The 55,702-nt window shown below is 62.0% G+C and carries 36 protein-coding genes and 2 tRNA genes (1 of these 38 cut by a window edge); 15 read left to right on the forward strand and 23 right to left on the reverse strand.

Annotated elements, in window-relative coordinates; translation table 11 throughout:
* The 8 genes from AXK11_RS07130 to AXK11_RS10080 all read left to right on the forward strand — a co-directional run.
* Window positions 1-1,371, forward strand: partial view of a DEAD/DEAH box helicase gene (locus AXK11_RS07130; protein WP_068630715.1) — the final stretch only. The gene continues 3,771 nt to the left of window position 1, outside the view; only the last 1,371 of its 5,142 coding nucleotides appear in the window; its start codon lies beyond the left edge, outside the window; its stop codon occupies window positions 1,369-1,371.
* Window positions 1,372-1,441: 70 nt separating this feature from the next.
* Window positions 1,442-2,770, forward strand: a complete 1,329-nt coding sequence (locus tag AXK11_RS07135; protein WP_068630718.1) for a hypothetical protein — start codon at window positions 1,442-1,444, stop codon at window positions 2,768-2,770.
* A 4-nt stretch (window positions 2,771-2,774) separates the two neighbouring features.
* Entirely contained in the window at window positions 2,775-3,935 is a 1,161-nt protein-coding gene (gene hemH / locus AXK11_RS07140; protein ID WP_068630720.1) for a ferrochelatase, read from the forward strand.
* Between the two features lie 192 nt (window positions 3,936-4,127).
* Entirely contained in the window at window positions 4,128-4,538 is a 411-nt protein-coding gene (locus AXK11_RS07145; protein ID WP_156469249.1) for a hypothetical protein, read from the forward strand.
* Window positions 4,539-4,803: 265 nt separating this feature from the next.
* Window positions 4,804-6,096 (forward strand): TolC family protein, encoded by a 1,293-nt coding sequence (locus tag AXK11_RS07150; protein ID WP_068630723.1) that lies wholly within the window; start codon window positions 4,804-4,806, stop codon window positions 6,094-6,096.
* 39 nt (window positions 6,097-6,135) lie between these two features.
* Entirely contained in the window at window positions 6,136-7,140 is a 1,005-nt protein-coding gene (locus AXK11_RS07155) for an efflux RND transporter periplasmic adaptor subunit (protein ID WP_068630725.1), read from the forward strand.
* A 69-nt stretch (window positions 7,141-7,209) separates the two neighbouring features.
* Window positions 7,210-10,593, forward strand: a complete 3,384-nt coding sequence (locus tag AXK11_RS07160; RefSeq protein WP_068630727.1) for an efflux RND transporter permease subunit — start codon at window positions 7,210-7,212, stop codon at window positions 10,591-10,593.
* Between the two features lie 2 nt (window positions 10,594-10,595).
* Window positions 10,596-11,246, forward strand: a complete 651-nt coding sequence (locus tag AXK11_RS10080; protein ID WP_068630729.1) for a hypothetical protein — start codon at window positions 10,596-10,598, stop codon at window positions 11,244-11,246.
* A gap of 137 nt (window positions 11,247-11,383) precedes the next feature.
* Here the strand turns inward: AXK11_RS10080 and AXK11_RS07170 are convergent, their stop codons facing one another.
* The 19 genes from AXK11_RS07170 to AXK11_RS09515 form a co-directional block, all read right to left on the reverse strand.
* Entirely contained in the window at window positions 11,384-12,769 is a 1,386-nt protein-coding gene (locus AXK11_RS07170; protein WP_197456838.1) for a DUF2264 domain-containing protein, read from the reverse strand.
* Window positions 12,770-13,541: 772 nt separating this feature from the next.
* Entirely contained in the window at window positions 13,542-16,040 is a 2,499-nt protein-coding gene (locus AXK11_RS09840) for a DUF2264 domain-containing protein (protein WP_156469250.1), read from the reverse strand.
* A gap of 152 nt (window positions 16,041-16,192) precedes the next feature.
* Window positions 16,193-17,512, reverse strand: coding sequence for a DUF2264 domain-containing protein (locus tag AXK11_RS07180; protein WP_082781010.1), 1,320 nt, complete (start codon window positions 17,510-17,512; stop codon window positions 16,193-16,195).
* A 455-nt stretch (window positions 17,513-17,967) separates the two neighbouring features.
* Window positions 17,968-22,212 carry a DNA-directed RNA polymerase subunit beta' gene (gene rpoC / locus AXK11_RS07185; RefSeq protein ID WP_068630730.1) on the reverse strand — a complete coding sequence of 1,415 codons (4,245 nt, stop codon included), beginning with the start codon at window positions 22,210-22,212 and terminating at the stop codon, window positions 17,968-17,970.
* Window positions 22,213-22,325: 113 nt separating this feature from the next.
* The gene (gene rpoB, locus AXK11_RS07190; protein ID WP_068630732.1) at window positions 22,326-26,105 is read right to left on the reverse strand and encodes a DNA-directed RNA polymerase subunit beta; all 3,780 of its coding nucleotides are present in this window, start codon (window positions 26,103-26,105) and stop codon (window positions 22,326-22,328) included.
* 196 nt (window positions 26,106-26,301) lie between these two features.
* Window positions 26,302-26,682 carry a 50S ribosomal protein L7/L12 gene (gene rplL / locus AXK11_RS07195; protein WP_068630734.1) on the reverse strand — a complete coding sequence of 127 codons (381 nt, stop codon included), beginning with the start codon at window positions 26,680-26,682 and terminating at the stop codon, window positions 26,302-26,304.
* Window positions 26,683-26,838: 156 nt separating this feature from the next.
* Window positions 26,839-27,396, reverse strand: coding sequence for a 50S ribosomal protein L10 (gene rplJ, locus AXK11_RS07200; RefSeq protein WP_068630736.1), 558 nt, complete (start codon window positions 27,394-27,396; stop codon window positions 26,839-26,841).
* A 14-nt stretch (window positions 27,397-27,410) separates the two neighbouring features.
* Complete coding sequence (rplA, locus tag AXK11_RS07205; protein WP_068630738.1) at window positions 27,411-28,106, reverse strand: 50S ribosomal protein L1; 696 nt, start codon at window positions 28,104-28,106, stop codon at window positions 27,411-27,413.
* 166 nt (window positions 28,107-28,272) lie between these two features.
* Window positions 28,273-28,698, reverse strand: coding sequence for a 50S ribosomal protein L11 (gene rplK / locus AXK11_RS07210; RefSeq protein WP_068630741.1), 426 nt, complete (start codon window positions 28,696-28,698; stop codon window positions 28,273-28,275).
* 65 nt (window positions 28,699-28,763) lie between these two features.
* Window positions 28,764-29,342: a transcription termination/antitermination protein NusG gene (gene nusG / locus AXK11_RS07215; protein WP_068630742.1), complete on the reverse strand. Its 579-nt coding sequence runs from the start codon at window positions 29,340-29,342 to the stop codon at window positions 28,764-28,766.
* A 138-nt stretch (window positions 29,343-29,480) separates the two neighbouring features.
* The gene (secE, locus tag AXK11_RS07220; protein WP_068630744.1) at window positions 29,481-29,681 is read right to left on the reverse strand and encodes a preprotein translocase subunit SecE; all 201 of its coding nucleotides are present in this window, start codon (window positions 29,679-29,681) and stop codon (window positions 29,481-29,483) included.
* A gap of 23 nt (window positions 29,682-29,704) precedes the next feature.
* Window positions 29,705-29,780: transfer RNA gene (locus AXK11_RS07225), tRNA-Trp, on the reverse strand.
* 95 nt (window positions 29,781-29,875) lie between these two features.
* A complete protein-coding gene (gene tuf, locus AXK11_RS07230) occupies window positions 29,876-31,066 on the reverse strand; it encodes an elongation factor Tu (protein WP_068630747.1) in 1,191 nt (396 codons plus the stop codon).
* Between the two features lie 74 nt (window positions 31,067-31,140).
* Window positions 31,141-31,216 (reverse strand) — tRNA-Thr (locus AXK11_RS07235).
* Window positions 31,217-31,310: 94 nt separating this feature from the next.
* Window positions 31,311-32,123, reverse strand: coding sequence for a hypothetical protein (locus AXK11_RS07240; protein ID WP_156469251.1), 813 nt, complete (start codon window positions 32,121-32,123; stop codon window positions 31,311-31,313).
* Window positions 32,120-32,626 carry an ExbD/TolR family protein gene (locus tag AXK11_RS07245; protein WP_068630750.1) on the reverse strand — a complete coding sequence of 169 codons (507 nt, stop codon included), beginning with the start codon at window positions 32,624-32,626 and terminating at the stop codon, window positions 32,120-32,122. Before AXK11_RS07245 ends, AXK11_RS07240 begins: the two co-directional genes overlap by 4 nt.
* Window positions 32,623-33,402 (reverse strand): MotA/TolQ/ExbB proton channel family protein, encoded by a 780-nt coding sequence (locus tag AXK11_RS07250; RefSeq protein WP_068630753.1) that lies wholly within the window; start codon window positions 33,400-33,402, stop codon window positions 32,623-32,625. The genes AXK11_RS07245 and AXK11_RS07250 overlap by 4 nt, the downstream gene beginning before the upstream one ends.
* Window positions 33,403-33,572: 170 nt before the next feature.
* Entirely contained in the window at window positions 33,573-36,272 is a 2,700-nt protein-coding gene (locus AXK11_RS07255) for a tetratricopeptide repeat protein (RefSeq protein WP_197456840.1), read from the reverse strand.
* A 472-nt stretch (window positions 36,273-36,744) separates the two neighbouring features.
* Window positions 36,745-39,153 (reverse strand): TonB-dependent siderophore receptor, encoded by a 2,409-nt coding sequence (locus AXK11_RS09515; RefSeq protein WP_082781004.1) that lies wholly within the window; start codon window positions 39,151-39,153, stop codon window positions 36,745-36,747.
* Window positions 39,154-40,044: 891 nt separating this feature from the next.
* On the opposite strand from AXK11_RS09515, the gene pyrH reads away from it, so the two are divergent.
* From pyrH to AXK11_RS07295, 4 genes are all read left to right on the forward strand, one after another.
* Entirely contained in the window at window positions 40,045-40,800 is a 756-nt protein-coding gene (pyrH, locus tag AXK11_RS07280; RefSeq protein WP_068630765.1) for a UMP kinase, read from the forward strand.
* 126 nt (window positions 40,801-40,926) lie between these two features.
* Complete coding sequence (gene frr, locus AXK11_RS07285; RefSeq protein WP_068630767.1) at window positions 40,927-41,478, forward strand: ribosome recycling factor; 552 nt, start codon at window positions 40,927-40,929, stop codon at window positions 41,476-41,478.
* 132 nt (window positions 41,479-41,610) lie between these two features.
* A complete protein-coding gene (gene proB, locus AXK11_RS07290; RefSeq protein WP_231865794.1) occupies window positions 41,611-42,792 on the forward strand; it encodes a glutamate 5-kinase in 1,182 nt (393 codons plus the stop codon).
* A 447-nt stretch (window positions 42,793-43,239) separates the two neighbouring features.
* The gene (locus tag AXK11_RS07295; RefSeq protein ID WP_082781005.1) at window positions 43,240-45,291 is read left to right on the forward strand and encodes an ATP-dependent helicase; all 2,052 of its coding nucleotides are present in this window, start codon (window positions 43,240-43,242) and stop codon (window positions 45,289-45,291) included.
* Between the two features lie 424 nt (window positions 45,292-45,715).
* On the opposite strand, the gene AXK11_RS07300 is transcribed toward AXK11_RS07295, so the two are convergent.
* Window positions 45,716-47,017 (reverse strand): citrate synthase, encoded by a 1,302-nt coding sequence (locus AXK11_RS07300; protein WP_068630806.1) that lies wholly within the window; start codon window positions 47,015-47,017, stop codon window positions 45,716-45,718.
* A gap of 272 nt (window positions 47,018-47,289) precedes the next feature.
* A complete protein-coding gene (locus tag AXK11_RS09845) occupies window positions 47,290-47,427 on the reverse strand; it encodes a hypothetical protein (protein WP_156469252.1) in 138 nt (45 codons plus the stop codon).
* A 444-nt stretch (window positions 47,428-47,871) separates the two neighbouring features.
* Here AXK11_RS09845 and AXK11_RS07305 point away from each other — a divergent pair, with 444 nt between their 5' ends.
* Together AXK11_RS07305 and holA are read left to right on the forward strand one after the other, a co-directional pair.
* Window positions 47,872-49,041 (forward strand): LptF/LptG family permease, encoded by a 1,170-nt coding sequence (locus AXK11_RS07305; RefSeq protein ID WP_231865795.1) that lies wholly within the window; start codon window positions 47,872-47,874, stop codon window positions 49,039-49,041.
* A 76-nt stretch (window positions 49,042-49,117) separates the two neighbouring features.
* Window positions 49,118-50,266, forward strand: coding sequence for a DNA polymerase III subunit delta (gene holA, locus AXK11_RS07310; protein WP_068630769.1), 1,149 nt, complete (start codon window positions 49,118-49,120; stop codon window positions 50,264-50,266).
* A 339-nt stretch (window positions 50,267-50,605) separates the two neighbouring features.
* On the opposite strand, the gene AXK11_RS07315 is transcribed toward holA, so the two are convergent.
* Complete coding sequence (locus AXK11_RS07315) at window positions 50,606-51,997, reverse strand: extracellular solute-binding protein (RefSeq protein WP_068630771.1); 1,392 nt, start codon at window positions 51,995-51,997, stop codon at window positions 50,606-50,608.
* Window positions 51,998-52,632: 635 nt separating this feature from the next.
* Between AXK11_RS07315 and purB the strand changes: the two genes are divergently transcribed.
* On the forward strand, window positions 52,633-54,042 hold the full coding sequence (gene purB, locus AXK11_RS07320) for an adenylosuccinate lyase (RefSeq protein ID WP_343124259.1): 1,410 nt from the start codon (window positions 52,633-52,635) through the stop codon (window positions 54,040-54,042).
* A gap of 180 nt (window positions 54,043-54,222) precedes the next feature.
* Here purB and AXK11_RS07325 read toward each other — a convergent pair whose 3' ends face one another.
* Entirely contained in the window at window positions 54,223-55,482 is a 1,260-nt protein-coding gene (locus AXK11_RS07325) for a 6-phosphofructokinase (RefSeq protein WP_068630775.1), read from the reverse strand.
* Between the last annotated feature and the right edge of the window lie 220 nt (window positions 55,483-55,702).

Consider the following 55,702-nt stretch of genomic DNA (forward strand, 5'->3'; position numbering starts at 1 on the left):
GAAAAGAACGATTGGCTGAATCAGCGCAGTGGCGAGTTTGCAGATTTGCTGCCGATGGGCGATGCCAAAAATAAAAACAAACCAGCTAATACAGGAATATTTGAAAATTTTTCAAATGGCGTGAAAACCAATCGGGATGCTTGGTGCAACAACCCCAGCCGCGCGGCACTACTGGAAAATGTTCAACGCATGGTGAGTTTTTACGAAGAGCAGCGCAGCGCGTTCAATCGCCAATACGCCCAAACGCCAACAAAGGAACGGAAAGAGGCGCTGGCAGGTTTTATTGATACCGACCCGACAAAAATAAGCTGGACGCGTGAGTTGCTCGCTGATTTTGCACAAAATAAACAACTAACATTCCATCCGCAGGCAGCCATGCCGACGCTATATCGCCCCTTTTCCAAAGGTTGGCTGTATTACAACCGCATGTTGAATAACTGCGTCTACCAAATGCCTCAAATCTTCCCCTTGCCGGTATCGGGGCCAGCCACAGAAGAAGCCAGCGGTCAAGATGGCTTGTTTGCCGCGCCGGAAAAACCTACTTTGGCGCAAGCGAACGTAGAAAACCGGCTGATTTGTGTGACCGGTATCGGAGCAAGAAATTTTTCGGTTTTGATGTCAGGTTGCATGGTCGATATTCAGTTGATTCTTAACGGCCAATGCTTCCCCGAGTACCTATACAACAGCCAAGGCCAACCAAAACACGCCATCACCGATGCTGCGCTTGCTGCCTTTCAAGTCCACTACGGCAAAGATGGCACAACCATCACCAAAACGCAAATTTTTGAATATATCTATGCCATCTTGCACAGCCCGCAGTATCGAGAAACCTTTGCCAACAATTTAACCAAAGAGCTGCCCCGCATCCCCTTTGCCGCCAGCTTCGAAGATTTCTGCGCCTTTGCCGAGGCAGGGCAGCAACTGGCAAATTTGCATATCGGCTATGAGCACGCCCCGCTGGACACCTCCGTGCACATCGACATTCATAAAAAGAACTGCACCACGCTGGACGAATTGCAGCCCGAGGACTTTTATGTCGAAAAAATGAAATACGGAAAAACTGAAAAAACGCAGGCCAATAAAACCGGCAAAGATTTTTCGGTCATCCACTACAACCGCCACATAACTGTCCGCAACATCCCGCTGGATGCGTACCACTATATCGTCAACGGCCGCCCCGCCATCGACTGGATTATCGACCGCCAGCGCATCCGCACCGACAAAGCCAGCGGCATCGTCTCCGACGCCAACCGCTACGCCACCGAAACCCTAAACAACCCCCGCTACCCCCTCGAACTCCTCCTCCGCCTCATCACCGTCTCGCTAGAAACCCGGAAAATCGTACGGACACTGCCTACCTTTAGTGCTTAATCTGAAGCGCAGGTAGAGGGATCAGCTACGACACTCCGTAAACTAAGCTTCACTTTAAATAGACAATGAAATGAATGAAACATTAAAGACAATTAAAACGCACATGGAGGACATCGCTTCCGCGATAGAGACTTCCATCTCCAGTGATGAGCCTTTCGGAATCGCAAATAACAGCTGGGGGGCTCCTGAGCTGACCCGATCGGAGTTGATTGAGGAAGCGCAGAGTATTATTAACCTGATTGAAGAGCTGGATGGGGACAGTTTGGGTGAAAATGAAGTGCGCCTGAAAGATTATATACGCCGCCTTGACCATCTCCAAAGTCAAACTATAGGGTATATAGGGAGCCATCCAGCGCAGGCCGTCCCCGCCTATCTGATGACACTTCAGGGGTTACGCACAGCACTTACCCCTGTTTTGAGCAGCGACGAACGCGCTGAGGCTGCTGCAAAGTTGAAAAGACTGACACAACGAATCCGTGCAATGGAGTCACGTCTCAACAATCTTGAGCCTCGAACTGTCGATCTCAACACAATTGTAGAACGCATCGAGCAGGCATATGAAGCCGCCGACCAGTTACCGACAGACTTGGACGCTTTGTCTGAAGCGAAGCAGAAAGTTTTAAGCATCGTCAACGATGCTACTCGCTATCAAAATGATATAGCTCGTATTAAAGAGTATAGCGTTGAAATTGACAAACAGCTAAAAAAGACTACGACCGATGCAGATGCGGTGCTTGCACGCTGTGAGCATGCCTATTCCGCTGCCACCAGTGTTGGACTGGCGGCTGCATTTAGTAAGCGCTCAAGCACACTATCAAAATCAATATGGTTTTGGATTTGGGGATTGGTTGCAGCTCTGGCCGCTGGCAGTTATTTTGGCAAAGCTCAATTGCATTCTCTTGGGGAGCTTTTCGGTGCTCCAAATGTTCCTATTCAAGTAATCGTACTTAATTTCCTGCTTTCGATTTTGTCCATTGGCGCGCCAGTCTGGTTTGCATGGTTGGCAACAAAGCAGATAGGCCAACGCTTCCGAATTGCCGAGGATTATGCATACAAAGCGTCCATCTCCCAAGCTTATGAGGGATTCCGTCGTGAGGCGGCAAGATTTGATAAGGATATGGAGGCCAAGCTTCTGACATCTGCACTGACGAGGCTGGATGAGTTACCGCTCAGACTGGTAGAGACGGACAGTCACGGTAGCCCTTGGCATGAATTGGTCTCATCAAGTATAGTGAAACAGGCCATGCAAGCGGTGCCAGGCTTTGCAGCGCATACTGCAGGGCATATAAAAGAATTGGCAAGTAAGGCTCTTGCTACAGTCAAGCCTGCTGGGCGCTCGGGCAGGTCTAAGCCCAAGACATCCACCGTCGCTAATGAGATTGCAGATGGCAACGAGTAGAAAAATGTCTACGCGCCGCGCTGTACTCATCGTCAACCTGGGCTCGCCTGCCTCGACCGATCCCGAGGATGTGCGCGAATACTTGGAGGAGTTTCTCGGCGACCCGCGCGTCATCGACCTGCCGCGTTGGGGCTGGCTGCGCCGCCTCCTGGTTAACCGCCTCATCATCCCGCGGCGGCTGCAAAACTCTTCGCACGCTTACGCGCAGATCTGGACGGACGCAGGCTCGCCGCTCATCGCGACTTCGCGCTCGGCTTGCGAAAAGTTGGCGCAGGCACTCAGCAGCAGCGACAACGGCGAGGCCACTACCGCCGCCGATGCGGGCAAAGAAAGCGGCGCGCCTCTCGTGTACCTCGCCATGCGTTACGGGCGGCCCTCAATCCCCGAAGTAGTGGCGCAAATCGCAGCGGCGGGCGTCGAGGAGGTACTGATCTTCCCGCAGTATCCGCACTACGCGATGTCCTCTTGGGAGACGGTGGTCGTCCGCGTGTGCGAGGCTTTCGCCGCCCTCCCGCCCCGAGCCCCTCACGCGCAACAAGTGCGGCTGCACTGCGTAAAACCGTTTTACGCGGACAGCGATTACATCGAGGCCCTCGCTCAAGTCTGTCTGCCGCATCTCAGCGAAACTCCGCGAGAGGCGGGCGACCATCTGCTCTTCAGCTACCACGGAATCCCCGTTCGCCATGTGGGGATCGCCAGCTTGCGCGGTGTCACGGCGCGCTTCGTCGAGCATCCGCTCGCCGAGTGGACGCCCGAAATTGGCGGTGCGAGCGGAGAGGGAGGAGCGGGAGCGCTCTCCTACGTCGCACACATTGAGCAAACGACCGCGCGGCTCGTCGCGCGGCTCGGGGACGCTGCGCCGCGCCACTCGCTCGCCTACCAATCGCGGCTCGTCGGCGAGCCCTGGCTGGCCCCCTACACCGACGCCGAGCTGCTGCGCCTCCCGCGCGAAGAAGGCGTGCGCCGGCTCTTCGTCCTGTGTCCCGCCTTCACGACCGATTGCCTCGAAACGCTCGAGGAAATCCAGATGCAAGGGCGCGACGCCTTCCTCGGCGCGGGCGGTACTTTTTTTAAACAAATCCCCTGCCTCAACGACCACCCCGCCTACATCGACTTCCTCGCCAGCCGCGTCCGCCACTGGCTGAAGAAAGACTGCCTGAAGTGAGCCACCCAAACAGCTGGAAAACGACACCGCAGTCGCGCAGGCCGCGCTCCGCTAGTCCTCACGGTCACAAAACCAAGGAATGCGCTCAATTGAGTGGCTACCCGCTTGGGCGCGGCATGCAGTTGGGAAATCAGGGAAAATCCGCACAGGCCCGTTGACAGCGTAAGTTTTCGTATCACCACTCTGCGCGCTGTGCCTGCCCCTCGTGTCATAATCGCTTTGTTGATGGTCTTCGCCTGGGGCACGGGCTTTTTCCATCAAAGCCTGGAGGCGGCGGGCTACCTGTTTGAGCACGAGCACCACCATCCGGCTTATCACGACCCGGCCAACGACCATGCTCACGAGCACAACGCTGGAGATGGCGACGACCACACCCCACTCTGGGCGCAGCACAACCCGCAAGGCGCAGTCCTGTTTGCGGCGTTCGCCGTGTTGCTGCTCGCAGCGATCCTCTTTCACCGGGCCCTTCAGCACCTGCTGAGGGCCTATGCTCCCGCCGCCACACTCTGCCTACAGAGGTGGCGGCACACGCGGGACCCGATCTGGCATTTTGTGCGCCGATGCGCGCCAGACATTGCCGCACCGCCGGTTTCGTTGAGCTAAGCAACGCTGGGCTGGCCACGGTGCGCGGTTAACGCGCGCCCACACGCAACCTTCAAGGAACGCGCTACGCGTTCCTCAGGAGAAGCAGGCCAGGTCAAAGCCGCGCGTATTTGTCCCTGCGGCGCAGGCCAAACGATGCGTGGCCGAGCAAGCAGCGCGGTAACCATGCCCTTGGCGGTGCACTGTCTGCACCCACTTTTCACTGGCGTGCCGCCGATACGCAGCACGCCCCAAAAGGCCTACTGGCCCCACCCAAAATCACACCATGAATTTCCGAGTCCTCTTTATCGGCGCGTTCGCAGTGAGCGTCGCCGCTGCAAATCCAAACTCCCAAGCACCTGCCGCCGCCACCTCTTCCGTGGCACTCACACTTGATGAGGCGATCCGGCTCGCCTGGGAGCGAGACCCTCAAGTCGAAGCACTTGCGCTTGCACCGCAACTTGCGGCTGCGCGAGAGCTCCAGGCAGGCCTGGGCCCAAACCCGCAGATCGAGCTCAGCAGCGCCCTGCCTCTCGACGACCAAAGCGAGTGGATGCTCGGCCTGAGCGTCAGCCGACAAATCCCGCGCCGCGAGCGACTCGCCCTCGCCCGCGCTTATGCCCGAATCGGGGGAGAGGCCGCCCCACTGGAGCTCCGCGCTCGCCGACGCACGCTCGCCGACGAGATTCGCCAGCTCTGGTACGCGGCGGCCTTGCAGCGGGCCAAGGTCGAGTTCGCCGAACGCGCCCTCGCCTTCCAGGCCGAGCTCAGCCGCATCATCAGCGCGCGCCGCGAAGCGGGCGAGATCGGCGAAGACGAGTGGCACTTTAGTGCGCTTGAGCTCGCGCGTGCCGAGCAGGCCCTCGCCTTCGCGCGCGCCGAGGCCGCTGCCGCGCGGGCCCCGCTCCACGCCCGCTTGCGACTCCCTGAGTCGAGCCCCGCACCCGATCTGAAACTTGCGCTGGGTGCGCTGCTCGCGGCCCCGCAGCCGAGTGCAAAGACCTTGTCCGAAAACACACCGCAACTCGCGCTCGCCGAACTCGAAATCCGCCAAGCGCAGGCCGCGCTCAATCTCGCGCGCAGCGAATCGCGGGGAGACTGGAGCATCGGCACTGGAGTCGAGTTTGAGCGCCGCGCCAACGATGCCACCGGCCGCCTCGCCAACGAGCCGCGGCTGACGCTCAGTACCTCCGCCCCCTGGCCAGCCCGCCAAGGCCGCGCGCCCAATCGCGGCACAATCGCCGAGCGCGAAGCCGCCCTGCGCATTGCCGAAGCACAAGCGCGGGCCCTGCGCGACGAATGGCGCGCGCAAGCGCGATCCGCGCTCGCAACTGCGCAGGCACTGCAACCGCAGGTGCTGCGCTACCAAGAGCTCTGCGAGCGCAGCGCAACGGAGCTCCCGCAGCGACTGCGCGCGCTCCACGAGCGAGGCGAGCTGCCCCTCTTCGCGCTCGCCCAAGCGCGACAGCAGCAACGCGAGATCGAAGCCGAGTTTTTCTCTGCCGCCGAGCGCTACCTGAACGCACGCGCCGAAGTCGTGCGCTTCACCGCCACCGACCTGGCCGAAACCGACATCTAGCCCCACGCCCTGCCCGCCCCCCTTAACCCTTTCCGTAAAATGAAACGCTTTATCCGCCTGCTCGCACACTCTCTCACTCTCGCCCTTCTCACTTCGCTGCCCGCTGCGCTTGGCGCACAAGCGCTCCAGCTCAGCCGTGAGGCCGCGCAAAACATCGGGCTGCAAACGGTCACCGCCGAGCTGCGCCCACTCGAAAAAACGATCTCTGCCCTCGGCCGCGTGGCGACTGAGCCGGAAAACGAAATCGCGATCACCTCGCGCATTCCCGGCCGCGTGACGCGGCTGACCGTGCACGACGGGCAGCAGATTTCCCGAGGAGAGCTGCTGCTCGAAATCGAATCGCGCCTCGCCGCTGAAAATCCGGCGCGCCTCGCCTTTACCTCGCCCATCGACGGCTTCGTCCTGGAGACCCAAGTAGAACTCGGCTCAGCCGTGGAACCCGCCGATACGCTGCTCACGCTCGTCGACCTGAGCGAAGTCGATGTCGTAGGCGAAGTCCAGGCACGCGACATTGCAGAAGTCCGGCTCGGCCAGCGTGTGCGGATCCGCAGCACGGCTTACCCCGAAGAGGTTTTTGAGGGTGAGGTGAAAACCATCGCGGCCAACGTCGCCGAAGACACGGGCGCGCGCCGCGTCTTCGTCCACACGCCCAATCCGCTATCGCGACTGCTGATCGGCATGCGCGTCTCGCTGGCAGTCATCGCGGGCGGTAGCCCCGCCGCCATCGTTGTGCCGCGCGCGGCGATTCTCGGGGAGCACGGCGAGTTCTTCGTCTTTCGCCAAACCGAGGACCCACCAGAAAGCTTAAGCAGCCCGAGCGGCGCAGGAGCCGCACACGGCGGGGGCACCTTACACTTTGAGCGCACGCCCGTCGTACTCGGCCTGCGCGACGACCGCTTCGTCGAAATTATCGAAGGCGTGCTGCCGGGCGATCACATCGTCACTCGGGGCAATTATCAACTCCAGTTTCTCGGCGAAGGCGGCGCCACTCTGCTCGAAGACGACCACGGCCACTCGCACGGCCCCGGCGGGCACACGCACTAAACCACGCGCGAAACACAGCAATAAACCCAGCCCCTCCGGCCCCTCCCGCTCCCACAACCACACACGACCATGCTCACGCGACTCATCCACCTTTCGCTGCGCAACCGGCTGGCCGTCCTCGGCCTCGGTATGCTGCTCCTCGTCTACGGCGGCTACATCATCACGCGGCTGCCGATCGACGTTTTCCCTGATCTCAATCGCCCCACCGTCACGCTCATGGTTGAGGCACCCGGCCTCGCGCCCGAAGAGATCGAAACGCTAATCTCGGTGCCGCTGGAAACCTCGCTTGGCGGCGCGCCCGGCGTCCAGCGCGTCCGCGCCAATTGCGCGGTGGGGCTCTTGATCATCTACGTCGAGTTTGACTGGGGGCAGGACATCTACCGCGCCCGCCAGCTCGTCCAGGAGCGGGTCGAGCTCGCGCGGCCGCGCCTCCCGACAGGCATCGAGGTCAACATGGGGCCGATCTCCTCGCTGATGGGCGAGACCATGTTGATTGGCCTCTCCGTCGATGCAGAAAACGCCAGCGCGCCCACGCCACCCGAGCTGCGCACGCTGGCCGATTGGCAGCTGAGCCCACGGCTGCTGACGCTGAGCGGCGTCTCCCAGGTCACCGTGATCGGTGGCGGCCGCCAGCAACTCCACATCAACCTCGATGCCGAAAAAATGGCCGCCGCAGGCGTGAGCTTTGACGAAGCCGCGAGCGCTGCGGCCGAAGCGCAGGGTAGCTCTGGTGGCGGCTTCCTCGTCGATGGGCCGCGCGAGAAACTCATCCGCAATCTCGCCCGCAGTGCCGATCCCGCCGCGCTCGGCCTCACCGTCGTTCGCCCTGCCCGCCCCGCTTCACAAGGCGCGACTGGCAGTCGAGATGCTGCGCCCGCCTCGCCGATCCTCCTGCGCGACATTGCCGAGGTCAGCCTCGGCATCCAGCCGATGCGCGGCCAGGCCGGTGTTAACGCCAAGCCCGCAGTCATCCTCGGCGTGCAAAAGCAGCCCGGCGCCGACACCGTCGAGCTCACCCGCCACGTAGAAGCCGCACTCGACGAAATCCGCGCCTCACTCCCGCCCGGCGTGCAAATGGATGTGCTCTTCCGCCAGGCCAACTTCATCGAAACCGCCATCGCCAATGTGAAGGAGGCCATCCGCGACGGCTCGGTCATGGTCGTGCTCGTCCTCCTGCTCTTCCTGCTCAACTTTCGCACCACGCTGATCACGCTCACGGCCATCCCGCTGAGCTTCGCAGTCGCCGCCATCGTCTTTCACTGGCTCGGCATCTCGATCAATACGATGACGCTTGGCGGCCTCGCGGTCGCCGTCGGGCTCGTTGTGGACGATGCGATTGTAGACGTGGAAAACGTATTCCGGCGCCTGCGCGAAAGCCCCGAGCTGCGCCGCGCACGCAAGCAACGCGCCGCGAATATCCGCACCAGAAAGCCGAGAGAGGCCGAGGGGGCCGCACCCGGTTTCTCGCTTATCGCGCGCCGTGTGATCGGCGCCGCCTCAATCGAGGTACGCTCCTCCATCCTGCTGGCGACCCTCGTCATCGTGCTGGTCTTCCTGCCGCTCTTTGCGCTCAGCGGGATCGAGGGCCAGTTCTTCGCGCCGATCGGCATTGCGATCATCGTCTCCATGCTCGCCTCCTTCCTCGTCTCGCTGACGGTGATCCCGGCACTGTGCTCCTACCTGCTCCCCCAGATGAAACGCATGCGCGAAGAGCGCGACGCGTGGTTCGTGCGCCTGCTCAAGCGCGCCAGCGCCCGCATCGTCATCGGCCCCGCGCTGCGCCACCCGTGGATCACTATCGGGCTGGCCCTCGCCCTCGTCATCGGCGCCGGAGCCCTCTATCCGCGCATGGGAAAAAGCTTCCTGCCCGAGTTTAACGAAGGCACCGCGACAGTCGCCCTCATCATGCCACCGGGCACCTCGCTCGGCGAAAGCGACCGCATCGCCCGCATCGCAGAACAACGACTGCTCCGCCTTCCCGAGATCGCCCTCACCGGACGCCGCACCGGACGCGCCGAACTCGACGAACATGCCGAGGGCGTTCACCGCTCCGAGATCGATGTCGACCTCAGCCGCAGTGCACGCAGCCGCGCCGCGATCCTCGCCGACATCCGCGAAACCCTGGCCGATCTCCCCGGCGTCCTCGTAAACGTCGGCCAGCCCATCTCGCACCGGCTCGACCACATGCTCTCAGGCGTACAAGCCGCCATCGCCGTAAAGCTCTCCGGCCCCGATCTCGCCAAACTCCGCGCCTACGCCGCCCAAGCCGAAGCGGCCATGCGCTCCATCCCCGGACTCGTAGATCTACAGGTCGAAAAACAAGTCCTGATCCCGCAGGTAAAAATCGAGATCGACCGCGAGCGCGCCGCCGAATACGGCCTGCGCCCAGGCGAGCTCAGCGAGCGCCTCGAAGCGGGCCTCAACGGCCGCACCATCGGACAAGTCCTCGACGGCGCGCGCTCAATCGACCTCGTGTTGCGCTTCGGCGAAGAAGGCGACAGCGCGCAAATCGCGCGTGGCAGCGGCGAGCCCGATGCGGCGCAAACACCGCACGCGCTCGGCCTGCGCAGCGACGTAGAGCGGCTGCGCGGGCTCCTGATCGACACACCGCTGGGCGGAGCGATCCCTCTGGCGCAAATCGCCACCATCCGCGAGGCCCGCGGGCCCAATGCCATCAACCGCGAAGACGCCATGCGCCGCATCGTCATCTCGGCCAATGTCGCCGGACGCGCGCTTGATGCCATCGTCGCCGACATACAGCAAGCCCTCACCCGCGCCGTGCCGATGGAGACCGGCTACTTCATCTCCTACGAAGGCCAGTTCCAGAGCCAGCAAGCCGCCTCGCGCCGCATCGGCCTGCTCGCCATCCTCACCCTCGCCACGATCTGGGTGCTCCTCTACGCCCACTTTCACTCGGGCATGATCGTCTGGCAGATCTTGCTCAATGTGCCACTCTCCTTCGTCGGTGCACTCGCGCTCAGCTATTTCACCGTCGGCTCCATCTCGGTGGCGACCCTCGTCGGCCTCATCACCCTGGCCGGGATCGCTACGCGCAACACCATCATGATGATCTCCCACTACCTGCACCTCATGCAGCACGAAGGCGAAGAGTTTGGCGAAAAAATGATCCTGCGCGGCTCGCTGGAGCGACTCGTGCCCGTGACGATGACCGCCCTCAGCGCCGGACTCGCCCTCATCCCGCTCGCCATCGCTGCACACGAACCCGGAAAAGAGATTCTCTACCCGGTCGCCATTGTCATCCTCGGCGGACTCTTGAGCTCGACGCTGCTCGACATGGCCGTCACGCCCGCCGTGTTTTTAAAGTTTGGCCAGCGGGCCGCACGGCGCGCCCTCGCGCGCACCACCACTGAAACACACGAAGCCGCCGCCACAACGGCGGCCCTCCCCTCCGCCCCCTCCACTTCTTCCACCCAACCCACAACGCACTACTAACCATGAAACTCCGCTCCCTCCTCATCATCGCCCCGGGCGCACTCCTCCTCATCGCCGCACTCGCCTTCGTCTTCGTAAATAAAGACGACGGCCACGGGCACGACCACTCACATGGCGCACACGGCCACAGCCATTCGCACAACGACCACGATCACAGTGCAGGCGCACATAGCCACGGCACCGCTTCGACCGCCGCAAACCCCGGCGAGCTCGACCACAGCGCCGACTGGGGCAGCGTGTTTGGCAAAGCCGCCCTGCCCCAAACCTGGAAGAGCATCACCACTGCCAGCGAAAACGCCCGCGTGGCGCTCGACCGCGCCGACCTCGCCCGCGTGCCCGATCTCGCCGAAACCATCCATCTAGGCGCGCACGCCCTCTACGACCAACTCGACACCATCCAGCGCATTGGCGAAATCGACACCACACGCCTTCGCGCTGCACTCGCCCAACTCGCTCTCCTCGCCGACGACCTGCTCGACCACGCCCAACACGGCGACTTGGCCCGCGCCCGCAGCACCTACGCCCGCCTCTCCTCCGCAATCGGCGTCACCGCCATCCGTCTCCCCGTCCCACTCCTCGACGCCGCCGCCACGAGCCTCCACCCCCCACTCACCGCCACAGCCTCCGCCCACTCGCACGACCACACGCACTAGCCGGCACGCTCCCAGGAAAACCCTGCGCGTGTACCTCCCTCCTCCTCCGGCGGCACATCCGAAAGGGTGCCGCCTTTCTTTTTATCATCAGGGAAAGAGCCCCCTCCCCTGGCTCAGAAAACCACAGCCTTTTCAGGCTACCGTCGCGAAGCTTCCGTTTTTGGCAGACCATAAAAGGCACGATCAGCCCAGACATCATTTTCGCCTCCCCAAGTACGCTCCCAAGTTGTCGGAGCATAGGGATCACTCCAGAATGGATCGTCGGGTGGGAGACCGAGTGGCAGCAAGGCCACGCTGCACAGATAAAGGCTGCCGGTATTGATGTAGGTCTCAGCCAATAAGGGCTGATGTCCGGCGAGGCCGATCCGCAGCCACCCCGCTTCGTCAAATGTTCCCGGTGCATCCAGCGTACGCCGGAGAGCACGGGTAAGTGCAGTGCGCACTGCCGCAGGCGGCGGAGCGGGGAGCACTGAGTGGATAGCACTTCCGTCCTCGGTGCGCGTGATCACAGGCTCTGGCAACTCGCGCCGCAACGCGACATCGGCCAGCGTCTGGAGGGCACCTGCGCGATACGTGATTGAGCGCCCAATCACGGGAAAACTGCCATCGGGAGCGATAAACCGTTCCTGGACGACCGCATAGCGTCGTGCTGCCGCGTGAGCCTCTTTCTGAAACTGGCGGAGCGCCTCGCTCTCGTGGGCCACTTCATCCAGAATACCGAGTAACATCGGCTGAATCACGTAGGAGTTGTAGTAGTCCCAGCGATACTCGGGCCCGTCCCCATAAGTAGCGTCGCCTAGATACCATTTCCGGAAGTTTTCGATAGCAGGCAAAAAGCGTGGATCGTCGCGGGGCTCACCGGCCCTCGCCAAGGCGAGCTCGACAAAAGCCGCAAACAACTGGTGGTTCCCTGAGCGAGGGAAAGCGATGCCCCGGGCTTCCTTTAACCGAGCGATGAGATTTACCTTAACTCGGGGCTCCAGTTTTTCCCACAGTTCGCGCGGCGCCCGGAAGGTCGCTTGAGCGAGGAAAGCCGCATCAACCAACGGCTGGTCGCCGCCTTTACCTTCCCCAAAATTCATCTTGTCGGGAGAACTTGGGTCGGTCGCTGCATCGATTGCGCGGCGAGCCGCCTCTACCAGTCGACCGCGTAATTGGCCCTCGGGCGTGTCATCCGGCCCGAGCTCAAGCCAAGGAGCGATCCCGACAAGGAGCCGACCAAGTGCTTCCAAATGCGCAAAGCTACTGCGCCCCCCAGCAGTGACCGGTACGGGTGCATACGTGGCCCGCGTCTCGACTGGCATCCTCAGCTTGAGCTCACGCTTATCGAGCGCGTCAAAAATCGGCTCCGCGAGCTTGGTAGCCCAAGCCACCCACTCCGCGCGAATCGCCACCGGATCGGTCTCTTCGCCCAACTTCTCAGGCGCAACTTGGGCCCTACTGGAAAAAGGAAAACTAAGCATGGCGAGGAGTGCAGCGACTTTGGCGGCTCCGAGAAGCCGGAAGCAATATATCTTATTCATGGGGTTTATGGGAGCATGGGTTACAGAGAGGAGAGGGACCCCCTAAAGCTGAACCGTCACCGCTTCGCAGCAACCCAGATTGGTGATTTCGCAGGCTGCCATCAATAGCGCACCAACTCCATAGTGATACGGACTCTTATCTACCTGCTCAAGTGGATCACTGATCTTCTCCTCGCTGCAAGCAGCTCGGTACCAGACCTCCAACCCTCCAAAACAAAGTAGAAAGCCCGAGCGCCTGGGTGGCCCCGGAACTTTGAATGGTGGGGCTTTACTAGAAAATGCGCCGTAAGTCCGAGCTGAAGACGACAGTTCAACTGCATATAGACAATCATCCAACGCCAGCCGCGTGTGCCAACGATCACGCCCTCTTGTTCAAACAACAAAACCGGACGAAGGCTCTTCGGCCCGGGCCAAAAGATTAGCGGCGCCCCACCTCGCCGTCTTCAGGCGTCTTGGAGCTCTGTGCAGGCTCGTAGTCCCAAGAGTTCGGCTTCTCATCAACGCTCACTCCCCTCGAACCAAGTCTATGATTCAGCCGATTGGTTCTACGCTGGCCTCCAACCCTTACACAGAAGTCAGTAACTTGGCAGGCATTTTAGACTCATAGCTCATTGATAATTGACACTATTTTTAGTCATATGTTTCGCAAGTTACAAACTTCTGCATAATTGATTCACCATTGTGCGTTTCGAAAAATCAAAGAGCCCAAGTACTCACGCCCTGGGCTCTTGAATGTTCTGCGTGCAGCAATCAACCGCGGTAGTAATGGAGTCTACTTTTTACCGGTTCGCACATCCAGTTTGGTTATCTCACAGGCGGCCATCAGAAGTGCACCGACGCCGTAGTAATGAGTATCATCTTTACTCACTTCCCCTGGGCGATTAGCCACCCGCTGCACAAACCCCAACTTTCCATTGGGATGCACTGCGCGCTGTAACGCAGACCAACCCTTTCTCATCGCAGGTTCGAAACGTTCTCGATCAAGCAAGCCGACATTAATCCCCCAAGCTAGGCCGTAAGTGAAAAAACCAGTCCCACTGGTCTCGGGTGGTGAGCCCTCCGGGGCTAGCAGCGCGGGTGGCCAATAACCATCGTCCTTTTGGAGCTCGACCAACCGTTCAGCCATCTCGACGAATACTCTACGCATGCGCTTCGCATCGGGGCCATCTGCATCCAATAACGGCAGGGAGCGTGCCATCGCCGCAAACACCCATCCGTTTCCTCGGGACCAAAAGATCTTGTTTCCCTGCTCGTCACGGAGATCGAAAAAACGACTGTCACGGTAATAGAGCCGCTCTGCAGAGTCGTAAAGAAAATCCGTCGTTGCCCACCACTCGCGCATGGCATGGTCGCGGTAGCGCATATCGCCAGTCTGCCTGGACAGCTCAAGCATAGCCGGCGGCGCCATAAACAACGCATCAACCCACGACCAACGGTCCTTATACAACCGACTGGTTCCAGGCTGAGTGATGGCCAAGCTGACGCGTGGCAGCTTAGCCATCACGTGATCAAAAGTCGCGATAGCAGGGGCAAGTGCCGCCTTTCCCGCACCATTGCGCGCCATCCATAGATAAGCCTGTGTAATCGCGTGGTCATCGGCGTTAAACGGATGGCTAAGAGGCTCCCAGCGATTGTGCCACCCCATTTCAAGGATGATTTCGCGAAAGTCGGCTGGAGCGCCTTCAGTGTCCGCAAGGTCAGTCATCCCAATCCAAAATGCCGCATGTTCCCAAGCCCGTAGATGCAGGTAGTCCCGATCACTGGCCTGAGCCAATTGCCAGCGTGCAACTCGAACTGCAACTTCCAGCGGGGTTTCTGGAGCCGGCAGCTTATACAGTGCACGGTCGGCCCATACATCATTATCCCCTCCCCAAATTTTTTCGGAGGTCGTTGGAGTATATGGATCGCTCCAAAATGGATCGTCGGGCGGTAGCCCGAGTGGCAAAAGTGCCGCACTGCACAGATAAAGGCTGCCAGTACTGATGTAGGTCTCGGCCAATAAAGGCTGATGTCCAGCAAGGCCGATCCGCAACCAGCCATTTTCGTCAAATGTACCCGGCGCATCCAGCGTACGGCGCATAACACGAGTAAGAGCTGTACGAACTGCCGCAGGAGGTACGGCGGCCTGAAGAACCATGAAGACCGTACCATCTTCGCCGTATGAGATCACAGCCTCTGGCAGCTCGCGCCGCAAGGCGATATCAGCCAGCGTTTGGAAGGCACCGGCGCGATATATCAGTGAACGCCCGATCGGCGGATAGCTCCCGTCCGGAGAGATAAATCGCTCCTGCACGGCCGCGTAGCGGCGGGCTGCGGCAAGAGCTTCTCGGTGAAACTGTCGAAGCTCTTCACTTTCATGAGCGACCTCATCCAAAACGCCGAGCAGCATCGGCTGGATCACGTAAGAGTTATAGTAATCATTATGAAGCTCGACACCATCTCCATACACTCCGTCGCCGAGGTACCACTTCTTGAAGCTTTCAAGCGGAAAGAAAAGACGTGAGTCATCGCGAGGCTCACCACCACGAGCGATGGCGAGTTCATTAAAGGCCGCGCACAATTGAGAGTTAGCGTGGCGATTAGGAGGCTGGATACGAGTCTCTTTTAAACAAGTTACGAGGTTCGCCTGAACTCGAGGCTCTAGTTTCTCCCAAAGTTCGCGCGGCGCTCGAAAGGTGGCGGCTGCAAGAAAGCCGGCATCAATGAGTGGCTGGTTACTTTTCCCAAAAAACATTCTATCCGGCGATTTTGGATCCGTCGCTGCGTCAATTGCACGGCGAGCAGCTTCCGCGAGCCTACCTCGCAACTGCCCTTCGGGCGTGTCATCCGGACCAAGCTCCAGCCAAGGGGCGATCCCGATAAGGAGCCGCCCCAGTGCCTCCAGATGTGTAAATTGGGAGCGATCTGGATTGTAAACCGGTATCGGCGAGTGAACGCTGCGTGTTTCAACCGGCATTCTCAACTTAAGCTCACGCTTATCGAGTGCATCGAGAATCGGCTCGGCGAGTTTGGTAGCCCAAGCGACCCATTGCTCGCGAACCGCCTTCGGATCAGCTTCCTCGTCCAAATTTAGGGGCGAGGCCGCAAAAGTGGGAACCACGCACAGTCCACACAGCAAAGACAGCAGCAACAGACGTGTACTCAACACACGCGCAAGCAATCGACTGAACACGCTGCATTCGGGAGTATCTACAGGGGTAAGGGATAAAGCCATGCCCTCCACCCTACGCATTTTCCCATTAAAGCTACGAAAAAATCCGCACGCCTTCACTTTTTGCAAAACGCCTCTTCCCCCCCTCCCTGAAAAGTAAAAAGGCCCGGGCTTTTTTAAGGGTAGAGCCCTACCGGGGGTGCGCGAAACAAGCTCAAACTAGCTCGCACCGAGGAACCGGCAGGACAAGGACAGCAAACTGATTCTAAGAACTACCGTTGCCCAGTTTCAGGTGCTGGTAGATTCTTCATTGCCCTATCAGCCCAAACGTAAGAATCTCCGCTCCAAACCCTTTCGGAGGTTGTTGGAGTATATGGATCGCTCCAGAATGGATCGTCGGGCGGTAGCCCAAGTGGTAAAAGAGCTACACTGCACAAATACAAACTGCCGGTACTGATGTAGTCCTCCGCGAGCAAGGGCTGATGACCCGCAAAGCCAATCCTTAACCACCCATTTTCATCAAATGTCCCCGGCGCATCCAACGTGCGTCGAATAGCACGGGTAAGTGCAGTGCGCACTGCCGCAGGCGGCGGAGCGGGGAGCACTGAGTAGATAGCACTTCCGTCTTCGGTGCGCGTGACCACAGGCTCTGGCAACTCATGCCGCAGCGCGATGTCAGCCAAGGTTTGAAAGGCCCCTGCCCGATATGTGATCGAACGCCCGATCACAGGGAAACTGCCGTCGGGGGCGATAAACCGTTCCTGGACGACCGCATAGCGTCGTGCTGCCGCAAGAGCCTCCCGCTGGAACTGGCGAAGGGCTTCGCTCTCGTGAGCTATCTCATCTAGCATCCCCAGTAACATCGGCTGGATTACATAAGAATTGTAGTAGTCCCATCGGAGTTGGGGACCATCCCCATAAGCCCCGTCTCCAAGGTACCATTTCCGGAAGTTCTCTATGGCGGGCAAAAAACGCGAGTCGTCGCGAGGTTCTCCCCCCCGCGCCAAAGCGAGCTCAACAAAAGCCGCAAATAGCTGATGATTACCTACACCGGGAAAGCCAATACGGCGGGTTTCCTTTAGTCGGGCGATGAGGTTTGCCTTAACGCGAGGCTCCAGTTTTTCCCAAAGTTCGCGCGGCGCACGGAATGTCGCTTGGGCAAGAAAAGCCGCATCAACCAAGGGCTGTTCTTGGCCGCCCTCCCAAAAATTCATCTTATCCGGGGAATTGGGGTCGGTGGCTGCGTCAATTGCACGGCGAGCAGCTTCCGCGAGCCTACCCCGCAGCTGCCCCTCGGGCGTGTCATCCGGCCCAAGCTCAAGCCAAGGAGCGATCCCGACAAGGATCCGGCCCAGTGCCTCTAAATGCGTATAGAGGGAGCGATCCCAATGGGGGAGAGGTATTGGGGAGTGAGTGTCCCGCATCTCCACTGGCATCCTCAACTTGAGCTCACGTTTATCGAGCGCATCGAAAATCGGCTCCGCGAGCTTGGTAGCCCAAGCCACCCACTCCGCGCGAATCGCTACCGGATCGGTCTCTTCGCCCACCTTTGGTGCTACCTGCGCATTACCGGAATAAGGAAAACTAAGCATGGCGAGGAGCATACAGGAGCTGCCTTGGCACAAAGAGAAGCTCTGTCTGGAAAAAAGTGACAGGAGAGATTCGAACAACTTCGTGACCAAGGGAGCTCCGCAGCACTGGAAGCGGCTTATCTGGTCCATGAGCCGATGCCTATCGGCTAGAAGGGAAAGAGGCAAGTCCCTTTAGGATTAGGCTATCACCATTTCGTGTCATCCGGTTTGATAATTACACCGGGCAGCCACTGGCAATGTTCCGGCCCTGTAGAACGGGGTCTCCAGTCCAGGCAATCACTGGTATTCTGCACGCAGATCATTCCTATTTTTTTAGGCCCGCAAAAGCAAAAGGCCCGGGGGGTAAAGCACCCGGGCCTTTGAAACAGGCGTGACGGAGGTCTCTTGTGTTTAGCTCCCAGCTTGGGGGCTCGCGCATGCAATCAAGTACCGGTCTGCATACGCGGGCTGCCCCATTAGCTGGCTGCGGCGAAGGAGCCGCCCCCGCCCATCGCCGCCTGAGCTTGAGCCACCGCGGCGGCCACATCCGCCTCCAGTTCGGGGTTCTCGCTGGCGGCGACAGCGTCTTCGCTCAGGAGCTCTTCGCCAAAGGGCAGTGTGATCTTGAGTTGCTTGTATTTCGGCAGGCCTGTGCCCGCCGGGATCAAGCGGCCCATGATCACGTTTTCCTTAAACCCTTTCAGGTCGTCGACCTTGCCGAGAGTCGAAGCGTCGGTGAGGACGCGGGTCGTCTCCTGGAAGGAGGCCGCCGAGATGAAGGACTCGGTTTCCAGCGAGGCTTTGGTGATGCCCAGCAGGATCGGCTCGGCTTCGGCGGGCTTGCCACCGGCGGATTCGATGCGGCGGTTTTCCGTCAGGAAGCCGGAACGGTCGACTTGCTCGCCCCAGAAGAACTCGCTGTCACCAGGGTCGGTGATGCGCACTTTGCGCAGCATCTGGCGGATGATGATTTCGATGTGCTTGTCGTTAATCGTCACGCCCTGGAGCCGGTAGACTTCCTGGACTTGCGAAATGAGGAAGTCGTAGAGCGCCGCGGGTCCGAGGATTTCCAGAATCTCGTGCGGATCGGCTGCGCCTTCGGTGAGGTGCTGGCCTTTGTGCACGACGTCGCCGGGCTGCACGATGATGTGCTTTCCGGTCGCGATGAGGTGCTCCTCTTCCTGGCCAGTCTCTTCGTTGCGGACGACGACCTTGCGCTTGGCGCGCACGGTGCCCTCGAAGGAAACCACGCCGTCGATTCGCGACATGGCGGCAGCATCCTTGGGGCAGCGGGCCTCGAAGAGCTCGGCCACACGCGGCAGACCGCCGGTAATGTCCTTGGTCTTGGAGGCCTGACGCGGCGTTTTCGCAAGGAGCGCCCCGGGGGCAATCGTGTCGCCCTCGTTGACGGCGATCTGCGCGCCAACGGGAATCGAGTAAGCGGCCAGCGGACGGTTCTTCTCGTCGCGCACTTCGACCTGCGGATTGAGGTCTTCCTTGTGCTCGATGACGACAGTCGCGATGCGGCCCGAGGATTCGTCGAGCTCGCGCTTCACCGTGACGCCCGGGATCATGTCCTTAAAGGCGAGCTTGCCGCCCTTTTCCGAGAGCACGGGGATGTTGTACGGATCCCACTGCGCGAGGACGGCGCCTTTCTCGATTTGTGCGCCATCGGCGACGTGGAGGAAGGAGCCTGCGACGATGTTGTAGCTCTCCAGCTCGCGCTCCTCCTCGTCGAGGATCTCGATGGAGCCCGTCTTGTTAAGGACGATGGATGCTCCCTCGGCGGTCTGCACGAGGCGCAGGCCGCGGTACTTGACCGTGCCGCCTTCGCGGACGCGGATCTCGGGCGTCCTGAAGCCACCGGAGGCCACACCACCGATGTGGAAGGTGCGCATGGTGAGCTGCGTGCCGGGCTCGCCGATCGACTGGGCGGCGATGATGCCGACGGAGTCGCCGACCTTGGCGAGTTTGTTGGTCGCCGGATTGATGCCGTAGCTCTTGGCATCGATGCCGCGCGGGCTGTTGGAGGTCAGCGGCGAGAGCACCTTCACTCGCTCGATGCCCACTTCGTCGATCTTGGTGGCGATCTCTTCGGTGATGAGGTCGCCCGAGGCCACGAGCAGCTCGGTGGGGTTGAGCGGGTTGTAAATATCGTCACTGGAGCAGCGCCCGACGATGCGCTCGCGCAGGGCCACGATCTCGTCGTCGCCCTCGAAGATGGCCTTCTTCCAGACGCCATCGCGGTTGCCGCTGTCGTCCTCGACGATGACGACGTCCATCGCCACGTCGCAGAGCTTGCGGGTCAGGTAACCGGCGTCCGCCGTTTTGAGCGCTGTATCGGCGAGGCCCTTGCGCGCACCGTGAGTGGAGATGAAGTACTCCAGCACGCTGAGCCCTTCGCGGAAGGAGGACAGGATGGGCCGCTCAATGATCTCGCCCGAGGGCTTGGCCATGAGGCCGCGGGTACCGCAGAGCTGGCGCACCTGCTGTTTGTTACCGCGCGCGCCCGAATCCATCATGATGTAGACGGGGTTCACCTCCTCGCGGCCCTCGTTGTGCTCCAGCTTGCTGAAGACCTCCTTGGCGATGCGGTCGGTGGTGCCTGTCCAAAGGTCGATGACCTTATTCTTACGCTCACCTTCGGTGATGATGCCCTTGTTGAACTGGCCTTCGACCTCGGCGATTTTCTTACGCGTCTCGGCGACGATGTCCTTCTTCGACTCGGGGATGATCATGTCATCGATACCGATCGAGATGCCGGCGCGGAAGGCGGTCTGGAAGCCGAGCTCCTTGAGCCGGTCGAGGGTATCGACGACCTCCTGCGGGTCGATGCCTTCGATCTTGGTCGTCTCAAGAATCAAGTCACCGAGCTTGGCCTTGGGCACCGGGAAGTTCGCAAAGCCAAGATCACGCGGCCACACTTGATTAAAGATGATGCGGCCAACCGTCGTGCGGATGGTCTTCTTAAGCGGGTTGCCGTAGGTCGTCGTGCGGCCGTAGTCGGGGTTGGGCACATCGACCCAATCGTGCATCTTCAGTGCGCCGTCATCCTTGGCGAACTGCACCTCATCGAGGCCCGAGAGGAGCGGCACGCGCTCGCCCTTGGCGGGCTTGTGGCGCGGCTCAATCGTCAGGTAGTACGCGCCCAGGACGATGTCTTGCGAAGGCGTGAGGATGGGCTTGCCGGAGGAGGGCGAGAAGATGTTGGAGGTCGCCATCATCAGCAGCTTGCACTCAAGGATCGCCTCCAGCGAAAGCGGCACGTGGACGGCCATCTGGTCGCCATCGAAGTCCGCATTGTAAGCGGTGCAAACGAGCGGGTGCACACGGATCGCCTCGCCCTCAATGAGCACGGGCTCAAAGGCCTGGATGGAGAGGCGGTGCAGTGTGGGCGCACGATTGAGGAGCACCGGATGGCCCTTGGTCACCTCTTCGAGGATGTCCCAGACTTCGGGCGACTTTTTCTCAATCATCTTGCGCGCGCCGCGCACGGTGTGCACGAAGCCCAGCTCCTTGAGGCGGCGGATGATGAAGGGCTCGAAGAGGACGAGCGCCATCTTCTTGGGCAGCCCGCACTGGTTGAGCTTGAGCTCGGGGCCGATGACGATGACGGAGCGGCCCGAGTAGTCCACGCGCTTGCCGAGGAGGTTTTGGCGGAAGCGGCCTTGCTTTCCCTTGAGCATGTCGGAAAGCGACTTGAGAGGGCGATTGCCCGCGCCGGTGACGGGGCGGCCGTGGCGGCCGTTGTCGAAGAGCGCGTCGACCGCCTCCTGGAGCATCCGCTTCTCGTTGTGGATGATGACGTCGGGCGTCTTGAGCTGCATCAGGTTGCGCAAGCGGTTGTTGCGGTTGATGACGCGGCGGTACAAGTCGTTGAGGTCGGAGGTCGCGAAGCGGCCGCCTTCAAGCGGCACCACGGGGCGCAGGTCGGGCGGGATGACGGGCAGCACTTCGAGCACCATCCACTCGGGCCGCGACTTCGACTGGATGAAGCCCTGGATGACCTTGAGGCGCTTGGAGAGCTTCTTCTTGATCTGCTTCGAGCGGGTCGCGCGCATCTGCTCGTGGAGCTCGGCAACGACCGCCTCCATATCGACGCGGGCGAGCGCATCGCGCACGGCCTCGGCGCCCATCTTGGCCACGAAGGAATCGTCACCGTACTCGTCGAGCGCCTGGCGGTACTCGGTGTCGGTGAGGAGCTGGTGCGGCTCGAGCGGCGTCTTGCCCGGGTCGATCACCATGTAGTTCTCGTAGTAGATCACGCGCTCCAGCGCGCGTGCAGTCATGTCGAGCATGAGGCCGAGGCGGCTGGGCATGCTCTTCAAGAACCAGATGTGCGTGACCGGAACGGCCAGCTCGATGTGCCCCATGCGCTCGCGGCGCACGCGGGCGACGGTGACCTCCGTGCCGCAACGATCACAGACGACGTCCTTGTACTTGATGCGCTTGTACTTTCCGCAAGCGCACTCGTAGTCGCGCACGGGCCCGAAAATCTTTTGGCAAAACAAGCCGCCGGGCTCGGGCTTGAAGGTGCGGTAGTTGATCGTCTCGGGGTTCTTCACCTCGCCGCGCGACCACTTGCGGATGACTTCGGGCGAGGCGACGGTGATCGAGACGCAATCGAAGGGGCTGGCGGTTTCGCCGATGGCCGCGTGGGCCTCGGCGTGGGCATGCGAATGCGTGTGGGCGCCGAGGGTTTCAGAAGGTTGAATGCTCATGGATGCTGTTCCTGTCGTCGTAATAGGTTAGCGCGTGGAGGCGGGAGGGCGGCTGGTTCTTGGGCCTTGTAGAAGGCGGGCGTTTTTTTTCCGGGCGGGCACGGCACCGTGGCTCAGGTGCCAAAGCCCAGCGAATCGCGTTTGTTGAGCTTGATATCCAGACCGAGGGACTGGATTTCCTTGATCAAGACGTTGAAGGACTCGGGCGTGCCAGCCTGCAAGGTGTTGTCGCCCTTGACGAGCGACTCGTAGATCTTGGTGCGGCCCTGCACATCGTCGGACTTGACGGTGAGCAGCTCCTGGAGCGTGTGCGCCGCACCGTAGGCTTCGAGTGCCCAGACCTCCATCTCTCCGTAACGCTGGCCGCCGTACTGGGCCTTGCCGCCGAGCGGCTGCTGCGTGACCAGCGAGTAGGGGCCGACCGCGCGAGCGTGGATCTTGTGCGAGACGAGGTGGTTCAGCTTCATCATGTAGATGTAGCCGACCACGACCTGCTGGTCGATCTGCTCGCCCGTGCGCCCGTCGTAGAGGACACTCTTGCTGGAGGACGGCAGGCCCGCCTCCTTGAGGTACTCGCGAACGCGCTTTTCGGGGATGCCGTCGAAGACCGGAGTCGCCACCTTGATGCCGAGCTTTTTGCAAGCCCAGCCGAGGTGAGTCTCAAGTACCTGACCGACGTTCATGCGCGAAGGCACGCCGAGCGGGTTGAGGCAGATTTGCACCGGAGTGCCATCGGGCAAGAAGGGCATGTCCTCTTCGGGTACGATCTTGGCGACCACGCCCTTGTTCCCGTGGCGACCGGCCATCTTGTCGCCGACCTCCAGCTTGTGCTTGGTGGCGATGTAGACCTTGACCTGCTTGATGCTGCCGGTGCCATCGCCCTCGCCTGCCTCGATCGAGGCGACCTTGCGGTCGCGGTCGCTCTCCAGCTCGTCGAACTTGGTCTGGAAAGTACCGATGATCTCCATGATCTTGATCCGCACCGGCGAAGGGTCGATCTCCACATGCTTGGAGACGGCGGCGAGCTTGCGCAGGAGCGTCTTGGTGATCTTGCGGTTGGCCGGGATGATGATCTCGCCGGTGTCGCCATTGCTGACGTCGAGCGGGATTTTTTCGCCGAGGAGGATGTTGGAGAGCGCCTCGGTGAGGCCCTCGCGCAGCTTGTCCATCTGCGTCTTGAACTCCTCCTGGATCTGCTTCACCTGACGGCGGCGGTCGGAAGGCGAGAGCCGGTCGATCTCGTTGTCGATGCGCGAAGAGACTTTTACGTCCATCACGATGCCCGCTGCGCCGGAAGGCACGACGAGCGAAGTGTCCTTCACATCGGCTGCCTTCTCACCGAAGATGGCGCGCAGAAGTTTTTCTTCGGGCGCGAGCTCGGTTTCCGACTTGGGCGTGATCTTGCCGACGAGGATGTCGCCAGGCTTCACCTCGGCCCCGATGCGGATGACGCCGTTGTGGTCCAGATTCTTGAGCGCTTCTTCGCCGACGTTGGGGATGTCGCGCGTGATTTCCTCGGGCCCGAGCTTGGTGTCGCGGGCCGCCACCTCGAATTCCTGAATGTGGATCGAGGTAAAGATGTCCTCCTTGAGGACTTTCTCGGAGATCAGAATCGCGTCTTCAAAGTTGTAGCCATTCCACGGCATGAAGGCCACGAGCACGTTGCGCCCGAGCGCGATCTCTCCTTTTTCGGTCGAAGGCCCGTCGGCGATGATCTGGTCGGCCTTCACCTTCTGGCCGAGCTTGACGAGCGGCTTCTGGTTAAAGCAGGTGCCCGCGTTGGAGCGCATGAACTTGCGCAGCTCGTAGACGTAAACGCCGTTCTTCGCGTCGGTCTTCAGCGTGCGCGGCAACTCTCCGTCAGGCGTAATGACGATGCGGTTCGCATCGACAGAGGCGACGACGCCTGCGGCCTCCGCTACGACGACGATCTTGGAGTCGCGCGCGACGCGCTCCTCAATGCCCGTGCCCACAAAAGGCGACTCGGCCTGAAGCAGTGGCACGCCCTGGCGTTGCATGTTCGCACCCATGAGCGCGCGGTTCGCATCGTCGTGCTCGAGGAAGGGAATCATCCCCGCGGCAATCGAGATCACCTGCTTGGGCGAGACGTCCATGTAGTCGACCTCGGAGGCGGAGACTTCGAGGAACTCGCCGTCCTTACGCACGGTAACCTTGCCGACGAAGTTGCCCTTGCTGTCGATCTCGGCATTGGCCTGCGCGATGACCTTGGCCTCTTCCTGGTCGGCCGTCAGGTAGTCGATTTTGTCGGTCACGCGACCGTCTTTGACGGCGCGGTAGGGCGTCTCGATAAAGCCAAACTCGTTGACGCGCGCATAGGTCGAGAGCGAGTTGATGAGGCCGATGTTCGGGCCTTCGGGCGTCTCGATCGGGCAAATGCGGCCGTAGTGCGAGGGGTGCACGTCGCGCACCTCGAAGCCCGCACGCTCGCGATTCAGACCGCCGGGCCCGAGCGCGGAGAGGCGGCGCTTGTGCGTCACCTCCGCCAGCGGGTTGATCTGGTCCATGAACTGCGAGAGCTGCGAGCGCGCGAAGAAATCGCGAACGACGGTCGTCAGCGCCTTCGGGTTGATCAGCTTTTGCGGGGTGATCGAGTCGACGCTCTGGTCGTACATCGTCATGCGCTCGCGGACGAGCCGCTCCGTGCGGCTGAGGCCGAGGCGGCATTGGTTGGCGAGCAGCTCGCCAACCGTGCGCACACGGCGCGAACCAAGGTGGTCGATGTCATCCACGACGCCCTCGCCGCGCTTGAGGCGCACGAGGTACTTGGTCGCCGCGACGATGTCGCCCGACTCCAGGATGCGCTGCTCGAGCTCCACCTTCAGGCCGAGCTTTTGGTTCACCTTGTAGCGGCCCACGCGCCCGAGGTCGTAGCGCTTCGGGTCGAAGAACAGCCGCTTGAGAAGTGCCTTGGCGTTGGCCGTGGTCGGCGGCTCGCCGGGGCGCAGGCGTTTGTAAATTTCCTTGAGCGCTTCCTCCTCGTTGCGCGTCGGGTCTTTCTTCAGCGCGCGGATGATCGCGCCTTCGTCGTTGGCCGTGTCAATGACGCGGATGGTGCTGATGTCGTGCTTCTCGAAAGTGCGCACGATCTGCTTGGTCAGCGGCTCGAAGGCGCGGGCGAGGACGACGCCCTTTTGCGCGTCAATCGCGTCTTCGACCAAGACGAGCGTGGAGACGTTCTCCATCTCCAGTGCCTTCGAGACCTTCAGGCTCTTGATCTCGTAAAAGAGGTTCAGGATGTCGATGTCGCTGGAGTAGCCGACTGCGCGCAGCAAGGTCGTGATGAGGAACTTGCGGCGGCGGCGGCGGCGGTCGAGGTAAACGTAGAGCAGGTCGCTATTGTCGAACTGCACCTCCATCCAGGTACCGCGGTCGGGGATAATGCGGAACGAGTGCAGCAGCTTGCCGTTCGGGTGCGGCGTGACCTCAAAGGCAATGCCGGGGGAGCGGTGCAGCTGCGAGACGACGACGCGCTCGGCGCCGTTGATGATGAACGAGCCGCGGTCGGTCACCATCGGGATTTCTCCCATGTAAATTTCCTCGTCCTTGATGAAATCTTCCTCGCGCAGCCGCAGCTTCACGTAGAGCGGCACCGAGTAGGTGATGCCATCGCGGATGCAGCCGATCTCGGAGTTCTTCGGCTCGCCGAGCGTGTACGACACGTACTCAAGCGTGAGCCGGCCGTCGTAGGACTCGATCGGGAATACCTCGCGGAAAACCGCCTCCAGCCCCTGCGGCTTGCGCTGCTTGTCGGGCACGCCCTTCTGCAAAAAGTCCAAGTACGAGGTGATCTGAATCTCGATCAGATTCGGCGGCTGGAGGACTTCGCGAAGCTTGCCGAAGTTAATGCGTTCAGAGAGTGTGCGGTCGGCCATGTAGAGGATACCCGGTTAGAAACAACGATGGAGGAGAGCGGCGGGCGCGGCGCCGGTGCGAGGCCGCTCTGGAAAGAAGCCCCGCGCCGCTCTGGTAAAACTGGCGATGTGGAAAAAGGCAAAGGACAGGCCGCGATAACGCGCAGCCTGCCCCGTAAAAAGCGGATGTTTTGAAAAGAACTCGGCCAAGCTCGGCTTACTTGAGCTCGACCTTGGCGCCAGCCGCTTCGAGCTTCTTCTTGATCTCTTCGGCCTCTTCCTTGGCGGCGCCTTCCTTGATCGGCTTGGGCGCACCTTCGACGAGGTCCTTGGCCTCTTTGAGGCCCAGACCAGTGATGGCGCGGACTTCCTTGATGACGCCGATCTTGTTGCCACCTGCTTCGGCGAGGATGACGTCGAACTCGGTCTTCTCCTCGGCAGGCGCAGCGGCAGCACCCGCAGCAGGGCCGGCGGCGACGACAGCAGCGGCGGCGGAAACGCCCCACTTCTCTTCGAGGTCTTTAACGAGGGCGGCGAGCTCCAGGACGGGCTGCGCGGAGAGCCATTCGATGACTTGGTCTTTGGTGATATTGCTCATGATCTTGTCTTTCTGGAAACGGCTAGCGGTCTCGGGGACTTGAGACGCGTTTAAGAGACGTATCCCCTAGCCTGTTTTCTTTTTTGGGAGGAAGGCCGAGCGCACCGGAGCGCACGCGGCACCGCCTCAAAGTTTTCTTAAAAAAATAAGGTTGGTTCAGGCCTCGGCAGGCGCGGGTTCGGCAGCCGCAGGCGCGGGTTCAGCCGGAACAGGAGCCTCGGCGGGCGCGTCGCCCTCCCCAGCCTTTTTGACCTTGGCGTCGAGGACGCGCACAAAGGCGGCCGCGTTGCTGGTGAGCAGGCTGAGGAACTGTGCGCGCAGCGCGTCAAAGGAGGGCAAGTCGGCAATCGCAGAGAGCTCGGCGGCGCTGACGAGCTTCTGCTCCATCACGCCGATCTTGATCTCCAGCTTCTGCTTCGACTCGAAGAATTTCTTTAAAACCTTGGCGACTCCGGCGGAGTTTTCCCCACCGACGACAATCGCGGTCGGCCCCTTGAGCGACTCTTCGATGTCGGGCAAACCAAGCCCCTTGGCGGCGACGCGCAGCGAGCTGTTTTTGACGACGTGGAACTCCGCCTTCTCTGCGGCGAGTGAGGCGCGCAGCTCGGCGACGTCGGAGACGGTGATGCCCGAGAAGTTCGTCAGGATGACGTAGTCCGACTTCTTGAGGTGGGTCTCCACCTCGGCGACTAGATATTGTTTTTCGGCTCTCATGGTCGTGGCGTCTCTCAGTATTGGTTGAACTCGGAGGAAGCGAGACGAAGGCCGGGGCTCATCGTCGCGGAGAGCGCTATGCTCTTGATGTAACCGCTGCCTTTGAAGGTCGCAGGGCGGGCCTTGCCAATCGCCTCAATCACGGTGCGCGCGTTTTCGAGGATCTGCTCGTTGGTGAACGAGCGCTTGCCGAGCCCGAGCGCGATGTTGCCCGACTTGTCCATCTTGAACTCCACGCGACCAGCCTTCACCGCCTTGATGCCGCCAGCAATATCGTCGGTGACGGTGCCGCTCTTCGGGTTGGGCATCAGCCCCTTGGGGCCGAGGACGCGCGCCAGCGTGCGCACCTGCTTCATCGCTTCGGTCGTGGCGATGGCGACGTCAAACTCCAGCCAGCCGTCGCTGACTTTTGCCATCAGGTCTTGAAGTCCGGCGTGATCGGCCCCCGCTGCGAGAGCGGCTTCCGGATCTTCGGTAAAGACGGCCACACGCACGCTCTTTCCCGAGCCGTTGGGCAAGGGCGTCGTGCCGCGCACCATTTGCTCGCCCGCTGTCGGGTCGACGCCGAGGCGGAAGGCGAGCTCAATGGTCTCGTCGAACTTGGTCTTGGGGAACTTGGCGAGGATCTCGACTGCCTCTTGCAGCGAGTACTCCTTCGAGAGATCAGCGACCTGTGTGCCGCTGACGTAGCGCTTACTGTGTTTATCCATGGTGACTCCTTGCGGTGCGTGCGTCCGAACTGGCGGACTCCCGCGTTGAGTTGTGGTTGTGGGTTTTCCGAAAAAAACTGGGCGGCGAAAAGAGAGAGGGAAGGCGCGGCAGGTTTAGTGGCGCGGCAAAAGGGGACGGCGCAGTGTGCGGCTCGGCGTGTGAGCCTCAGTCGACGACTTCGAGGCCCATGTTGCGGGCCGTACCGGCGATGATCTTGATGCCCGCCTCCTCGTCGTTGGCGTTGAGATCCTTGGCCTTGATTTTGTAAATCTCGGCAAGCTGGGCGCGCGTGACCTTGCCCACCTTGTCCTTGTTGGGCGCAGCGGAGCCGGAGGCGATGTTCGCCGCTTTCTTCAGGAGGACAGCCGCCGGGGGCGACTTGAGGATGAAGGTGAAGCTCTTGTCGGCATAGACCGTGATGACCACGGGCAGGATCATCCCGTTCTGGTCTTTGGTCTTGGCGTTAAATTCTTTACAAAACGCCATGATGTTAACGCCTTGCGCACCGAGCGCAGGGCCGACAGGGGGCGCAGGGTTGGCCGCACCAGCGGGCAGTTGGAGGCGGATGTAGCCTTGGATCTTCTTAGCCATGTGGAGAGTGTGAGTGGTCTGGCGGTGTTGGTAGTAGTCGGAGCGGCAAGAGAGAGAGGCACGCCTTAGTCGGTAAGGCGCTGCACCTGCCAATATTCGAGCTCGACCGGCGTGAACCGGCCAAAAATGGAAACGGAAATTTTGAGTTTGCTGCGCTCGGGATCGATTTCGTCGATGCGTCCCGTGAGGTTGGTGAAGGCGCCATCGGTGATCCGCACTTCCTCGCCCACCATGTAGTGCACCTTGGGAACCTCGGTGCCCTTGGCGGCTTCGATCCGCGCGAAAATCTCGTCGACGTCGGACTGCTTGAGCGCGGCAGGCCGCTCCCCACCGACGAAGCCGATCACCCCGTTTACCTCTTTTACGAAGTACCACGGCTTGTTGATCACCTTGCGCTCTTCGTCGTAGAGCCGCATATGGATGAACACGTAGCCCGGGTAGAGCTTGCGAACCTTGGTGGTTTTCTTGCCGTGCTTGCCCTCGGAAACCGTCTCGGTCGGCAGCAGAACTTCAAAAATGTACTCTTCGAGCTCCTCGACCGCCTTGAACTTGTCGATGTAGGTTTTTACCTTGTTCTCCTGACCAGCAAGCGTGTGCAGGGCAAACCATTCGGCGTTAAGAGGAGCGATGATTTCAGCAGGCATGCGGGAAGGGAAAACGGACTCGGACGAAGAAATGGGAGTGTTGCGCCAGGAAACGGACGGAGCGGTGGTGGGCTGTGATGGCGGACGTAGAGGGCTGGATCGCAGAGTTGAAGAGGGCCGGAAAAGCTGCGCCGCCGCTCAGCTCACCAGCTTGGTGAACAGGTCAACAAATTGGTAGAGCGAGAAGTCGCTGATGCTCGTGAACAGGCCCAGCAGCACGGACGCGACGATGACGACCACCGTGTAGTCGCGAAGCTCGGCCTTCGTCGGCCAGGAAGCCTTCTGCAACTCGGCCACCAGCTCGGTGAAAAAAAGACGCGTCCTGCTAAAAATTTTCATTTGTTTATGCCTACTTGCGAAAGTGGCAGGGGCGGAGGGACTCGAACCCCCAACCGACGGTTTTGGAGACCGCTACTCTACCAATTGAGCTACACCCCTGTGAAAAAACTGATGCCTAGACGACCAAGCCGAGGCCCCGAATCGAGACCTCGGCGAGGCGCTTAAAAACACGTGGTTATCAAAGATCGACCGCGTTACTCGATGATCTCGGTGATACGACCCGCACCGATGGTGCGACCGCCTTCGCGGATGGCAAACTTCTGGGTCTTCTCCATCGCGATTGGCGAGATCAACTCGATCTCGACGGCGATGTTGTCACCCGGCATGACCATCTCGACGCCTTCGGGCAGCTTGACGACTCCGGTCACGTCAGTCGTGCGGAAGTAGAACTGCGGGCGGTATCCGTTGAAGAATGGCGTGTGGCGGCCACCCTCATCCTTGGAGAGGACGTAGATCTCGGCCTTGGCCTTCTTGTGCGGAGTGATCGACTTCGGAGCGGCGAGCACCTGGCCGCGCTCGATGCCGTCCTTGTCAATACCGCGCAGGAGGATGCCGACGTTGTCGCCCGCCTGACCGCTGTCGAGCAGCTTGCGGAACATCTCGATGCCGGTAACGACGGTGCTCTGCGTGTCGCGCAGACCGACGATCTCGACGTTGTCGTTCACCTTGACGACACCGCGCTCCACACGGCCGGTGGCGACCGTGCCGCGACCGGTGATCGAGAACACGTCCTCGACGGACATCAGGAAGGGTTTGTCCATCTCGCGCGCCGGCTCGGGGATCTCCTTGTCGATGGCGTCCATGAGCGCGGTGATCGCGGCCTCGCCCTCAGGCGTGCCTTCGAGGGCGGCCGTGGCCGAGCCGCGGACGATTACGGCGTTATCGCCGTCAAACTGGTACTTGGAGAGCAGCTCGCGGATCTCCATCTCGACCAGCTCCAGGAGCTCGGCGTCGTCGATCAAGTCCACCTTGTTGAGGAAGACGACCAGCTTCGGCACGCCGACCTGGCGGGCGAGGAGGATGTGCTCGCGGGTCTGGGGCATCGGGCCGTCAGCCGCCGAGACGACGAGGATCGCCCCGTCCATCTGCGCCGCACCCGTGATCATGTTCTTAACAAAGTCAGCGTGGCCCGGACAGTCGACGTGCGCGTAGTGGCGGTTCTCGGTCTCGTACTCCACGTGCGCCACCGAGATCGTCACGATCTTTGAAGCGTCGCGGACGGTGCCGCCTTTTGCGATGTCCGCATAGGTCTTGACCTCGGCGAGCCCCTTGCGCGCCTGAACGGCGAGGATAGCGGTCGTCGTGGTGGTTTTACCGTGGTCGACGTGGCCGATAGTGCCCACGTTGACGTGCGGTTTGGTGCGTTCGAATGTGCCTTTAGCCATGTGAGTTGAGACTGTGTGTTGAACTGGTTTTGACCTCGGGATTTTTGCGTCGCTGAAGCCATGCGACGTTGACCTGGAGCCCAGAACCGGATTTGAACCGGCGACCTCGTCCTTACCAAGGACGTGCTCTGCCAACTGAGCTATCTGGGCAGACCTAGGGAGGGTCAAAAAACAAAGTGAACGGTGACGCTGCGCGGCGCGTTTTCTGCCGTCAACGGCAAATTCGTGCCATTTGCCACAAAAACTACGGGCCGATCAAAATCCGGTATAGCCCGGGCTCGACTCGCTCGCCCAAGTGCAGTCGCCGCACGACATAGTCGCGAAAAAACTCGTCCACCGCCTCCACGCCCGAGCTTTGCACAAGCTGCACGCCGCCGACCAGGCCCACTTCGTTGACCAGTGCCGCGAGCTCCAGCGGCCGCCAGTTCCCTGCGGCAGCGGCGGCTGCGCCCAGCTCGCGGAGCTCGGCCGTTATCACTGGCTCGGCGCGCTGGGGAGAGATCACCTCGACGCGGCCTGCGCGCGCAGACAAGCGCGGGGGCTCCTGTCCACGGCGACCGAGGGCCAGCAGCCGCGCGCCTTCCTCACCCGCAGTAAGCCCGAGAGCAAGGGAGCGCGCCGCCGTCGCGTCCGCGTTTCCCGGCAGATCGGCCCCCACGCCTTCGCGCGCAAAATGTAGCTGCGCCGCGTAGTCGCCAAACAGCTCTTCGACTTCTTGCAAAAGCAGCTCCGGCAAACGCGCCTGCCCCGCATTCCACGGCGTCGGCAAGAACAGCGGGCTGGGATCAAAGAAAAGCGCTTCGGCCGCCACCAAGTCGGCCTCGCCGGGCACTTGCCGCTTGATCTGCCGCAGGCCGACCGTCCTGGCCTGAGCGGCACCCGAGGCAGGCAGCTTTTCGAGCGGCTCCCCGCGGGCACTTGTTCCTACGGCCTCGCCGTCGCCTACATTAACAGCGAACAGCCCGAGCAGAAACAGCAGGGCCAGCGCCGCCACGCCCACCGCCAGCAACCACGTCCGGCGAGGATCTGCCCTGCGTTGACCGGAGCCTCCATTCATTCGGCAGTCCCCTCTCCCGTTGCCGAGCCGGAGGGCTCCAGCGCGGCGATTTGCACACGAAACCCAAGCGACTGTGCAGTGCTGGTGACCGCCGCCAGATCCGCCACCGGGATCGACGCACTCGCCCGAATCAGGAGCACGGCTTCGATTGGTGCGCTGCGCTCGGCGGCAGGGTGACCCGCATTGGCCGCTTCGCGCCAGCGTGCCTGTTGAGTGGCAAGCCAGGCGCCGAGCTGCTCCAGGCCCAGCGCACCATCGTCAGTAAAGATGAGTCCCGAATGGGCCATGCTGATCACGTGAGTCGTGCGCACTGCGGCGGCGCGCGCGCCACCGATTTCGGGCAAGTCAAAATCCACACCGAGCCCCGGAGCCAAAACAAAGCGCGAACCGAAGATCCCGAAGAACAAGCCCAACAGGCCCACGTTGACCCAAAACAAAGCGTCAAAGCCGCGAGGCGGCGCGGCCCGCAGTTTTGAAACGAGGTCGAGCGGTCGTGTGATCATGACGCCGCGCCCTCCCGCCCCTCCTCTTGTGCCGCGGAGCCCGCAGCAGTGGCGGCGGCGTTTACTGGCGGAGACGGCGGCGCGAGGTCGCGCGACGCAGCGCCGTTAATGGCAGCTCCCGCCAACGCTCCAACGCCGCCGCCGCCAGGCGCAGCGCCTTTTTGATAATCAGTGAGCAGGTAGCGCATGATCTCGTTTCCCGCCCACTCAATGTCGCGCACGATCGCCCGCACCCGCCCCGCCAGAAAGTGCTGCGCGAGGTTCGCCGGAATCGCCAGCAAGAGCCCGCCCACCGCGCAGAGCAGCGCTTGCCACATGCCTTCGGAAAGCGCACTCGCCGTCGCGTAGTCGAGCTCGAAGGCATGAAACGTGGTCGCCATCCCCAGCACCGTGCCGAGCAGCCCGACCAGCGGGGCCACTTGCGCAATCGCAGCGATGGAGCCGAGCCGCCGCTCCAGCGCGGGCAGCTCGATGACGGCGGCTTCTTGCACCTCGAAGCGCAAGCGCTCCGCGCCCTCCTCGGCGTGGAGCAGCGCCGCCTTGACCACCGCAGCGACCGGCCCGGGCGTCTCCTCGCATACGGTTAGCGCTTCGACGATCCGCCGCTTGGCGAGGATGTTTTTGATGCCGCCCAGAAACTCCGCTGCCCTGATCTGCCCCCGGTGCAGGTAAAACACCCGCTCCACAAATAACACCAGGCAAAGGAACCCGAGGATCAGCAGCACCCACATCATGGGGCCGCCGCGCGCGAAGAGACTAAAGTCAGTGAACGACATCGTGTTTTTTTGGAAAAAAGAAGGGCGGGCTGGACGGGAGGAGCGGGAGGCTCGGGCAAAAAAGGCGGCGCGTTAAGGGCAAAGTCTGCTTTTCAGCCAAGCTTTGGAGGAGAAGTTAAAGCGCGCAGGTCGCTTGCCGCCCACCGCCCAAAATCTGGCGCCCGCGCCCATCAGCCACTGCTGCCGCTACCACTGGCACCGCTGCTCAGCGTCGCGCCGCCGCCGCGCGCCAAGCGGTCTTCGGCCAACGCGGCCCCCGGCAGGCCCGTTTTTAAAATCAGCTCCCAAGCCTCGCGCGCCTGGTCGATCCGCGCCTGCCGCTCGTAGAGCCCGCCAAGCTCAAGCAAGGTGCGCGTCATCCAGTAGCGCCCCCGGGGGCCCAGCCGCGCAGCAGCCGGCTCGTCGAGGAGGAAGGCGTTGACCACATCGCGCCACCACACGGCCTCGGCCTGCTCGGCCTGCCCGCCGCGCAGCAGCAAGTACCCGAGGTTTAACCCCGCCTCGACCCGCACATCCACCGGCGCATCCACCCGATCGCGCAACTGCTCGAAGAGCACGAGCGCGCGATCCGCATGCGCAGGGTCGCTCATCGACTGCGCGTTGTGGCACTCCGCCAGCGCGAGCTGCGCCAGGAGCACATCCGCATGCGTCGGGTAATTATTCACCAGCGACTCGTACACCTGCTGCGCCTGCGGAAACTGGTTTAGCTTGCGCAACAGGTCGCCCTGCTTGAGCCGCGCGTAAAACACCAGCGGGCTGTTCGGATAGCGCGTCACCATCTGCTCAATCAGCTTGTTCGCTTCCTCAAGGTTTGCGTCCTGCCCGCGCCGCTCGGCCTGTAGCGCGGCCTGGTACCGCGCATACGGCGCGTAGACCGCGTTGTCGGGGAAATCGTCCGCCAGCTTGGTGTAGAGCTGCTGCGCCTCCACCGTCTGCCCCTGCCCCGCATAGTAGCCCGCCTCGACGATCAGCGAGTAGACCGCCGCATTCGAGCGCGAGAATTCCGTGCGCACCTGCTGGAGCAGCTCCACCGCATCCGCGCGCCGCCCGAGGCTGAATAACGTCTCCGCCTTTAGCAGCGCGCACGAGCTGCGCAGCTCACGCGCGAGCCCCTCGCCCACGCCCTCCGGTATCGCCCCGAGCAACGCCTCCACCAACTGCAAGGTCTGCTCCGGCTCCCCCGCCTGCAACGACAGCCGCGCCTGCAACCACAGCATCCGCGCCTGCAACTCTGCGGGCAACGCGCGCAAGCCGGCGGGCGGATTGCGCGGCTCAAGCGCAGCCACCGTCGGGGCCGCTGCCTCGCCAACGTTAGCCGGCCCCACCTCGCCCCCCTCCCCGCGACCCTCGCCCGGCCCGCCGACCAATTGGCTCACCCGCGCATACGCCTCGCGCATCCTTCCCGCACGCTGGAGCGCACGCGCCAAGTTCCACTCCGCCTGCCAGCGGTTCAGCACATCGAAGCGCGGATCTGCCCCCAGCTCGTCGAGCACCTCAGCCGCGCGCTCCAGCCGCCCCGCCTCGACCTCGGCCAACACCCGTTGAAACATCAGCGCACCTGCCGCCGCGCTAGGGGGCAGCTCGCGCAAAACCGCCGCATACGCGTCCGCCGCGTTCGGATAATCCCGCGCCCGAAACCACGCCTCGGCCACCAGTACGCCCAAGTCCCTGCGACTCGCCGCCGCCGATTCGCCCGACAATTCATCCCGTGCCTTGGCCGCAAAATCCGCCGCAGCCCGATAGCGCAACTGCTCCCACGCGCAGCCCACGAGGACACCGTAGGCCTCCGCCTTGCGCTGCGAGCCCGGGAACTTTTCCAGCAGCGCACGCGCATCGCGCTCCGCACGCGCATAGTCTTTTGCCGTCAACGCAAGCTGCGCCCGCACCAGCAGCAAATCGTCCAGAACCGGATGCTCCGGCACGCGCTCAATCAATTGATCCAGATCGCGCTGAAACTGCCCGCTGCCGCCCATACCGCCCGCGCCTTCGCTGGCCGAAGCTTGGGCAAGCAACTGCAACGCCGCACGCTGCTTGAGCGGATCCAGCCCGTTGGCGACCAGGTTGCGCAACGCCACACGCCCCGGCCCCGAGCCCGCACCGCCGATCAAGCCGAGTAACAACTGGAGGTCGTCACGCTCGCCACGCAGCGCCGCCGGCAAGCTCAACGACTGCTGCTGCAAAAGCGACACCGCCTCCGCCTTGCGCCCCAGCGCGTCGAGCATCGCCGCATAAGTGCGCACGAAATGCACGCCCGCCGCGCGACCGCGCAGCCGCTCCATATTGCGCCGTGCCTCAGCCGCCGCAGCCTCTGTCACCTCACCCACGCGCAGCAAGGCACGCGCCCGCGCCAACGCGAAACGCGCCTGCGCCTGTGGAGAAGACGCAGCAGCCTCTGCGCGCTCAAAAAAGTCGCGCGCCGCTCCCGCGGCCCCACGCACATCTGCCAAGACTCCCTGCAAAAATAGCAGCCACGCACGATCCGCCTCCGGTAGCGCGCTCTCCGGCAAATGCGCGACCACCCGCCGCGCCTCCTCAAAATCGCGCTGCGCCGCCGCAACAAGCCCCGCCCGCAACTGCCACTCCGCCCCGCGCAAAGCCACCGGGATTTCGCCCAACACCGCCCACGCCTCCGCGAAACGCCCGTCATCCATCAGCGCGCTCCCCAACGCCAACCTCAGCCGCGCGCCCACCGCGTCATTCCCACCCGCGAGCGCAGCCGCATCGGGACTCCCGCCGCCTTCGCTCGCCGCCGTCGTTCCATCGGGGTGCCCGCCACCAGCCCCCGAGTTCTCCGAAGCGGTGCCCGCGCTGCCACGCTCAAGTAAATCGCGATAGAGCAAAACCGCCGTCGAGGGAAAGCCCAGAGCCACCGCCCGTTGCGCTGCGTCCCGACGCAATGCCAGCTCCCCCTCACTCAATGCCCTTGGCCGCGCGGCGGCCACCTGTTCCGCAGCCCCCACCCCATTTTCCCCAGCCGCAATCGCCCTACTCTCAGCGCCCCCCCCGCCCATCAGCGGTGCAGGCGAGCTCAACGGCTCCTGCGCACGCCCCACCACAGCCGAAAAAAAGCCAAACCCGAGAGAGAAAAAAAATACCGTACGCCTGCGCATCGTCGTTCCCGCAAACACTGCCCCTCTCCCCACCAACAATCAACCGCCATGTCTCCCCTCCTCAAAAAATCGCCCCAGCAGCACCAAGTGCCCCCCGGGAATTACAATGCGCCGCCAATTCTCCCCAGCTCCAGCCCTCCCAAGCCTCCAAACCAGACCGGACAAAAAAGGCGGGCCACCCCGAAGAGCAGCCCGCCAAGTATCAAAAACAGCTTAATCAAGCTACTAGCTCTTAAAACCTATAAGTCGTCGTCAGCCGGATATTCCGAGGCGGCACAAGAGCCATGTCATGACGCCCCTGCGAATTCATTGGCTTGTCCTCATCCAACAGGTTATCAATATTCAACTGAAAGCTGACATCACCCCATTTATAACTTGCCCCGGCATTAAAAATGGTACGGGCGGGTAGAAAATGCATGTACTGATGGGGTACCCCTAGCACTGTAGGGTTAACATTAGGATTATTTCCAGCCGCTTTCCCTGCATGGTTAAACCCTAAGTTAACACTCAGCCCATCCAGCGCACCGCTGGAAAAACCATAGCGAATGAATCCATTATACATCGTATCAGGCGTATTCGCTTCTCTGAACCCAACCTGGTTTCGTTTCTTTTGCTTCGTAGCGCTACCCAAGACACTCAGGTTAGGTGTAATTTGACCCGATATATCAAACTCAAAACCTTCATTGGTCATCTCATTCAGCAGTTGAGGATAGATCCTATCCGTTCCTCCTCGTCTCGCTTCAATATCTCGTGGATCTGTCACAGGTTGATTATTCTGCTCAATGTCGAAATACGAAACAGAAATGGAGAGCCTCCTATTGAAGAAGTCCATCTTAATACCTACCTCCCCTTGCTCACCCTCTTGCCAGACATCCTCGTTGGGGAGACCACCGCCGGGGTAATAACTCGCTGCATTGGCATCCTGTGAATAAGCAACATAAACAGACGCATTCGACATAACCCTAAAAAGGATAGCAGCAGAGGGTATAACCTTGGACCGGCTATCATAGGAATGACTATTTCTAGTATAATTAACATTCTCCCTGACCCGCTTCTGGTACACCCCTCCCCCTGTCAGAATAAGGCGCTTCCTGAAAGTATCAACCTGAGTATGGATATAATATTGTATATCCTTATTCTGCAAGTCCTTTCCCTCCCCATTTGCATCGCGAGGGCCGGGAATCCATATAGGCCTGGGTGCGTTAGGCAAAAAGGGCTGAGTCTTATCGTAAATATCAGTAATATCCTCGTACACACCCGGATAGCTTTTCCAGCTGTATCTATCTGTCGATTTAATATAGGTACCAGTGACAGCGTGTAAAGTGAGCAGGGGCTCACCCGACGAAGCACCGAAGTCAAACTTCCCTGACAAATCTGCCTGATAATGCATGATAGGGATCCAGTTATAGGTCGGTCCCGGAGGATCCCAGGCAAGCTCAACCTTGGTTATATCCGAACCGGGGGGGATCGGAGTCGATTCGTAAGGATTGGTCTGCGCATCCCAAGGTTGGTCAGGATCCTTAAGAGCCCAACTTAAAGTAGGTGTATCCCTGCCAGTGTTTGGGTCTACGCGCAGATGAGAAGCTCTCTGAATAGACACACCATTCCAGTCGTTACTCTGGGCACGAGTAGCCTCACGGAGCACCGCAAGTCGTAGGTTCAATTGATCCGTTAATTCAGTCGTAAACACGGCACTGAAACGTCGCAATTTTTCAAAACGCTGTGTCCAGTCAACTCTGCCATTCGCCCCAAAGGGTTCATAGCCTGGCTTGATGTCCGACTTTGAAACAGTGGCACCAGTACCGTAGGGAAAGTCGTCACGAATATAGAGGGCATTCCCCTGTGCGTGGGCACCAGTTTGCTTCCAATCGCTCAAAAAACCCTTAAGCTTGAGTTGTGATTTCTCCGAGATCTTCCACGTAAGCATAGGATTGATGCTTTTTAGAGCAACCCGCCCCGGAACATAAGATTTCGCATCTCGATAGGTACCGATAAGGCGATAGGCAAAACGCTCAGAGCCAGCTATCGCACCTGTCGAGTCAAAGACCATTTTGTCCCCAAAGTACTGATCGGCCACTTCAACCCTGAGCAGGTTGGCCGATTTGAATTGAGGCGATTTTGTAGTCATGGTACCAATCCCTCCAGGAGTCGTCCCACCAGGAGAAAGAATCGGATTTGGCCCCTTAATAATTTCGACTCGATCAATGAGATACGGATCGAATGAAGCCCCCCCCACTCGCAAACGAAAGCCATCAAGCCCTGCTCCATATGAGCTAAAACCTCGGACCACCTGGCGCTCTTGGATACCACCAACCCCACCAAGAATAGGAACACTGACACCCGATAAATATTGAGTCGCGTCAAGGATTGAACCCGCTCCGATATCATCCATAAACTCACTTGTGACCAATTGAATCGAGGTTGGAGTTTCTAGCAAATCCCTACGAATGCGAGTGGATGCGGTCTCCGTCATTCGATAACCATTTACCCGATCAGAGGAGACCTCGAAGGGCGAGAGATAGACGGTTTCGCCATCGTCAACTTGGTCGGCAAGGGGGCGACCGGGGCTGCTTTGGGCGTGGGTTGCCAGCGGCACGCCAAAAGCAAGTAATGTAGGCACAAGCCAAGCTTGCAGTTTCATATGCTTTTTAGGTTTGGGGTTATGGTTATGACAGGGCGCCCTGTTTAAGCAGGGCGGTTCAGGGAAAGCGCAAAAAAGCCCGCTACTCGCCTAAACAGTCCGGCGAATGAAGCGGGTACGAGAGACAGGCAGCCGAGGTAAAACTCCGCAACCCGCTCTAAATAAAAGGCTTGACAGGCGCACTCGTGCGCCAAAATCAGCTCGACAGCTCGACAGCTCGACAGCTCGACAGCTCGACAGCTCGACAGCTCGACAGCTCGACAGCTCGACAGCGAGTTCAGGCGTTAGTGAGGAAGCGCCCCTCTTGCCAGCTACGCACAACCCCGCCAAATGCGCGAAATATACGCACAAAGAACGACTCAATAGAGTTGTCCAAACAGGGGGCATGGTTTGGGTGTCGGGGTAACGGGGTGGAAGCTGAGCCAGTCGTCATGAGCTTGGGCGCTCTCAGTGCAAGCTTTTTCCTACAATTCCCCCATTTTCCCACCACCGCGCCCGAGAAACCTCTCAGCGCCTCCGTTTCTCATCCCTTGAGCATCTCGCAAAACCGAGTTGCGACGGCCGGACCAACACTTAGCTCGGCACATCATCTCCCACCCCCCTTTGCCCCCAGCGACCAGCCCGCGGCAGCGCCTCTGAGCTCACTTCTCCGGCTCTTCTCCCCACGGCATCGCAAATCAACAATCCTCCCCCGCACGCATGTCACCAGTGACGCCTGCCGCCAGCCGATTGTACGCGGCGCGTTCCTCCACCGCGCAGGCGCCTCACCGCCACTACCCACCCGCATGCGCCACGCGCGCGCCTCGCCGCGACGACTTCGTCCCAGAATCAGCCGGGCCACCAAACGACCGCGTTGACGCGCGTTTGTCATTCTCCTTCGCTGCGCGCCCAATGAATGACGCAAATGACACGCCGCCCCAAGCCTCCTCCAGCGCAGTGAAGTATAAACGGATTGTCCTAAAGCTCAGCGGCGAGGTGCTGCGCGGCGGCAAGAGCGGCGACCCGATCGACGCGCCGACCCTCCACGCCATCTGCAACCAGGTGAAGGAGATCCACGATCTGGGCGTGCAGGTCTGCGTGATCATCGGCGGGGGAAATATCTTCCGAGGGCTCCAGGGCTCCAAGCATGGCGTGGACCGCACCACGGGCGACTACATGGGGATGCTCGCCACCGTGATCAACGGGCTGGCGATCATGGATTGTCTCGAAAAACTGGGTGTCACCACGCGTGTGCAGAGTGCCATCCCGATGAACCAGATCGGCGAGCCGTTCATCTTGCGCCGCGCCGTGCGCCACCTCGAAAAGGGCCGCGTGGTGATCTTCGTCGCCGGCACGGGCAACCCCTATTTCTCGACCGACACGACCGCCGCGCTGCGCGCCAGCGAGATGCGCGCCGACATCATCATGAAGGCGACCAAGGTCGATGGCATCTACGACAAGGACCCCGCCCTCTATCCCGACGCGGTCAAGTACGAGGAGCTGACCTTCCTCGACGCGCTCAAGCAGCGGCTCAACGTCATGGACTCGACTGCCTTTTCGCTGTGTCTCGACAACAACGTGCCGATCCTCGTCTTTGATCTCGGCGACGAGCACGCCATCCGCAAAGCCATCGCCGGCGAGAAGATCGGCACACTCGTCCACGCTTGATATCCCCCAACCGGGACGCGCACCGCCGCCTACGCGCCACAAGTGCCCGCTCGCACGCCTCCCCTCCTCTCACTCAATTTCCCAACGCGTTAACTCCCCCCATCCTCCAACTTCCCTCCCTATTTTATGAGCAACCACCCAATCCTCGGCGACGCGAAGGCCCGCATGCAAAAGGCCATCGAACACACGCTACACGAGTTTAGCGCCATCCACACCGGCAAGGCCACGCCCACGATGGTCGAGACGATCCTCGTCGAAGCCTACGGCACCACCCAGCCACTCAAATCCTGCGCCGCCATCTCGACGCCCGACGCGCGCATGATCCAGATCCAGCCTTGGGATGTGACGCTCGTGCAGCCAATCGCCAAAGCCATCCAGCAGGCGAACCTCGGCTTTAACCCGATCATCGACGGCAAGGCACTCCGCATCCCCTTGCCCGAAATGAGCCGCGAGCGCCGCCAGGAGTTCGCCAAAGTCGCCCACAAGCTCGCCGAAGAAGGTCGCGTACAAGTCCGCAACGTCCGCCGCGACACGATGGACGCACTCAAAAAAGACGCCGCCCTCTCCGAAGACGAGCGCAAGCGCCACGAGAAGGAAGCGCAGACGCTCACCGACAACGCGATCAAGGAGATCAACCAGCACCTGGAGCATAAGGAGAAAGAGCTTTTCGCGGTTTGATCGCCTTGAGTGACCGCCAGCGCGCGAGCGGCGGGCCGCCCACCGCGCACCCGCACAAAAAATCTCCGCCCCGCGTAATTTAACCCACGGCGACCTCGTTTCCTGACACTCCCAACTCCCTTCCGCCCCGCGTTGAAAACCCGCGCCATACACAACGCTTCCGGCCAGGCCACGCCCAGCAGCGGCCCCAGCACCTCCAAACGAGCCAGTGGCCCGCCCGCGCGCGCCGTGATCAAACTCGGGACAGGCGTCCTCACCCGCGGCATTGGCGAGTTCGACGCCGAGCGGATCGCCGCCATCTGCGAGCAGGTCGCCCGCCTGCGCGCAAGCGGCACGCAAGTGCTCCTCGTCTCCTCCGGCTCGATCGCGCTCGGCATGGGGCGGCTCGGCCTCAAGCGCCGCCCGAGCGACGTCGTCAAAAAACAAGCCTGTGCGGCCATCGGCCAGGGGCTGCTCATGCAGATGTGGCAAAGCCACTTTGCCGCGCACGGCATCACCGTAGCGCAAGTCCTGCTCACCCACGAAGACCTGCGCAACCGCACACGCCACCTCGCCGCAAAGGCCACCCTCGAGTCCCTCATCGCCTACGGCGTCGTGCCCGTGATCAACGAAAACGACACCGTCAGCGCCGCCGAGATCGAAGCGCTGCTGCGCTTCGGCGACAACGACACGCTCTCGGCCATGGTCGCCAGCCTCGTCCACGCACAGCACCTCTTCATCCTCTCGACCGCGCCCGGCCTGATCGACCTCGACGGCACCGGCGAGATCGTCCCCTTCGTCCCAAAAATCACGCCCCAGATCGAAGCCATGGCACGCGGCACAGCCAGCGAGACCGCAGTCGGCGGCATGGTCTCCAAACTCTCCGCCGCCAAGCTCGCCCTGCGCGCCGGTTGCAGCGTCTTCATCGCCAGCGGGGCCGAGCCCGACATCATCGCGCGGCTCCTGCGCGGCGAAGGCCCGGGCACCTTTTTCGCGCCACACGGCCTGCCCCTCGACGCAAAGAAACGCTGGCTGCTGCACTTCCAGCGCCCCACCGGCACGATCCACATCAACGCCTGCGCCGTTCCCGTCCTGCGCGAGCAAGGCCGCAGCCTGCTCGCCGTCGGTGTGACGCACGCCAGCGGCAGGTTTGAGGCGGGCGACATCGTCGACGTCGCCGCGCCCGACGGCACCCTGATCGCCCACGGAAAGACCGGTTACTCCTCTGCCGACATTTCCGCGCTCGCCGGACTAAAGGGCGCCGCCGTCAAAGCGCTGCACCCCAAGCGTCGCCGCCACGAAGTCATCCACCGCAACGACCTCGCCCTGCTGTAAAAGCTGGCTGCGGCCAAGCGCTACTACGCGTGGAGGCGGGAGCGCGGGAGGGCGGCGCGCCACGGTCTTCGACCGTTCCATTTGGCGAGCCGCTCGTTGGCGGCTCGTCAGCCCGTGCGTGGATGAAGCGGAAACCCGTTTGGGCGCGGGCTTCGACCGTTTTGCTTTGCGGCGCATTCGTTGGTGCGCCGTCCCGTGGACTTCATCCCATGTGCTACTCCCAATTTTGAATGAGCATTCCCGACCTTCGTTGGGCCCTTTCTACTGTGCGGCTTGCTCGGCGTGCGGAACGCACGGCACGCAAGCCGCACAGTAAATGGGTGCAGGCACCGCCTGCCGCCGCCCGCGTAGGGCCGTCCCGCGCGCACGCGTAGCTCCGCACTTAGCTGACACGGCTGGTACAAAGACTCTCGCCCCTTGGACGCAGTTCGCGCCTGATCGCGGGTAATGGATTCTGCGCCACACGACGCCTCCTCTTTTGCGACTGACCTTGCCGATCCTTACGCGCCCGTGCCGATCGATTTTCGCGCGGCGCTAAACGACGAGCAATACGACGCCGTCACCGCCCCAGCCGCCCCCCTGCTCGTCCTCGCCGGCGCGGGCTCGGGCAAGACACGCACGCTCACGTACCGCGTCGCCTGGCTCATCTCGCGAGGCGTGCCGCCGGGCGAGATCCTGCTCCTCACCTTCACCAACAAGGCCGCCAACGAGATGCTCCACCGCGTGGAAGAGCTTACGGGGATCGGGCCGCGCCGCTTCTGGGGCGGCACCTTTCACTCGCTGGGAAATCGCGCGCTGCGGCTCTACGGCGACCAGATCGGGCTCGCGCGCGGCTTTACAATCCTCGACGCCGACGAATCGGAGACACTGCTCAAACGCTGCGTCGAAGACTGCGATAAGACTTTCTTTAAAAACAAAACCTACCCGCGGCCCGGCCCCCTCTTCAGCATCCTCTCGCTCGCGCGCAATACCCAGCAATCCATCGCTACCACCGTCCGCAAAAACTTCCCCCAGCACAGCGAGATCGAACACCGCCTGGACGACTTCGCCGCGAGCTACGAAAAGGCCAAGCGCGAGCAAGCCGTCGTCGACTACGATGACCTGCTGGAGCTGTGGCTGCGGCTGCTCAGCGAGAGCCAAACAGTCGCCGACTACTTCGCCCAGCGCTTCCGCTACCTCCTCGTCGACGAGTACCAGGACACCAACACCCTGCAGGCGCAGATCGTCGACAAGCTCGCCCCGCACCACTGCATCACCGCCGTAGGCGACGACGCCCAGTGCATCTACTCGTGGCGCGGCGCGGATTTTGAGAATATCATGCGCTTCCCCGACCGGCACCCCGACACCGCCATCCACCGCATCGAGACCAACTACCGCTCCACGCCTGACATCCTCGCCTACGCCAACGCCGTCCTCCAGGCCCAGCCTCTCGGGCGCCACTTCGACAAGGAGCTACGCTCCGCCCGCGCGCCTTACCAGAAGCCCCACCTGGTCGAAACCGTCGATGATCGCGAGCAGGCCGAGTTTGTCCTCAAACGCATCCGCGCCCTCATCGAGGACGAAGGCGTCTCCGCCAGCGAGATCGCCATCCTCTACCGCTCGCACTTTCTGGCGCTCGAAATGCAGCTCGCGCTCGCCCGCACCGGCCTCCCCTACCAAATTACCAGCGGGGTAAAGTTCTTCGAGCGCCAGCACATCCGCGACCTCGTCGCCCTGCTGCGCTTCATCTACAACCCCACCGACACGCTCGCTTGGCAGCGCATCGCCACGCTGCTTCCAAAGGTCGGCGAAAAAGGCGCGCAAAAAATCCACGCCGCCGCGCGCGACCATGCCGTGCTCCTGCAAAGCGACTTCGTCGCCGCCCTCGCCACCGACGACGTGCTCAGCAAAGTCCCCAAAGACGCCCGCGAAGAGTGGCCGCACTTCTGCGCCTCGCTCGCCGAAGTCGCCGCCGAGCTGCGCGACGGCCGCGCGCCCGCCCTCGCCGTCGAACACGCCATCGAAGGCTGGTACGGAGACTACCTGCGCGGCGCCTTTGCCGACTACGCCGAGCGGCTCGACGAACTAAAGGCGCTGGCCACCTTTGCCACGCGCTTCGACACCGTGGACGACTTTCTCTCCCAGATCGTCCTGCTAAATGGTGAAACTGCCGACGCCCGCAGCGCCACAGATGCAGAAAAGCCCGCCGCCGCCATCCGGCTCACCACCATCCACCAAGCCAAGGGCCTCGAATACGACGTCGTCTTCCTGATCGGGCTCGCCGACGGACAATTCCCCAGCCGCCGCGCTATCGACGCAGGCGATATCGAGGAAGAGCGACGGCTGTTCTACGTCGCCGTCACCCGCGCGAAAAACGAGCTCTACCTCAGCTACCCCAAGGTCGCCAGCCGCCCCGGCCCCGGCGGCATGATGAATACGCCCAGCCGCTTCCTCCTCGAAGTCCCCGATACACTCTACGAACGCCTGCGAATCAAGCGACGCTTCGACTGGCGCCGCTAATCGGGGACGCCCAGACCACCGCTGCGCGCGGGACTGAAGCTGGGGCACTACGCGTGCAGCGGTGGCGGGTCGCCACTTCCATTTAATTTGCGATTTTGCCCGTGCGCTACGCGCCCAGACAAAATCGCAAATTTACATGAAAATCCCCTGTCGCGTTGCGACAGGCGAGGAAGCTCAAAGCGCAAACGAAGAGCGGAAACCCGTTCGGGCGATTTTCGTTGGTTCACCAGTAAACTCCTGCCCGATCGGAGATCGGGGGAATTTCCTGCATTGCGGTTTGTGTGTCGGGCATTCTGCCCGACACACAAACCGCAATGCAAATGGCCCGTGGCGCCACGCCACCGCCCCACGCGCAGTGGAGTCTTCGACTCGTTTATTGTGCGCGCGGCTCGCCCTCCCGCTTGGCCGCGCGACGAGAGCCGCACTAGCGCTCGGCCATCGGCACGTAGTCGCGCTTTGCTGCGCCCATGTAGATCTGGCGCGGACGGTAGATGCGGCCCTTCGGTTGCGAGGCGACCTCGTGCCAATTGGCGATCCAGCCCGTCGTCCGCCCCATTGCGAAAATCACGGTGAACAGGCTCACCGGAATCCCGAGTGCGCGCATGATGATGCCCGAGTAGAAATCCACATTGGGGTAGAGCTTGCGCGAGAGGAAGTAGTCGTCGCGCAGCGCCGCCTGCTCCAGGTGGTGTGCGATATCGAGCAGCGGGTCGTTGATCCCGAGCTTGGCCAGGACCTTTTCGCAGGCCGCGCCGATGATCTTCGCGCGCGGATCGAAGTTGCGATACACCGCATGGCCAAAGCCCATCAGGCGCGTGCTCTTGCTGCCCGACTTGGCGCGCTCGATAAAGCGCGAGCCATCATCCCCGTCGTCGTGGATCTGCTGGAGCATCTGCATCACCGCAGTGTTCGCCCCGCCGTGCAGCGGGCCGGAGAGCGCGGAGACCCCCGCCGAGAGCGAGGCGAAGAGATTGGCCGAGCTGGAGCCCACCATCCGCACCGCCGCCGTGCTGCAATTTTGCTCGTGGTCGGCGTGCAGGAGCAGGAGCAGGTTCAGCGCCTTCACGACCTCCGGCTCGGCGAAGTAATCGGGCCCGCCCTCGGTCGATTGCGAAAACATCATGTGCAGGAAGTTTTCGCAGTACGGGATGTCGCGCGGCTTCACAAAAGGCAGCCCGCGCCGGTAACGGTAAATCATCGCGCCAATCGTGCGCGTCTTGGAAATCGCCATCGCCGCCGCCGTATCGAACACGGCGAGGTCTTTCTCAAAATTGTTGGCCGCCAGCTCCGGATGATGCGCCGCCAGCGCGGCGACGACCGAGGCCAGAATCGTCATCGGCGGGGCACTGCGCGGGAAGCCCTCAAAAATCCGCTGCATCGGCTCCTCCACCCCGGCGTGCGCGCGCAGCAAGTCGCCAAAAGCGCGCCGCTGCTTCGCATCGGGCAGCTCCCCGTAGATCACGAGGTAGGCCGTCTCCACAAAATCGCTGTGCTCGGCGAGTTGCTCAATCGGGTAGCCCCTGTGCCGCAGGATCCCCGCGTCGCCATCGATAAACGTGATCTGACTCTCGCAAGAGCCCGTGTTGCCATAGCCTTGGTCGAAGCAGATATAGCCCGACTCCCCACGCAATCGTCTGACATCCACCGCCTTCTCCCCCTCGGTGCCTTCGATAAAAGGCAGTTCATAAACCTTGTCCTCAAGATGCAGCAGGGGCGACTTCGTCATAAACGCGCCCATTGAAGCGGCTTCCAATCTCGATGCAAAGCAAAGGCATCAAAAAAGCACCACTTTTGCACACGAAACCCTGCACTCGCGCGTAAAACTCCCACTGCGCGTGGGGCGGTGGCGACCTTGACGAGCCGCCAACGAGCGGCTCGCCCAATAGGAGGGTCTGCGACCCCGCCCCACGCGCAGTGGTGTATTTGGCGGCGCATTCGTTGGTGCGCCGTCGCCCGTCTTTTTTTGGGACTCCGCGAGCAGGGCTGACTGTGCGCGCGTTAATCCAGGAGCATCAGGGCTTCTTGAGGTTGGGCGATGTGCGGGCGGTTTGGAGAGCGGGTTTCGAGAAAAAGGTCCGTGAGCAGGACGAATAGGGCGAGGATGACGAAGAGGGTGAGATAGCGGAAGTATTCCATAACAGGGGCCCGCAACGCTCGCTGCCGCTCGCTTTTTCTGAATCGCAACCGCCTACCTACGACTTCGCCGCAACTAAGTAGACTCCGCAGGCGACTGCGCCTCCGTTACGACACGGCCCCGAAAGGATCGGGAAACCGGCCGCACAGTCACACGAGACACGCTCCGGCAACGCGCACGGCGGCGGTGGTCGCACGCTCCCCATGCCGCGCCATCTCCACAAACATGCACGCGGATTTGCCCGCGCGCAGTCTGGCCCGGCGCATGCGCCAACAGCCGTAAATCCCCTCTCGGCACGATGCCTCCCGCCAACTCGCCCACGGTCGCACAGCCACGCGCGGGCCGCAGATCGGCCGGCAGCGTGCGCGCCCTTCCGCGCCCCCCAAAGACCCTCGACATGTGCACGGCGTGCGCATGACAAGTGGGTTTGCCCGCCTCCAGCCTGCGTGAACCTCCTCGACCGCTATCTCCTCCGCCATGTGTTCGGCGCCTGCCTCGCGGCGGTCGCGCTCTTTGGTTTTGTGCTGCTGTTGGGGAATGCGATTCGCGACCTGCTGGGGCTCGTGCTGGCCGATCAGCTCCCGCTGCCCGCCTTTCTGGAGCTGCTCGTGCTGCTCGTCCCCTACGTGGCTGCCTACGCGCTGCCGATGGGCATCCTCACGGGCGTGCTGCTGACGCTCGGGCGGCTCTCTGCCGACAGCGAGATCACCGCGATGCGCGCGGCGGGGGTCAGCGTGTGGCGACTCTCGCGGCCGATCCTGCTCCTCGGGCTCGCGGGGATGGGCCTCGGGCTGTACCTCAACTTCGAGGCGATGCCGCGCGCCCGCACGCGCTATCAGCACACGCTGGCCGAGGTCGTGCGCAGCAACCCGCTGCGCTTCATTGTCCCGCACACGTTTATCCGCGAGTTCCCCGGCTTCGTGGTCTACGTCGGCGAAAAGGAGGGCACGCTGCTGCGCGATTTCTGGATCTGGGAGCTCGACGCGCAGCAGCGCGTGCTGCGGATCGTCCACGCGCAGACGGGCCAGTTTGACTTCGACGAGGAGGCCAACGCGCTGCTGCTCAGCCTCCACCAGGCGCAGGTCGAATCGCGCGACCGCGCCAACCCCGAGGACTTTTCCAAGCCGCCACTGGTCGGCACCTTCGCGCGCAGCGAGCAAGTGCGGCTGCCGCTCGACTCGGTCTTCGCACGCCGCACGGTTCGACAAAAACTGAAGTGGCTGACGCTGGCAGAGCTGCGCGAGCGCGCGGCAGAGCTGGCCGCAGCGAAGAGTGCGGCCGAAGCGCAGCACAACGCCGATGCCTCCGAGCTCAAAGCCCACGCACAGCGGCTGCTGGAGCTGCGGCTCGTGCTCCAGGAAAAGGGGCAAAACGCGCTGGCGATCCTCTCCTTTGCGGCAATCGGGATCCCGCTGGGGATCCGCGTGTCGCGCCGCGAGACGAGCGCCAACCTCGGCGTGGCGGTCGCGATCTCGCTGGGCTACTATTTCCTCAACGTCGCCGCAGGCTGGCTCGACCGGCAGCCCGAGCTGCGGCCCGACCTGCTGCTCTGGCTCCCCAACCTGCTCTGCCTAGCCCTCGCTTGGCGCTTGTTTCGCCGGATCGGCCAAAACTAGCGTGAACGCCGCCTCTCCACGCGCAGTCTCAGACCCTCCCGTTCCTCCCAGCAACTCGCACCCGAAAGAGCAGCCCATGTCGGAAAAACCTTTTAGCTTCATCTGCGGAAACGACGACTTCCTGGTCGACCGCCTCGGCAAGGCGCAGTTTGCCGCGCTGGTGGGCGACTCGCAGGACGAGTTTTCGAGGGAGGTTTTGAGCGGCTTCGCAAACAACGTGGACGAGGTGCGCGCGGCGATCTACCGGCTGCGCGACAGCGTGCAAACGGTCTCCATGTTCGGAGGGGGCGAGCGGCGCGTGGTGTGGTTCAAGGACGTAAACTTCCTGGCCGACAGCGTGACCGGGCGCGCCGAAAGCACCCTCGCCCTGCTCGAAGAGCTCAAGGTGATCCTCAGCCAGATCAACCCGCAGGAGACCGCGCTGCTCATCACTGCCGCGCCCGTCGACCGCCGCCGCGCCTTCCCCAAGTGGTGCGAGAAAAACGCCCGGTTCACGCTGATCGACGACAAGGAGGACGGCGGCGAGACGGCCCTGCTCGGCATCGTCCGCAGCGAGGCCGAGGCGCTGGGCGTAGAAATCGCGCCCGACGCAGCAGCGCTGCTGCTCGCGCGGATCGGCAGCAATACGCGGCTGATCGTCGAGGAGCTGCACAAGCTCGCCAGCTTCGCCAGCGGCGAGGGCGAAGAGGTGGCCGCGCGCGGTGACGCAGCGCAGGCAGGCAGCGGCGCGACAATCGAAGAGGCCCATGTCGCCGAGCTGACGCCCAACGTCGCCGAGGGGGAGTTTTTTGAAACGGCGGAAGCCTTTTTCAGCGGCGACCTGAAGTGGACGCTCGCCGCGCTGCGGCGGCATTTCTTCGCAGGCGGCGATGCGCGCCCGATCCTCGCCGCGCTGCAAAACCGCAACCGCATCCTGATCCAGGTGCGCGCACTGCTCGACGCGGGCGAGGCGCGGCTGGGGCGGCGCGGACTGGAGGGGCTGCCCGCAGCAGCGGCTCTCCACAGCGCCAAATTTGTCGGCGTGACCGAGAAGAGTTCGTACCACCTGTTTTCCCAGCATCCGTTCTACGTAGGAAAACTGGCGGGCGCGGGGCGACTGCCGAGCCTGCGGCGGCTGATCGACAACCAACAGGAATTCATCGCCGCGTTTGAGGAGACGATCAGCCGCCCGCGCGAACAGGAACAGGTGCTCAGCGAGCTCGCCACCCGCTGCCTCGGGGGATGAGGCACCCCAAGACTGCACTACGCGTGCAGCGGTGGCGGGTCGCCACTTCCATTTAATTTGCGATTTTGGTCGGGCGCAAAGCGCCCGACCAAAATCGCAAATTTACATGAAAATCCCCCGACCTCCGGTCGGGCCGGAGACTTAACCCGTAAACTTTTTCGCCGCGCCCCAATGGGTTTCCACTTCATTCAGATTTTGGGCTCCATCCCCTGTCGCAACGCGACAGGGAGGCAAATTTGGGAATCGTGTTTCGCCGCGCAGCGGCGGGGCCGATTCCCAAATTAAACGGCACGTGGCGCCACGCCACCGCCGCCCGCGTTGGGCGGTCGTTGACTCGTTCTATTGGCCTTCTTCCAGAAACACGTTTCGGGAGATGAGTTTTTCGAGTTGGTCCTGGTAATAGTGGAGCAGGCGCAGGGCTTCGGGTTTCAGGTCTTCGGCATCGTAGAGGCCGTTTTTCTCGGCGTAGGCGCGCAGGGCTATGGCGACATTGGTGATGTAGGCGTAGGCGTTGTTCGTGTAGGGCGAGGAGGGGCGCAGCGGCACATCGGGCGCGGCTTCGATGAATAGCGTGCCGGAGGGCTGACCACACACAAAGGGATCGGGCTGGTGGTAAAACGGCTCGCTCCACAGCGACTTCACAGGCGAGAGGATCATCGTCTTGCGCCAAGTCTGCTCGGCGACTTCGGCGGAGGTGTAGAGCGCCTTGGCCATTTCCCAGGCCTCCTCAATGTGCGCGCTGCGCTTATTGATCCCGATCATGGAGCCACCGCGCACGCTGGTGCGGCGGCCGCCTTTGTGAAACGCGGGCAGCGGCATGAGCTTGAGTTTACCGGCGAGGCGCGGGTTCTCCACCTTCCACATGCCCAGCATCCAGTCGGGCACGGTCGTGCCGATGACGAGCCCGTCGAGCATCTGCTTGTGGCCCGAGGCGCTGAGCCGCGGCACGTCGATCGTCGCGCGCTGCGGGCCCGTAATCCATGTCGTGATGGTGGCGAGCGTCTCGGCGTTGCGCTCATTGGCGAAGATGGGATGGTCGTTTTCGTCGAAAATCTGCCCGTCATTCTGGAGGATCAGCATGCTGATCACATCCTCGCTGATCTCGGAAAGGTTGAGCAGGTAGCGGTCGGGGCGGCCGTCGCCATTGCGATCTTCCATGAGCGGGCGCAGTACGCGGAAGTAGTCCTCCCAGGTCTCGATCTGCGACACGTCAATCCCCGCCGCCTCGACGATGTCCGCGCGATAAGCGAGCAGGACGGGGTGCACATCGTGCGGCAGCCCGAAGTGCCGCCCGCGCGAAATTTGTTGGGAAAACGAGGGCTCGTTTATCTGCTCGTAGAGCCCCTCGGCGTGAAGCCGCTCGGTGATGTCCAGAAAACCAATCTGATCGACCGGCCCCAGAAAGGCCTTGGGGAACACGCCCTCATGCATCTCCAGCAGATCGGCAACTGGCGTGCCCGAGAGAAAGCCGGAGAGCATCCGCTGCTCCAGTGAGCGGTCGTGGAGGAGCGTCATCACAAAAGGGCTTTCGGGATGCTCGCGGTTCCACGCCTCGATTTTATCGACATAGGAATCGCGCTGCTGAAAGGCGACGCACCAAAACTGAATCCCCTTGGGCTCCCTGACCGGGATCAACGCAACGGCCACCGTCGTCGCCAACGCCAGAGCGAGAATGACAAGGGCACCAGGTGAGAAGAACCGCTCGGTGAGCGCACACAGGGATTTTTTCATCGGGGGAACTGTGGTCCGGTGCATTGGTGCGAAAGCGGAGGGAGGCGCAGCGCGCCTGAAAGCCACCCAACAGCAACGCGCCGAAAACGCAGTGTGTGCCACAAGAAAGCAGCGGGCAGTTTTACGCAGCCGCCAAAAACGCGGCCCTACGCGGGCTGCGGTGGCGGGGCGCCACGTGCCATTGAATTTGGGAATCGGCCCCGCCGCTGCGCGGCGGAACACGATTCCCAAATTAGCCTCCCTGTCGCGTTGCGACAGGGGATGGAGCCCAAAACGCGAATGGAGTGGAAACCCTATTGGGGCGCGGCGAAAAAGTTAACAGGTTAAACTCCCACCTGAGCTCCGGTCTGGGAGTTCATTCAACTGTGCGGCTTGTTCGTCGGGCGGAACGCCCGACAGCAAGCCGCACAGTAAATGGCAGGGGACACTGACGAGCCGCCAACGAGCGGCTCGCAAAATAAAAGGGTCTGCGACCCCGCCGCCCGCGTAGGGCGCCCTTCCCCCACCGGTCCACTTTCGCCCCTTGCCGAGCGGCGGCGGCTTTGCCCTGCTGCTGCGCTGTGAACGCCAACGCATCGCCCTCCCGCGCCTCTCGCCCTTCCCCGACCGCCCCTCCCTCAGCCGCCCCCGCTCCGATTACCAACGTCCTCGCCGAGCGTTACGCCTCGCCCGCCATGAAGGCGCTGTGGTCGCCCACGGGGCGGATCGGCCTGGAGCGCGACTTCTGGATCGCCGTCATGAAGGGCCAGCGCGAGCTCGGCATCGCAATCCCCGCCGCGGCGATTCGCGACTACGAGCGCGTCAAATCGCAGATCGACCTCGGCTCCATCGACGCGCGCGAACGCGTCACGCTCCACGATGTGAAGGCGCGCATCGAGGAGTTCTCCGGCCTCGCCGGGCGCGAGTTTATCCACCTCGGGCTCACCAGCCGCGACCTCACCGAAAACGTCGAGCAACTCCAGATCCTGCGCGCGCTGCGGCTCGTGCAGTGGAAGGCCGCCGCCGCGCTGCACGGCCTCGCCGCGCAAGCCGCCGCGCACCGCAACCTGCTCCTCACTGGCCGCACGCACAACGTGCCCGCGCAGCCCACCACGCTGGGCAAGCGCATCGCCATGTTTGGCGAAGAGCTGCTCAGCGCCTACACCCGCCTCGGCGAGCTGCTCGACCGCTATCCGGTACGCGGCCTCAAAGGCGCCGTCGGCACGCAGCTCGACCAGCTCACACTGCTCGGCGGCGATTTTAAGAAAACTGCGCAGCTCGAACAGCGCGTCCTCAAGCACCTCGGCTTCAAGGCGGCACTCGGCGCCGTCGGCCAGGTGTACCCGCGCAGCCTCGACTTCGAGGTCGTCACCGCGCTGCACCAGATCGCCGCCGCCGCCGCCAGCTTTGCCACCACGCTGCGCCTCATGGCGGGCCAGGGGCTCCTGACCGAGGGCTTCCAAAAAGGACAGGTCGGCTCGTCGGCCATGCCGCACAAAATGAATGCGCGCAACTGCGAGCGCATCTGCGGCTTCGCCACCATCCTGAGTGGCTACGTCACCATGTGCAGCGGGCTGGCAGGCCACCAGTGGAACGAGGGGGACGTCTCCTGCTCGGTCGTCCGCCGCGTCGCGCTGCCCGACTCGTTTTACGCCATCGACGGGCTGCTCGAAACCTGGCTCAACGTGCTGGGGCAGATGACCGTCTTCCCTGCGGCAATCGCCGCCGAGAGCGAGCGCAACCTGCCCTTCCTCGCGACGACTACGATCCTGATGGAGGCCGTAAAGGCAGGCGCAGGCCGCGAGACCGCGCACGAAGCGATCAAGGAGCACGCGCTCGCCGCGGCGCAGGCCCTGCGCGAAGGCGGCGAGGCCGCACTCGTCGAGCGACTCGCCGGAGACGCCCGCCTCGGGCTGGGCGAGGCCGTGCTGCGCCGCATCCTGTCCGAGACGCACCGCTTCGTCGGTGCCGCGCCCGCCCAGGTCGACCACTTCGTCACCACCGCGCGCACACTCGCCAAAGCCCAAAAAGGCGCCGCCCGCTACCAGCCCATGAAGCTGCTGTAGCGTACGAAAACAGGGCGCGACGCTCGCGGGATGAGCCGCCCCAAGCCACCGTCACGCACACACCCGGGCATGGCCTACGCTATCGCTCGGGCACAAGAAAACGCCCTCCTTTCGGAGGGCGTTTCCCCGTTACAACATTAACAAATCATTCTGTCCACTGAACAAGACAGTCCCGCAGTCTCAGACGATTTCGTAAGGAGGCAATACTTTATCTACGCGTGTTTTCTGGAGCTGGGCAAAGGCGGGGAGCCCGTTTTCGTGAGGCACGATGGACTCGCCCTGAATCAGGGGCTGGGCGTAGCGCGCGAACTGGAAGTTCATGCTCACGCCGTCCTCATTGATCCACTCGGGCGGGAGCAGCTTTACGCCGTTGGCGATGTCGCTGAGCGGCGCGAGGCCCGTCTCGCAGGTGTAGTGCTCGGTCTGCCCGCGCACAAAGGTGACCATCTTGTCGGTCTCTCCCCGGATCGCCGCGCGCACGGCCGCTTGGCCTGCGAGGAAGGCTTCATCGGAGTCGGTCTTGGAGGCCGCGTGCGCAGCGGCGCGCTGGATGAGGCCCGGCTTGGCGACGCGGACTTTCACGCCGGGCAGGCTCCCCTCAATGATCGCCGCGAGCGCGTCGCCGGCTCCGCCGAGCTGCGCATGCCCGAAGGCATCGGTCGCGGTGGACGCCGCGAGGTAGTTGCCATCTGCATCGACAAGTCCTTCGGCGACGACGATCGAGCAAAACTTCTCGCGCTTCAGCACGCGGGAGACATCGGCGACCACCTTCTCCTGGTTAAAGGGGACCTCGGGAAGCAGGATCAGGTGCGGCGGGTCGTGCGGGTGGTCGCGGCGCTTCGCCAGCGCGGCTCCCGCGGCGATCCAGCCCGCCGAGCGGCCCATGACTTCGATGATCGAGACGAGGTCGCCCTGCCCCATCGCTTCGCTATCGCAAGCGACTTCGCGGACGGTCGCCGCGAGGTACTTGATCACGCTGCCGTAGCCCGGGCAGTGGTCGGTGACGGGTAGGTCGTTGTCGATCGTCTTGGGCACGCCGATGACGCGCAGCTCGTAGCCTTGGGCCTGGGCGAGCTTGGAGATTTTATCCGCCGTGTCCTGCGAGTCGTTACCGCCGATGTAGAAAAAGTAGCGGATGTTGTGCGCCTTGAATACTTCGAGCACGCGCTCGAAATCCTGCTGCTTCTTGAGCTTGTAACGGCAGGTGCCCAGTGCCGCCCCGGGCGTGTGGCGCAGCGCGCGAATCTGCTGCTGCGACTCGGCAGCCAGATCGATGAAGTCCTCGTTCAGCAGGCCGAGGACGCCATTCAGCGTGCCGTAAATTTCCTCAATGCACTCGTGATTGAGAGCTTCGGCGATCACACCGGCAACGCTGGCGTTGATGACAGAGGTGGGGCCGCCGGACTGGCCGACCAGGACGTTTCCTGCGAGTTCAGACATGATTGGTGATAAAGAGGTGAGCGTGCGGAAAAATTGAGTGGCGAAGCGTGAGGAGCCGCGCCTCGCACTGGCAAACCTAATCACCTTCCTGTTTTACACGCCAGAGCCACTGCGCGTGCGGTCTTCGACCGTTTTATTGTGCGGTGCACTCGTTGGTGCACCGTCTGGTGTCCCCTGCCATTTACTGTGTGGCTTGCGTGTTGGGCGTACCGCCCAACAC

Source organism: Cephaloticoccus primus, from assembly GCF_001580015.1.
Lineage (GTDB): Bacteria > Verrucomicrobiota > Verrucomicrobiia > Opitutales > Opitutaceae > Cephaloticoccus > Cephaloticoccus primus.

Coding starts and splice junctions, on each gene's coding strand:
- AXK11_RS07135 (WP_068630718.1), top strand. CDS start 1,442: ATGAATGAAACATTAAAGACAATTAAAACGCACATGGAGGACATCGCT.
- hemH (WP_068630720.1), top strand. CDS start 2,775: ATGTCTACGCGCCGCGCTGTACTCATCGTCAACCTGGGCTCGCCTGCC.
- AXK11_RS07150 (WP_068630723.1), top strand. CDS start 4,804: ATGAATTTCCGAGTCCTCTTTATCGGCGCGTTCGCAGTGAGCGTCGCC.
- AXK11_RS07155 (WP_068630725.1), top strand. CDS start 6,136: ATGAAACGCTTTATCCGCCTGCTCGCACACTCTCTCACTCTCGCCCTT.
- AXK11_RS07160 (WP_068630727.1), top strand. CDS start 7,210: ATGCTCACGCGACTCATCCACCTTTCGCTGCGCAACCGGCTGGCCGTC.
- AXK11_RS10080 (WP_068630729.1), top strand. CDS start 10,596: ATGAAACTCCGCTCCCTCCTCATCATCGCCCCGGGCGCACTCCTCCTC.
- AXK11_RS07170 (WP_197456838.1), bottom strand. CDS start 12,769: ATGAATAAGATATATTGCTTCCGGCTTCTCGGAGCCGCCAAAGTCGCT.
- AXK11_RS07180 (WP_082781010.1), bottom strand. CDS start 17,512: ATGCTTAGTTTTCCTTATTCCGGTAATGCGCAGGTAGCACCAAAGGTG.
- rpoC (WP_068630730.1), bottom strand. CDS start 22,212: ATGAGCATTCAACCTTCTGAAACCCTCGGCGCCCACACGCATTCGCAT.
- rpoB (WP_068630732.1), bottom strand. CDS start 26,105: ATGGCCGACCGCACACTCTCTGAACGCATTAACTTCGGCAAGCTTCGC.
- rplL (WP_068630734.1), bottom strand. CDS start 26,682: ATGAGCAATATCACCAAAGACCAAGTCATCGAATGGCTCTCCGCGCAG.
- rplJ (WP_068630736.1), bottom strand. CDS start 27,396: ATGAGAGCCGAAAAACAATATCTAGTCGCCGAGGTGGAGACCCACCTC.
- rplA (WP_068630738.1), bottom strand. CDS start 28,106: ATGGATAAACACAGTAAGCGCTACGTCAGCGGCACACAGGTCGCTGAT.
- rplK (WP_068630741.1), bottom strand. CDS start 28,698: ATGGCTAAGAAGATCCAAGGCTACATCCGCCTCCAACTGCCCGCTGGT.
- nusG (WP_068630742.1), bottom strand. CDS start 29,342: ATGCCTGCTGAAATCATCGCTCCTCTTAACGCCGAATGGTTTGCCCTG.
- secE (WP_068630744.1), bottom strand. CDS start 29,681: ATGAAAATTTTTAGCAGGACGCGTCTTTTTTTCACCGAGCTGGTGGCC.
- tuf (WP_068630747.1), bottom strand. CDS start 31,066: ATGGCTAAAGGCACATTCGAACGCACCAAACCGCACGTCAACGTGGGC.
- AXK11_RS07240 (WP_156469251.1), bottom strand. CDS start 32,123: ATGAATGGAGGCTCCGGTCAACGCAGGGCAGATCCTCGCCGGACGTGG.
- AXK11_RS07245 (WP_068630750.1), bottom strand. CDS start 32,626: ATGATCACACGACCGCTCGACCTCGTTTCAAAACTGCGGGCCGCGCCG.
- AXK11_RS07250 (WP_068630753.1), bottom strand. CDS start 33,402: ATGTCGTTCACTGACTTTAGTCTCTTCGCGCGCGGCGGCCCCATGATG.
- AXK11_RS09515 (WP_082781004.1), bottom strand. CDS start 39,153: ATGAAACTGCAAGCTTGGCTTGTGCCTACATTACTTGCTTTTGGCGTG.
- pyrH (WP_068630765.1), top strand. CDS start 40,045: ATGAATGACGCAAATGACACGCCGCCCCAAGCCTCCTCCAGCGCAGTG.
- frr (WP_068630767.1), top strand. CDS start 40,927: ATGAGCAACCACCCAATCCTCGGCGACGCGAAGGCCCGCATGCAAAAG.
- AXK11_RS07295 (WP_082781005.1), top strand. CDS start 43,240: ATGGATTCTGCGCCACACGACGCCTCCTCTTTTGCGACTGACCTTGCC.
- AXK11_RS07300 (WP_068630806.1), bottom strand. CDS start 47,017: ATGACGAAGTCGCCCCTGCTGCATCTTGAGGACAAGGTTTATGAACTG.
- AXK11_RS09845 (WP_156469252.1), bottom strand. CDS start 47,427: ATGGAATACTTCCGCTATCTCACCCTCTTCGTCATCCTCGCCCTATTC.
- holA (WP_068630769.1), top strand. CDS start 49,118: ATGTCGGAAAAACCTTTTAGCTTCATCTGCGGAAACGACGACTTCCTG.
- AXK11_RS07315 (WP_068630771.1), bottom strand. CDS start 51,997: ATGAAAAAATCCCTGTGTGCGCTCACCGAGCGGTTCTTCTCACCTGGT.
- AXK11_RS07325 (WP_068630775.1), bottom strand. CDS start 55,482: ATGTCTGAACTCGCAGGAAACGTCCTGGTCGGCCAGTCCGGCGGCCCC.